Here is a 57671-nt window from a genome sequence, read left to right as displayed (position 1 = left end):
CGTGTGTTCGCGCAGCTTCTTGTCGAGCGCGCCGAGCGGCTCGTCGAGCAGCAGCAGCTTGGGCCGCTTGACCAGCGAACGCGCAAGCGCGACGCGCTGGCGCTGGCCGCCGGAGAGCTGATGGGGCTTGCGCTTGGCGAACTGTCCCAGCTTCACCATGCCGAGCATGTCGGCCACGCGCGAGGCGATCTCTGCCTTGGATACCTTGTCCTGCTTGAGTCCGAACGCCACGTTCTGTTCGACCGTCATGTGCGGGAACAGCGCGTAGGACTGGAACATCATGTTGACTGGGCGTTCATAGGGCGGGATGCCCGCCATGTCGACGCCGTCGATCAGGATCTTGCCGCTGCTCGGATCTTCGAACCCCGCCAGCATGCGCAGCAGCGTGGTTTTGCCGCAGCCCGAACCGCCGAGCAGACAGAACAGTTCCTTCTTGTAGATCTTGAGCGAGACGTCGTTGACGGCCACGAAGTCGCCGAACTTCTTGGTGACGCGCTCGATGCTGATGTAGGGGACGGCTTGCGGGTCGTTCCAGGGCTGGATCTTGGTTTCGGGGCGACTGCTCGGAGTGGCCATGATTCACCGCTGTTGTTGTTTGCGTCGCATGGCCATCGGACTACGAACCTAACGGGTTACGGCCAGAATGCTCTTCCGGCCGTCACCCATCGTCCGTAGTCCGCAGCCCCTTTCATCAGCTTCCCGTCGTGAACTTGGTCCACATGCGGGTCATGAGGCGGGTGAAGTCCTCGGTGTACGACAGCGAGGGGAACAGCTTCGCCTTCACTTCCGGCGGCGGATACACGCCCGGATCGTTCTTGATCTCATCGTTGATGAGCGGCAGCGCCGCGGCCACCGGGCTCGCGTAGTTCACGAAGTTCGAGTTGTTGGCGGCGACCTGCGGCTCCATCAGATAGTTGATGAAGGCGTGGGCGTTCTTCGGGTGCTTGGCATCGGCCGGAATCGCCAGCGTGTCGAACCACACGATGGTGCCTTCCTTCGGGATGACGTACTTGATCACCGTGCCCTGACCCGCTTCCTCGGCGCGATCGCGCGACTGCAGGACATCGCCGCTCCAGCCGAGCGCGACACACAGATCGCCATTGGCCAGATCCTCGATGTATTGCGAAGAATGGATCTTGCGGATGTACGGGCGGATCGCCATCAGCTTCTCTTCCGCCGCCTTCAGGTCTTCTTCCTTCTGGCTGTTCGGGTCGCGGCCCATCCAGGCCAGCGCCACCTTGAGAACTTCATCGGAGGCGTCGAGCACCGATACGCCGCAGTCCTTGAACTTGGCGATCTGCTTCGGATCGAAAATGAAATCCCAGCTGTCGAGCGGCGTGTCGCCGAGGATTTTCTTGACCTTGGCTTCGTTGTAGCCGATGCCGGTGGTGCCCCAGAAATAGTCGACCGAGTATTCGTTGCCCGGATCGTGCAACGCCACGCGCTGCATCACGTCGGGGTCCATGTTCGAGAGGTTCGGAAGCTGGCTCTTGTCGAGCTTCTGGAACACGCCCGCCTTGATCTGGCGTTCCAGGAACGACGCCGAAGGCACGACGACGTCGAAGCCCGAGTTGCCCGCCAGCAGCCGGGTTTCCAGCACGTCATTCGAATCGAAAACGTCGTAGGTGACCTTGATGCCGGTCTTCTCTTCGAAGTTCTTGATGGTGTCTTCGGCGATGTAGTCCGACCAGTTGAATACGTGCAGGACCTTTTCTTCTTCGGCGGGAGCAGCCGCCTGGCCGGCCTGCTGCGCCTCCTCTTTCTTGCCGCAGGCCGCCAGCGCTAGCGCGACAGCGGTTGCAGTCAAGGCAACGCGCAAATTCTTGTTCATCGGATAGCTACTCCCCGTGTGGTTTTACGGACCGGACCGACACCGGCTACTGCGCTGGAGCGTAACGCAGAACCCGTGCGAAGGGCTACGGGAGCGAGTGCAGCGTCATGTCGAGGGACTTGCGAGCCTTGTCGATCAGCTCGTCGACGTGGGCGCGCGTCATCACCAGCGGCGGCGCGACGATCATGGTGTCGCGGACCGCCCGCATGACCAGGCCGTTGCTGATGCACAGATCGCGGCACAGGGTGCCGACTTCGCCGGGATCGGCGAAGAGTTCGCGCTTGCTCTTGTCCTTCACCAGTTCCAGTGCACCAATAAGGCCCACGATACGGGCCTCGCCGACCAGCGGATGCTCGGCGAGTTCGGCCCAGCGCTGTTTCATGTAGGGCGCGATGTCGTTCCTGACCCGCTCGATGACATTTTCATTGCGCAGGATGTTGATGGTGGCGCACGCCACGGCGCAGGCCGCCGGGTGACCGGAGTAGGTAAAGCCGTGGGCGAACTCGCCGCCCTTTTCCGTGAGTACCGCAGCGACCCGATCCGCGATCATCACGCCGCCGATCGGCAGGTAGCCCGAGGACATGCCCTTGGCGATCGGCATCAGGTCCGGCTTGATGTCGAAGTACTGCGAACCGAACCACTGCCCGGTGCGGCCGAAGCCGCAGATGACTTCATCGGCGATGAGCAGGATGCCGTAACGGTCGACGATCTTCTGGATCTCGGGCCAGTACGTCGATGGCGGAATGATCACACCGCCCGCACCCTGGATGGGTTCGCCGATGAATGCAGCGACCCGCTCCGGTCCGATTTCCAGAATCTTCTCTTCGAGGGCACGCGCGGCGACGAGGCCGAATTCCTCGGGCGACAGATCGCCGCCTTCCACATACCAGTACGGCTGGCGGATGTGGACGATGCCCGGGATGGGCAAGCCGCCCTGCGCATGCATCGGCGCCATGCCGCCGAGACTGGCGCCGGCCATCGTACTGCCGTGATAGGCATTCTTGCGGCTGATGATGACGGTGCGCTGCGGCTGGTCCATCAGTTCCCAGTAACGGCGTACCGAGCGCACGACCGTGTCGTTCGCCTCGGATCCCGAGCCCGTAAAAAAAACGTGCTTGAACTGGGGCGGCGTGACTTCGGCCAGCAATCGCGACAGTTCGATGGCGGGCGGATGGGCCACCTGGAAGAAGCTGTTGTAGTACGGCAGCTCCAGCAACTGCTTGTAGGCCGCCTCGGCCAGTTCGCGGCGGCCGTAACCCAGATTCACGCACCACAGTCCCGACATGCCGTCGAGGATCTGTCGTCCGTCCGAATCGTAGAGATACACCCCTTCGGCGCGCGAGATGACCCGCGTCCCCTTGCGGCCCAGCGCCGCATGATCCGTGAAGGGATGAATGTAGTGAGAGGCATCCAGTGCCTGCCATTCAGCCGTGGAACGGGAAGGAATGAACGGACTGGATGAAGTCGTCATGTCAGCGGAAGCGGCGGAAATAAGTCATGAACACACCTTGCAGATACATCAGACGTTCAACAGCAGATGCTCGCGCTCCCAGGAGCTGATCACCTGCAGGAACGTTTCATATTCGTTTTCCTTCACGGCGGCGTAGGCCAGCACGAAACGTTCGCTGAGGATTTCCAGCAGCGGACGGCAATCGCGCAACAGCCGCAACGATTCCTCGATATTGCGCGGCAGGCCGAACGGCAGGTCGTAGGCGCTGCCCGTCACGGGTTCCGTGGGCTTCAGTCCTTCGACCATGCCGAGATAGCCGCAAGTCAGCGATGCCGCAATCGCGATGTAGGGATTCGCATCCGCACCGGCGATGCGATTCTCGACACGGCGATTGGCCGGATTCGACACCGGCACGCGCAGACCCGCCGTGCGATTGTCGTAGCCCCACTGCGTATTGATCGGCGCGGAGTGATGGCGCGTGATGCGGCGATAGGAATTCACGTTCGGCGCAAACAGCGACATCGCCGCCGGCAGGTATTTCTGCAGTCCGGCGATATGCGAGAAGAACAGCGACGACGGCTTGCCCTCGGCATCGCTGAAAATGTTCTTGCCGGTGCGGCGATCGACGATGCTCTGATGAATATGCATGGCGCTGCCGGGCTCGCGCGCCATCGGCTTCGCCATGAACGTCGCATACATCTTGTGACGCAGCGCCGCCTCGCGCGCGGTGCGCTTGAACAGGAAGACCTGGTCCGCCAGCGACAACGCATTGCCGTGCAGCAGGTTGATCTCCATCTGCGCGGCGCCGTCTTCGTGGATCAGCGTGTCGATGGCGATGTCCTGCGCTTCGCAGAACGCATAGATGTCGTCGAACAGCGGATCGAATTCGTTCACCGCCGCGATCGAATACGCCTGGCGCCCGATCTCGGGACGGCCCGAGCGGCCCATCGGCGGCTTGAGCGGATAGTCGGCGTCGATGTTCGGTTCGACCAGGAAGAACTCCAGTTCCGGCGCCACCACCGGCTCCCAGCCATGCTGTGCGTACAGCTCGAGTACGTGCTGCAACAGGTAGCGCGGCGCCATCGTCACGGGACGACCGTCGGAATAGAAACTGTCGTGAATCACCTGCGCGGTGGGCTCCGCAGTCCACGGCACCACGCGGATGGTGCTGGGATCGGCCTTCAGCACGATGTCGATTTCCGACGGGCTGATGGCGCGATCGTCGTCCGGATATTCGCCGGTGACGGTCTGCAGGAAGATGCTCTCCGGCAGACGCATGCCCTCGTCTTCGGCGAACTTCGCCGCGGGCATGATCTTGCCGCGCGGCACGCCCGCCATGTCGGGAATGATCGCCTCGACTTCGGAAATGCCGTGCTCTTTGAAGAATTGCTGGATGACGCTCATACATGATCCTTGCGTGCGTACTCACGCGCTGCCCGACCGAAGGCAGCGAACAGAGCACGCGAAAATGCGTTGTCCTGAAATTTCCACTCGGGATGCCACTGCACCGCATGGGCGAAGCCCGGCGCCGATGCGGCGCGGAAAGCTTCGATGACGCCATCGGGTGCACGCGCCTCGACTTCGAGACCGTTGCCGAGTGTCTGCACTCCCTGCGAGTGCAGCGAATTCACTGTCAGTCGATCCTGGCCCGCCAGCGCATGCAGCGCGGTGCCGCGGATCAGTTCTATTTCATGCGCCGGGCCGTACTGCTCATCGAGCGGCGCGGAGGTGTCCTCACGATGATTGCCGAATCCCGGCACCTCGTGAATCTTCTGCCAGAGCGTGCCGCCGAAGGCGACGTTCATCTCCTGGAAGCCGCGGCAGATCGCCAGCAACGGCATGCCTGCCTGGATCACGCGCGGAATCATGGGCAGCGTCGTCGCATCGCGGTGCGCGTCGTGCAGCGTTCCCTCGGCGCTGGCCGGCCCGCCGTAGCGGTGCGGTTCGACATTCGAGTGACTTCCCGTCAGCAGAATCCCGTCGAAGCGGTGTAGCAGTTCGTCGAGACCGATGCCGTCGCCGAGCGAAGGAATGAGGACGGGGATCGCATCGGCGCCCTGCGCGATGGCATTGATGTACTTCTCACCCACGCAGTGGAAGTAGTGAGCCCCAAGCAGACGGCGGTCCGCAGGGATTCCGATGAGCGGCTTGCCCGACATACACGTTTAATATCTTTAACGACCGGAAGAGGATCCGGCGTCCAATCGACGAGGCATTTAACCACAGTCCCGGCGCCTCCGCCCGCCCGAGGTTTACCGAGGGGGGCCATTTTCAGGCCTCACAAGGGCTTGCGAAGCCATTTCGACCGGGTCCACGCTTGCCGCCGCGTGGAGCCGGCCGGTATTCTCCCTGCCGCGAACCGAGACCGGTTCGCTATTAAATCTTAAACAGGGTTCGCCGCATGGCAGTTGAAACCTCGATCGCAGAGATCGCTGCCCTGCGCCGCGAGCATCCCGATATCCGCTTTGTCGATGTGCTGCTGGCCGACCTGTGCGGCGTGCCGCGCGGCAAGCGCGTAACCATCGAAGAGCTGCCGCAGGTCTACGACGGCGGCTTCCTGCTGCCGGGCTCGATGTTCGCGCTCGACGTGCAGGGGCTGACGATCGAAGAAACGCATCTGGGTTTCGATGACGGCGATGCGGATCGCGCCTGCATTCCCGTGCCGGGCACGCTGCTGCCGGTGCCGTGGACCAACGAAGGTGTCGCGCAGGTGCAAGTGTCGATGCGCGACAACGATGGCAGTCCGTTTTTTGGCGATCCGCGTCATGTGCTGAGCGCGGTCCTGCAGCGATTCCAGCGCCTCGGCCTGACGCCGGTGGTCGTCGTCGAACTGGAGTTCTATTTTGTGGATCGCGAGCGCACGGCGACGGGTCGCATTCAACCGCCGCGTCTGCCGCAGACCGGGCGGCGCGAGTACCGGACCCAGATCAACTCCATGTCCGATGTGAACGAGTACTCCGCGGTGCTCGCCGAGATCAGCGCCGCGTGCGCAGCACAGCGCATACCCGCGGGCACGGCGCTCGCCGAATACGGACCCGGGCAATTCGAAGTAAACCTGCACCACTGCGCCGATGCGCTGGCCGCCTGCGACGAGGCCATCCGTTTCAAGCGGCTGGTCCGCGGCGTGGCGGCGAAGCGCGGCATGGAAGCGACCTTCATGCCCAAGCCCTATGCGGAGTTCGCCGGCAGCGGCGCGCATCTGCATGTCAGCCTACTCGATGCCTCGGGCGCGAATGTCTTTGCGTCCGAGGACACCTGCGGCAATGAAACGCTGCGCCACGCGATCGGCGGACTCGCGCGAACGATGTCGGATGCGATGTTCGTGTTCGCCCCGACCATCAATTCCTATCGACGCTATCGGCCCGAAGCCTATGTGCCGCTGAATCCGACCTGGGCCTGCAACAATCGCGGCGTTGCCCTGCGCATTCCGATCAGTTCGGCCGAGAACCGTCGCGTCGAGCATCGCGTCGCCGGCGCCGATGCCAATCCATACCTGCTCACGGCCGCGATTCTCGCCGGCATCCATTACGGCATTACTCACAAGATCGATCCCGGCCCACCGCTCGCAGGCAATGCCTATCGCGGCAACGGCGCATCACTGCCAGTCACCTGGCCCGAAGCGGCGCTGGCATTCGAGCGCAGCGATTTCATCGGCGAATACTTCGGCAAGCCATTCCAGCATCTGTTTCTTTCCACGCGACGCGGTGAACTGAGAGCCTTCGAACTGAATGTCTCGACGCTCGAGTACGACTGGTACGTGGCGACGAGTTAAGGAGAAAGTGACGAGGGTCACGGAAGTCACGAAAGTGACGAGGGAACGGACATCCCTTACTTTCGTGACTTTCGTGACTTTCGTGACCTTCGTGACTCTCGTAACTTTCTTCACATGACCCACATCGATTCCTATTACGCCGCGTCGGCCAATCCGGCACCGACGTATCCGCCGCTTGCCGGCGCGATCGACGTCGACGTGTGCGTCATCGGCGGCGGCATCGCGGGATGCTCCACGGCGCTGCATCTCGCCGAACGCGGCTACCGGGTGGTGCTGATCGAATCACACCGCATTGCCTGGGGCGCCTCGGGCCGCAGCGGCGGTCAGGCGATCGGCGGTTATGCGTGCGGTCAGAAGAAACTGATCGATGCGCTCGGCTTCGATGATGCGCACAAGCTGTGGGACATCAGCGTCGAATCGTTGTCGCTGTTGCGGGATCGGGTCGCTCGGCATTCGATCGACTGCGACCTGCACTGGGGTCAGATGCACGTCGCGATCAAGCCGCGCCAGCGCGACGACCTGCTGGCCGAGCAGCACGAACTCGAAGAAAAGTTCGGCTACCGGCAGTTGCGCTTTATGGAAGGCCCCGAAGTTCAGGCGCTGCTGGCGACGCAGCGCTACTGCGCGGGGCTGTACGACAGCGGCAGCGGACATCTGCATCCGCTCAACTACACGCTCGGACTTGCTGCTGCGGCGCATGCCGCAGGCGTACAGATTTTCGAAGGAACCACCGCGACGCGAGTCCAGCACGGCGATCCGGCTACGGTGACGTGCAACACCGGCAGCATCAAGGCGCGCTTCGTTGCGCTGTGCTGCAATGCCTACATCGACGGCCTCGCTCCCGAACTCGATGCGCGGATCATGCCCGTGGGCACCTACATCGTGGCGACCGAGCCGCTCGGCGAAGCGCGCATGAACGATCTGATGCGTCAGAACGTCGCCGTGACCGACATCAACTTCGTACTCGACTACTTCCGTCGCTCCGCCGATCACCGACTGCTGTTCGGCGGACGCGTCAGCTATTCGGGACTCGATGCATTCAATACGAAGAACGCCACGCGTCAGCGCATGATCAAGGTCTTTCCGCAGTTGTCGGATGTGGCCATCGAATATGCGTGGGGCGGTTACGTCGACATCACGATGAGCCGTGCACCGGACTTCGGCCGCATCGGATCGAATGTCTACTACCTGCAGGGATTCTCGGGTCACGGCATCGCGCTGACCGGTATCGCCGGCAAACTCGTGGCCGAAGCCATTGCCGGTCAGGCTGAACGATTCGATCTGTTCACGAAAATCCAGCACCGGAAATTTCCGGGCGGCACGCTGCTGCGGATGCCGGCGTTGGTGCTGGCGATGCTGTGGTATCGAATGAGGGACTTCCTGTGAGAAGTGACGGAAGTCACGAGGGTCACGAAAGTGACGCGGGGCTCCTACCCTCGTCACGTTCGTGACCTTCGTCACCCTCGTCACTTCCCCCCATACACCGCCCCGCTCGTACACGTCTCGTGAACGACGACCTTGCTCAGCAGCGGCAATACTTTTTTGGTTTCCATCCACACCCAGCGCGCCAGATTCTCGCTGGTCGGATTCTCGAGTCCCGCGATCTCATTGAGATAGTGATGATCGAGCCGGTCATAGATCGGCTGGAAAGCAGCCTTCACGTCCGCGAAATCCATGACCCAGCCGGTGTGCGCATCGACCGGACCGCTGATGTGCAGTTCGATGCGAAACGAATGACCGTGCAGCCGCGCGCACTTGTGACCGGCGGGCACATTCGGCAACCGGTGCGCCGCCTCGATCGTGAATGCGCGGAAGATATCCATCGACGTTACCGGACCTCCAGACGACGACGCCGCGCTCTTGGGCGCGGCGTCAGTGAATCGCAATCGGTTGCAGCGACGATCAGGCGGCCTTGCGCCGGCGCGAACTCGATGCACAGCTGCAGGTGCCGCAGGTGCAACGGATCGTATTGCAATCATTGCAGACGCCGAAGTCGACCGAGCCGAAGTGACGGCGGCAATGCTCGCAATAGGGCTTGCGACGACCACCGCGCGCAGTGCGGTACGAATCCACGGCGGCCGCATTTTCTGCGCCCTGCGCGTCCGGGCACTGCACCAGATCCTTGCTGACGATCGAACGCATGAAGGTCGTGGCCGTCATCGAGCCGAGCTTGAACAGACGCATCTGTTCCTTGGCGAGACCCATCTGCGCGACCGGATCGTAAATGACGACACCCAGCTTGGGGTGAAACTGAACCTGGAACGGATCGGCGCTCATGGCGTGCACTCTATGCTGTGCCCGGCAATCGGCCGGACGGAAAAATTCAAAGGTCTCGCGCTGGGGTTGATTACGGGGACCCGTAATGCAGCCGCAATTGTGCTGCAACGCAAGAGTAATAATCAATCCGTGATGCCGCTTGGCGTATACGAAAGTACGCCTAGGAGCGGTGCCGTGTCCGTTCGTAGCTACCGAGATGCGGCCGTGGGCGCTCCCGTTCAAGCGGTTTTGCACTGATTTGCGGCGGAACGGTAATTTTTGCCGGATCCGTCAACGTCAGTACGTAGCACTGGTGAATTTTCGGACTGCGCCTGAAATCCCACGGCAAGGTGGCAGTCGTGACATCTTCGACAGCGAAGGCTTCCAGCGCGTTCCGCTCCAGCTTGAAGCGCGTGTAGTTATTTGAGAACACGATCACACCGCCGGGTACCAGCAGACCTGCCGAGAGCATGAGCAAGGCCACGTGGTCGCGCTGCACGTCGAAATCGTCTTCCATGCGCTTCGAACGCGAATGAGTCGGCGGATCGATGAACATAAGATCGAAACGTCGGGCTTTGCCCTGCTGCTCCCGCAGCCAGGCCATGCAGTCCTGCTGCACGAACCCGTGTTCCGACCCGGCGAGATCGTTCAAGGCCAGGTTGCGCTTCGCCCATTCCAGATAGGTGCGCGACATGTCGACCGTCGTCGATGAACTCGCGCCGCCACCGACGGCATGAACGGTTGCGGCACCGGTATACGCAAACAGATTGAGGAATTTCCGGCCACGCGCCATGTCGCCGAGGCGCTGTCGCGTCAGACGGTGGTCGAGGAACAAGCCGGTATCCAGGTAGTCGTGAAAGTTCACGAGGAAGCGATAGCTGCCTTCGCGAACTTCCTCGAACTCACGTTCGTTGCCGACTTTCTCGTACTGCGCGATGCCCTTCTGCTGGCGACGACGGCGCAGGTGAATGCGCTCCGCAGGCAAAGCCAGTACTTCCGGAATCACCGCGAGCACTTCACGTCGACGCGCCCGCACACTTTCTTCTGCGATGGTCTTCGGCGCTTCGTATTCCTGCACCAACGCCCATTGCTGCCCGGCGCCGTCGCCGTAGAGATCGATCGCGAATGCGTACTCGGGCATGTCCGCGTCGTAGACGCGATAGCAGTACACACCTTCGCGTTGCGCCCAGTCGTTGGCCGCCTTCAGGTTCTTGCGCAGCCGATTGGCGAACATCTGCGCGCCGGGCTGATTGCGGATCTCCTGCTGTTCCTCGGCGCTGCGCGCGGGACGCGATGTGCCGCGATATTCGGCCGGCTCGATGTCGAACCGCAGCAGGCGGCATTCGATGCGGCCATTCCACAGCGTGTGACTGCGCTTCGCATTGATGCCCAGCGCCTTCGCCAGCGGCGGATTGCCCGTGAACACCGCACCCTTCCAGCCCTCGAAGTGCTCGCGCAGTTTCTGCCCCAGCAGGTCGTACAGCGCCTGCAGGCGTTCCTGATCGCCGATGCGTTCGCCATACGGCGGGTTCGCGATCACGAGGCCCGTAGCTCCGCTTTCGCGCGTCAACTGCGCCAGTTCGCGACGCTCGACATGCACGAACCCGCGCAGCCGCGCCCGTTCGACATTCTCGATCGCTGCACGAACCGCAGCGGGATCCTGATCGTAGCCGCGCAGCACGAGTTTCCGCTCCAGCGTCGCGGCACGTCGTTCGCGCGCTTCTTCGAGCAGCCTGCGCCACAACTCGCGATCGTGTCCCACCCAGCCGATGACGCCGAAGTAGCTGCGCATCGAGCCCGGCGCAATGTCGAGCGCCATCAATGCTGCTTCGATCGGCAACGTGCCCGATCCGCACATCGGATCGACGAGTTCGCCGCCTGCCTTCGCAATGGCCGGCCAGCCGCAGCGAAGCAGGATCGCCGCCGCGAGGTTTTCCTTGAGCGGCGCCGCCACGCCGCGAGCGCGATACGCACGACGGTGCAGACTGTCGCCCGACAGATCGAGACTGAGCGTCGCGCGATCCCGATCCAGTCGCACGTCGATGCGGACGTCGGGCTGCTCCAGTTCGACCGACGGACGATCGCCCGTGCGTTCGCGCATGAAATCGACGATCGCGTCCTTGGTCTTGAGCGCGCCGAAGTGAGTATGCGTAATGCCGCTGGTGGCACCGCCGAGATCGACTGCCAGCGTTCCGGTCGGCTTGATGTGCTGCGTCCAGTCGATCGACCTCACGCCCGCGTACAGCGCTTCCGGCGTCGCGGCTTCGAATGAACCGAGCGGCAGCAGAATCCGGCTCGCCGTGCGCGACCAAAGACAGGCGCGATACGCCGTTTCCAGCGAGCCTTCGAACTGCACGCCGAGCTTGAATTCGCGGCACTGCGTCGCGCCGCAATCGCGCAACTCGGCCGCGGTCAGATCGGCAACACCCGGGGGACAGGAAGCGAAGAACTGCATTGTTGGCTTTTCAGAAGAAGAAGTTTCACACGGAGATCACGGAGGACACGGAGTTTGAAGAGAAGAAAGAATTTCCACGGGGGACACGGGGAACACGGGGCAGAAAAGAGATTGCTTGTTCCGAGTCCCCGTGGTCCCCGTGTCCCCCGTGGAAAATTTCTTCCGTCTTATCTCTTCGTATGTCCATCGAGTGTCAGGAGGGGACCATAGAGTTCGGGACGGCGATCGCGGAACACGCCCCAGGCATTGCGATAGTTGCGGATCGCTTCGAGGTCGAGCGTCGCGGTGAGAATGGCTTCGTTCGATCGATCGGCCTGTTGCAACAGCGCGCCCGTCTGGTCGGTAATGAATGACGAGCCGTAGTACGTCACCGTCCAGCGCTCGCCCTTCTCGGTGCCGATGCGGTTGGAGGCGACCAGCGGCATGATGTTCGACGCCGAGTGGCCCTGCATCGCGCGTTGCCAGTGATCGCGCGAGTCGATGCCCGGATCCTGCGGCTCGGCGCCGATCGCGGTGGGGTAGAAAAGAATCTCGGCGCCGAGCAGCGCCATGGCACGCGCGCTTTCCGGAAACCATTGATCCCAGCAGATCGCAACGCCGAGCGTGCCGAAGCGCGTCTTCCACACTTTGAATCCCGTGTCGCCGGGCGAGAAATAGAACTTCTCGTGATAGCCCGGGCTTTCGGGAATGTGCGCCTTGCGATAAGTGCCGAGCACGCTGCCGTCGGCGTCGACCATCGCAACGGTGTTGTAGAACGCATTGCCCTCGCGCTCGAACACACTGGCGGGCAGCACGACATTCAATTCGCGCGCCAGCGACTGGAATTTGCGCACCGCCGGATTTTCCTCGATGGGCAGCGCCAGCGAAAAGTAGTCGGGGTTGTGCTCCTTGCAGAAATACGGCGTCTCGAACAGTTCCTGGATGAGGATGATGTTTGCACCCTGCTTCGCCGCCGCGCGAATCACGCGCTCGGCCGTCGCGAGATTTTTCTCGCGATCGTCGGTACAGGCGAACTGGGTGGCGGCAACGGTGGTTTTCATAAGAGCAAGGTGACGAAAGTCACGAAGGTGACGCAAGTGACGCGGGTAATACAGCCGGAAGTCACTCGGTCACTTTCGTGACCCTCGTGACTTTCGTGACTCAGAACGTAGGCGGTGTGCTGGCGCTGATGATCTCACACGGTTCCGCACCGGTATTGCGGAATCTATGCGGCACGGCGCTGGAGAAGTAATACGCATCTCCCGGACCGAGCACGCGGCTCTGGCCGCCGACCGTCAGTTCGATGCGACCCGACAGCACGATGCCGCCCTCTTCGCCCTTGTGGCTCAGCATGTCATCGCCGGTGTCGGAACCTGCGCTGTAGCGCTCGTGCAGGATGGCCATGGCGCGATTCGGCCGCTTGGCGGCGACGAGTCGCAGCGCGATGGCGCCATCGCCGATGTCGGTCAATTCGTCACGACCGTAGAACACCTGCGGATCGGTCTGCAGATCCAGCGTGAAGAATTCCGCGAGCGACATCGGGATGCCATCGAGCACTTTCTTCAACGAACTGATGGAGGGACTCACACGGTTCTGCTCGATCAGCGAAATGGTGCCGTTGGTCACGCCGGCGCGCTTCGCCAGCTCGCGCTGCGACAGCCCGTACATGACTCTCACGTTCTTGAGATGCGTGCCTACATCGATGCTCATGAGCCGGTTCCTGTCGCGCGGGAAGTGTTTAGGATAATCGACACACTGGCCCAACCTCTAGCGGATTTCCGTCATTCCATTGAGCACCCTGTCGAATTTTCTTATCATCCCGGCCCCGTCACCGGAGCAGTGCCATGTCCGCCAAACCGTCGCGCAGCGATCTCGAAGCCCTGTGGATGCCGTTCACGGCCAACCGGCAGTTCAAGGCCAATCCCCGCCTGCTCGCGCGCGCCGAAGGCATGTACTACTGGACGCCCGACGGTCGAAAAATTCTCGATGGCGTCGCCGGCCTGTGGTGCGTGAACGCGGGCCATGGCCGACGCGAAATCAGCGAGGCCGTGAGCAGACAGATCGCCACGATGGAATACGCGCCGCCCTTCCAGATGGGTCATCCGTCGGCGTTCGAACTCGCGAACGAACTGGTGAAGCTGACGCCCGGCGATCTCGATCATGTGTTCTTCACCAACTCCGGTTCGGAGTCGGTCGATACGGCGCTGAAGATTGCCGTCGCCTATCACCGCGTGCGCGGCGAAGGCGCGCGCCAGCGCCTGATCGGTCGCGAGAAGGGTTATCACGGCGTCGGCTTCGGCGGCATTTCGGTGGGCGGCATGGTCAACAACCGCAAGTTCTTCGGCGCGATGCTGCCGGGCGTCGATCATCTGCGGCACACGCTCGATCTCGAACACAATGCGTTCTCGCGCGGCATTCCCGAATGGGGCGCGCATCTCGCGGAAGATCTCGAACGCCTGGTCGCGCTGCACGATGCCTCGACGATTGCCGCGGTGATCGTCGAACCGGTTGCAGGTTCGGCCGGCGTCGTGCTGCCGCCGAAGGGCTATCTGCAGCGCCTGCGCGAGATCTGCGACAAGCACGGCATCCTGCTGATCTTCGACGAAGTCATCACGGGCTTCGGCCGGCTCGGCGCACCGTTCGGCGCGCAGTACTTCGACGTGCTGCCGGACATCATCACGACGGCCAAGGGCCTGACGAACGGTGCGGTTCCGATGGGCGCGGTGTTCGTGCGCAAGCACATCTACGACACCTTCATGAACGGGCCGGAGAATGCGATCGAGCTGTTCCACGGCTACACGTATTCGGCGCATCCGGTGGCCTGTGCCGCGGGCCTGGCGACCCAGAAGATCTACCGGGACGAAGGCCTGCTGACGCGCGGCGCGGCGCTGGCGAAACAGTGGGAAGACGCGCTGCACTCGCTGCGCGAAGCGCCGCACGTGATCGACATCCGCAATGTCGGGCTGGTCGCCGGCATCGAACTGCAGCCGCGCGCGGGCGCGCCGGGCGCACGCGGCTACGAGATGCTGGTGAAGGCTTTCGAGCGCGGCCTGCTGATCCGCGCGACCGGCGACATCATCGCGCTGTCGCCACCGCTGATCATCGAGCCGCAGCAGATCGATGAAATCGTGACCGTGATGCGCGAACTGCTCGACAGCGTCGACTGACCGGCCAGATGACGAAACCCCGGACGTTGCCGTCCGGGGTTTCGTTTCGACGCATGCGCTGATCCTGAGATCAGCAGCGGCCGTCGATTACCACGGCAGCGTGGTGGAGATCGAAAAGATCAGTCGATCCGTGTCGGCACCGTCGATGTCGGTGTCGACGTACTTGAGCGACAGGTCGAACTTCTCGATCGTGTAGCTCACGCCCACCGAGTAGTCGAAGTAGTTCGACAGGCCGTACGAGGCCTCCACGCCATCGCCGTCGCTGTAGCCGACGTGCAGATCGAGCGTGAGGTTGGCCGGCAGCGGAATCGCCGCGGCGCCCTCCAGGTAGAAGGCACTCTCGTCGGTATTGGCGAAGTCGTTCGAATACCAGAGCTTGCCCGAGAACATGCCGTAGCTCAGGCCGCCGTAGATTTCAGGGAAGTTGAAGTCCGATTCCTCGGGATAGGCGTAGTACTGGATGCCGACGTCCCAACCCAGACCATCCTCGTCGCCGCCGGAGAAGCCGGTGTACAGATCGACTTCGTAGTTCGGATCGCCAGGTCCGAAATCGACGTTGCTCGCCCATGCGCCGACGTACCAGCCGCTGTCATCGGCCCAGTCGATGCTGGCCTGCAGCGCGGGGTCTTCGTCCGTCTGCGTGATGCCGCGCCAGTCGTAATCGCTCGTCAGTGTGATCGTTGAGGAAACCTCGGCAGCGGCGACGCCTGCCCCCAGTAGTCCGACCAGGCCCAGCACGACGCTGTGCGGAGCGAGAGTTCTCGGATAGCCCATTACTGATCCTCATGTAGTGAAAAAGAAACACACCGTCCATGCGACGGAGCGGCGCGAAGATTAACCTACCGGCTGATCGGGAGCGAATACCGATGCAAAAGCACAACACCTGGCGCAGCAACGAAAAAGCCCCGGGACGAACGTGCGTCCCGGGGCCTGCCTGCCTTTGCGGCCGAGCGCGCGGCTCAGCCAGCCATCACTTCGCCCAGGGGAAGCTGGTGCCGAACGACAGGATCACCCGATCGTCCGAAGTGACGTCGTCGGAGTCCTGCGTCACCCACTTGAGACCCAGCGTGAAATTGTCGGAGGCATACGAAACGCCGATGCTGTAGTCGGTGTAGCTGTCCGTGTAGGCCGCGTTGTCGAAGGCATCGCCGTCGCTCAGACCGGCGTGCAGATCCACGCTGACGGGGCCGGCAGGGATGCTGGCGTCGAGACCGAGGTAGTACGCGCTCTCGCCCGAATCAAAATAGTCGTCGGCGTACCAGAGCGAGCCGGTGACGACGCTGTAGCTCAGCTTGCCGTAGATCTCGAGCGTGTTGATATCCGAGGCACCGGGATACGTGTAGTAGTTGAGACCGACGTCCCAGCCGAAGCCGGAATCGCCGAATTCCCCGGCAAAGCCGGTGTAGAAATCGATCTCGGTGGAAGGATCGCTGGTGCCGCCTGCACCGACGTTGCTACCCCAGGTGCCGGCGTACCAGGCGCCACTGGAGTAGTCCAGCGACAGCTGCAGGGCAGGCGAGTAATCCGTCTGCGTCCAACCACGCCAGTCGTAGTCGCTGACGATCGTCGCCGTGCCGCTCACTTCGGCCTGGGCTACGCCCGCCATCGAGATCAGACCCAGTGCAGCCAGCAGTCTCACATTGCGCATAGAACTCCCCTATGTGGTGAAAACAGAACGCGCTTTGAACTTGAGCGGCCATGGCGCGAATCATTTGGTGTATGAACGCAACAGCCGCTGCCGAGGGTTATGAATGCAGCAACCGTGCCATGCGACGCGCATGTCACGTGACCGAAGCAATGGAGATCACGCAGAAAGGAGATCTGGCCGGCGCAAAGGCAGGGTCCGCTTGAATTGCTTCGTCAAACAGACCGAAGCAAAGCAAAGAGGCCATCGAACCGGTCGCGAAGGAAGAGCACGCTGTCGGTGCAGTCCTGTGCCTTTCCGGTGCGGGGACGTTGACCGCGCGCACCATGGCAGCGCGTCAGCGCGGAGGGAGCATCAAGGTTCGTAGATCACATACAGCTTGCGGGCCGCTTCGAGCACTTCCCACGTGCCTTCGAAGCCTGCCGGAACGACGAAGGTGTCGCCCGCGCCGAATTCGCGCCCGTCACCGGCCTGGTCGGTGATGCGGATGCGACCTGCCGTCACGTGGCAGAACTCGTTCTCGCTATAACTGACCCGCCACTTGCCGGGCGTGCTTTCCCAGACGCCGGCGAAGAACTTGCCGCCGGCATCGGAAAAGACATTGCTGGTCTTCTGCCTGGGAGTACCGGCGAGCAGCCGATCCGCCGATGGACTCGACACGGAGACTTCCGGCGCCGTCTTCGCGAAATCGACGATGCTGGCGACGGCAGGACTGGTTTCGGTCATGACGATGTCCGCTAGACACATGGAGAGAAGCTCGACTCTAGAAGGGCTGCTGGTTGCTGGCTACTGGCCCGAACGCTGCGGACCGGCGCTCATGCGCCGGTCCTGTCGCGGCAGCGAGCGTCAGCGATTCGTCTGCGCGACGGCCGCTTCCGTGGTCGCGCTCAGCGGACGAATGGCCAGACTGACGCGCCGTTCCCACGCATAGGCTTCGACATCGTTCTGCGCCGCCGTGGTCAGGTCTTCGCCGTGCGCGGTCAGCTGGATCTGCTCCGGAGCGGCACCGCCCCGAATCAGCGCCTCACGAACCGCGTCGGCGCGCCGCAGGGACAACTCCAGGTTCTGCTCCGGCGTTCCGCGCGGATCGGAAAAGCCGTTGAGATGGACCACGAGCTGCGAATGCGCCGCGACGAGCTTGCCCAGTTCTTCGAGCTTCATCGCGACGTCGACATCGAGATCCGCACTGGCCGTACGGAACATCACGTCCGCGTGCAGCCGCTGCGCCAGCTGATCGAGCATCTCGTCGCCGCCGGTACGCTCGCTGGCCTTCGCCAGCGCGATGCGCGTGTCGATCAGCTCCCGCTCGAGTCCCGCCGCGCGATCTTCGAGCTGCTGCGCATACAGGTCTGCACGCTTCGCGGTGCCGATGCTGTCACCCATGATGCCGCCGACAAAGAGCCCGACGGCCGCACCGATCGGCCCGCCGACGACGGCGCCGATCGCCGCACCCGTGCCCATGCCGACACCCTCTTCCTTCGTGAACTTGTTTTCGCCCGCGTTCGCCACGCCGGAAGTCAAGGCGATGGCCACCGCACCGATCAGCACTTTCTTGAACATGATCTGTCTCCCACACCACTCGTCGTTGCAGCAGGTGACGATTTACCCGTGGGAGCTATTCAAGGCCCGGATGCGGACACAACACCGCAGCCCGAATGGCGCGGCGCGGATGCTTGATGGCGAATTGTGGCGGGGAAACCGGGAATCGGATTTCACACGGAGAGCACGGAGGGCACGGAGATCACGGAGATCGGAGATAAGAGAAGAAGAAGTTTCCACGGGGAACACGGGGGACACGGGGACAAGAAAACGATTTTTATTCCGGACCCCGTGTTCCCCGTGTTCCCCGTGGAAATTTTCTTCTTCCGATCTCCGTGATCTCCGTGATCTCTGTGTGAAATCTCTTTGTCCGTAGCCCTACTGGGAATCCGGCTGCGGCTGAGCGTGCAGCAACGCGCGGTACCACTGGCCGCTCTTCTTCACGGTGCGCTTCTGCGTGGCGTAGTCGACGTGGATGATGCCGAACCGCTTCGCGTAGCCCTGGGCCCATTCGAAGTTGTCCAGCAGGCTCCAGACGAAGTAGCCCTTCATGTTCACGCCCTGGCGAATGACATCGGCGACGGCAGCAATGTGCGACTCGATGTAGGCACGCCGCGATTCGTCATCGATGTGTCCGTCGACGACGTGATCCTCGTAGGCCGCGCCGTTCTCCGTGATGAAGATCGGCGGCAGCGTGTAGTCGCGCTTCAAGCGCAGCAATAGCGCAGCGAGACTCTGCGGCGCGACTTCCCATCCCATGTGCGTGACAGCCGCCGTGCTGCTCGATACGGGCGAGGCAGGATTGGCGCTGCTCGACACGGTCGGGTGGTAGTAGTTGATGCCGAGGAAATCGATCGGCTGGCCGATCAGCGCCGCGTCACCTTCCTGCACGACGGGCGCATCGGCGCCAAGGTGTTCGAGAATGTCGCGCGGATACTCGCCCTTCAACACCGCGTCGCTGTACCAGCGCACGAGCTTGCCGTCCTCGAGCCGCGCATGGAACGCATCGAGCTCCGAATCCGTGGCCGGCGATACGGGCGACATGTTGAGCACGATGCCGACGTCGGCCTGCGTTCCCGCCTGACGGATCGCCTGCATCGCCAGGCCGTGACTGACCAGCACGTGATGCGCCACCTGGTAGGCGACGCGACGGTTGCGAATGCCGGGCGCGAAAATGCCCTGCTCATGCCCGAGGATCGCGGTCACCCACGGCTCGTTGTGCGTGGCGATGGACGCCATCCGGTCGCCGAGACGACGCGTGACGACGTGCGCGTACTCCGCGAATCGCAGCGCCGTATCGCGCGCGAGCCAGCCTGCCTGCCGCTGCTGCAGTTCGATCGGCAGGTCCCAGTGATACAGCGTCGCGTAGGGCTGGATGTTGCGTTCGAGCAGGCCATCGACCAGGCGTTCGTAGAACGCGAGCCCCGCCTCGTTCACGGCGCCCGAGCCGAGCGGCTGCACGCGCGGCCACGAGATCGAGAACCGGTAGGCATTGACGCCGAGATCCGCGATCAGATCGAGGTCGGCTTCCAGGCGGTGATAGTGATCGCAGGCAACGTCGCCGTTGCTGCCGTCGACGATGGCGCCGGGCTGCCGGCAGAACTCGTCCCAGATGGAGAGACCTTTGCCGTCCGCACGCGCAGCGCCCTCGATCTGAAATGCGCTGGTGGCAGCACCCCAGATGAAATCGGACGGGAACCGGCGACGCAATTCGAGAAGGGAGCGATGCTGGGTCATTGAATGGATGGCGTAGCGGGATCTGCACTGCGTAGCGCATCCGTGCGATTCGCGCCCGTTCCGGCCGGCGTCATGAGCTCGCTTTCGAGTTCTTCGAGCGTGCGGCCCTTGGTTTCCGGGATGACGAACAGCACGAACAGGAACGCTGCGGAGGCGAAGAGACCGAAAATCAGGAACGTGCCTGCCGACCCGAACGTCGACAGTTCCCATGGAAAGACCAGCGTGACGCTGGCGCTCACGAGCGCGTTGAAGAAACCGGCGACGGAAATCGCTGCCGCGCGCTGTTCGTTCGGGAAGATCTCCGACAGCAGCACCCACATGACCGGCCCCAGCGAAATGGCGAACGAAGCCACGAAACCGATGATGGCGATCAGCACCAGCTTCGCGTTCATGGTCAGCGCTGCGGAAACGAACGACTGGCGGTGCGACTCGATCTGCTGCACGCCGACTTCACCCGCCACCGCGGCGACATATTCACGCTCGGAGTCATACGAGGCGCCATCCAGCGCGCGGAGCCCGGAAATCAGGGACTCCGGAACGCCCGCCTGCTGCACCGCCGCGATGGTGTTCTCGTTGACCTGATACGTCGCGCCGTTGAACGCCGCGCTGATCGTCAGCAGCGACAGCGCCATGCCGGCCACACCGACGGCAAGCAGCGGCTTGCGGCCGAGTTTGTCGATGAGCCAGATGGCGACGAACGTCATGCCCACGTTCACCAGGCCCACGAGCACCGCCTGGCGGAAAGCATCGTCCATGCCGCCGCCCGCCTGCGCGAAGATCGTCGGCAGGTAGTAGAAGATGGCGTTGATGCCGGTGATCTGCTGGAAGAACGCCAGTCCCAGCGCGATGACCATGATGAACCGCAGGCGGCTGCTGAGCAGACCGCGAAAGCCTCGCGACACGGGCTTCGCCGCGAGACTCTGGCGGATCTGCTGCAGACTCGTCTGCGCCTGATCGGCGCCGGCCACGCGCGACAGCACCTGCAGCGCCTGTTCGTCGCGCCCCTTCAGCAGCAGCCAGCGCGGACTCTCCGGCACGAACAGCAGCAGCGCGAAATACGCAAGCGCCGGCAACGTCTGCACGCCCAGCATCCAGCGCCAGTTGTGATCGCCGACGCCGAGCAGGAAGTAGTTGGAGAAGAACGACGCGGAAATGCCGATCACGATCATCAGCTGATTGAGGGACACCAGCCTGCCGCGCTTTTCGGCCGGCGAGATCTCCGCGATGTACATGGGCGCAATGAGGATCGCGCCGCCGACCGCCAGCCCGCCGACGATGCGCGCGATCACGAAGCCGGTGAACGTGGTCGCCGTGGCGGCCAGCACCGAGGAGACGACGAACAGCAACGCGGTACCGAGCAGCACGCCACGGCGTCCGAACCGATCGCTGAGCGGACCGGCGACGGCATTGCCCGCCATCGCACCCCAGCCCAGGCTGCTGACGGCCCAGCCGAGCTTCAGATCGCCCGCCGTTCCCGTGAGGCCGAAATAGTCGCGAATGAACGGCACGACCCCGGAGATGACCGTGGCATCGAAGCCGAGCAGAAAGCCGCCGATGGCGACCGTCAACGCGACGAATGCGATATTGAGCCTGCCGTGAGCCATGCGCGGATGGTTATGTAGTTCAGTTGTTCTCTCAACGGCGCTTCGGCCGAACCCTGCTGCGACAGGCCGTGAATCCAGCGATGAAAGCGCTTACAATTCGCTACGGAGTATTGGCAGGTCAACGGGTGGTGTCAAGGTCCGATCCCCTCCTCCGCGCAGCGGGAGGAGGGTTGGGGTGAGGGCCTCTTACTGTGGGGCCGGCTTCAGCCGGCCTCTTGCAGAAGTCAGGCTGAAGCCTGACCTACAGAAACCCCTGTCCTTCGATTCGACTCCATCCCAGGCGCGATCACGTCGGAGTCTCCAGCGCATTCAACTCCCCTCGCGCCCGCGCTTCCCGGCCGTAGACCCATTCGAACACCGGGGACGCCATGAGGGTGGTGACGATGGCCATCAGCACGAGCATCGAAAAAAGCGCCGGCCCGATGACGCCGGCCTGCAATCCGATGTTGATGATGATGAGTTCCATCAATCCGCGCGAATTCATCAGCGTGCCGATGCCGAGCGCCGTGCGGTTGTCCTGGCCGCAGAGTCTTGCCGCGGCCCAGCACGCGCCGAATTTCGCGAAGATCGACGCCGCGAGCACCGCCATCGCGACGAGCAGGAGTTGCGGATCGCTCACGATGGTGAGCTGGGTGTTGAGGCCGGAATACGTGAAGAACATCGGCAGGAGCACGACGACGGTGAACGGTTCGAGCGTCTTTCTCAACTGGTCGCAGAGCGCGCCGCGCGGCATGACCGTCCCCAGCAGGAACCCGCCGAAAACCGCGTGAAGACCAATGGCGTCCGCAACGAACGCGCTCAAGGCGAAGAGCATGAGCACGATCGACATCAGTGTCGGGCTCAACGGCCGGCCGAGCGCCTGCTCGCGCTCCGCCATGCGACCGAGCGGCGCCAGCAACCTGGGCGCGATGAAGATCATGACGACGGCGAAGGCGAGTCCGCCCGCGATGGCCGTGACCGCCACATGGGATCCCGCACCGAAACTCGCCAGTACGATTGCCAGCACGCACCACGCCGCCGCATCGTCGATCGCGCCCGCCGACAACGAGAGCGTCCCGAGCGCGGTATGACTCAGTCCGCGTTCGTGGATGATCCGGGCGAGCATCGGAAAGGCGGTAATCGCGATCGCGGCGCCCATGAAGAGCGTCGCATGAAATCGCGATGCCGACTCCGTGAAGAGCCCGGGCACCTGCATCAGCCACGGCGTCATCAGAACCGCCACCGCGAACGGCACGGCCATGCCGGAGACCGACACGGCCGCGGCATTGCGCACGTTGCTCTTGAAGTGATCGGTACGGAACCCGAGTCCCACGAGAAACATGTACAGGCCGACGCCGAACTGCGCTCCTACGTACAGCACGCCCTTCATGTCCGGCGGAAACACCAACCTCTGAAGGTCGGGCGCCAGCAGGCCGAACAGGGACGGCCCGAGGATCACGCCCGCAATCATTTCGCACACGACCTGCGGCTGCTTCAGATAGCGGGTGCCCAGCCAGCCGACGAGCCTGCAGATGGCCAGGATGAAGAACAGCTGCAGGAAGAACGCCACCGAAAGTTGCGCGATCGACATGGGGATCCCTGGTGAGAGGCCACGAAGGTCCGCCTCTGCGGGGCGGATCAGGTCGTGGCGGAACTCTTATAGAGGACGCTTCGCGACGTGCTCAATTGCCGGCCGATTGATTCTCGCTATCGCAAACGGTTGCAGGCGCGCCAGTTCGGTCAACGATGCCGGGCGGCAAGAAATTCCTCATGGGTCGGCAGGTGGCCCACCATGCCATGAATGGCGGCCTTCGCCGTCTTGAGCGCATTCGCGATACGCGCGTAGTCCAGATTGTCGACCCGCGGACAGTAGTGGCTGGGCTGGATTCCCATGCCCTCGAAGATGGCCTGCCAGCTCGTGCTGCGAAAAAGTTCGTCCGTCCCGTCGCGCAGCGCGCCGTGACGCTTGAACAGTTCGATGCGTTCGCGCAGCGAGTCCGGCAGAACGATCCGGCTGCACCATTGCCAGAACGGCGAGTCGTCGCGCGCCGTCGCGCAGTAGTGCAGCAGCACGAAGTCGCGGACCTCGGCGAAGTCCCCGACCATCCGTCGGTTGTATTCGCGCACGAGCGCGGGATCGCAGTCCCGATCCGGGAAATACCGCAGGAAGAAGTCGATGCCGCGGGCGATGAGATGAATCGAGGTCGCCTCCAGCGGCTCGAGAAAGCCCGCCGCCAGACCCAGCGACAGACAGTTGTGCTTCCAGAACTCGCGTCGATGACCGGTGACGAATGGAATCACCCGCGGCTCGTCGACGACGGCGCCGTCGAGGCTGCGGATCAGCGTCGCCTTCGCGGTCGAATCGCTGCAGAACCGGCTCGAATAGACATAGCCATTGCCGACGCGCTGCTGCAGCGGGATGCGCCAGCTCCAGCCCGACGCCTGAGCGGTCGCGCGCGTGTAGGGCAGCAACGGCCCGCGCCCCTCGCTGCGCATCGTCACGGCACGATCGCAAGGAAGGTAGTTCGACCAGTCGACGTGCTCGACGCCGAGCGACTGGCCGATCAGCAGCGCCTTGAAGCCGGTGCAGTCGATGAAGAAATCGCCGCGGATCTCGCGGCCGTCTTCGAGCACGACCGATCCGATGAAGCCGTTCTCGCGCTGCCTGACCTCGGTGACTTTTCCTTCCGTGCGCACCAGGCCGCGGGACTGCGAATAGTCGCGCAGGTAGCGGGCGACGAGTGCGGCGTCGACGTGCAGCGCGTAGTTCGCACCGCCGATCGGCGTGTTCGGCACCTTCGCGGGCGGAAAGAACCGGCTGTTGTCGGCCATGACGCTGCACGGCGAAAAATCCATGAGCGAGGACGTATCGCCCTGCGCGCGCGCCCGCAGCCAGCACTGATAGAAATCATGTCCGCCGATCGGCTGCCCGATCACACCGAAGGGATGAAAGTACGACGTTGCTCGCTGATGCCAGCCGATGAACTGGATGCCGAGTTTGTAGGTCGCGTCGGTCGCGCGGATGAATGCCTGCTCGTCGATCCCGAGCCGCTGGATGAGACCGACGAACGGCGGCACCGTGGATTCGCCGACGCCGATCGTGCCGATCTCCTCGGACTCGATCAGTTCGATTTCGCACAGCTCGCGCTTCAGGTGATGGCGGAGCATCGCGCCCGCCAGCCACCCGGACGTACCGCCGCCGATGATCACGATTCGCGTCAGAGGCTTCATCACCAGTCCCGATTCTCGATGAGCACGCCGGACGATCCGGTCTCGCGCATCGTGTTGTAGTTCCAGTAGGCCGCGCTGCTCGCCTGGATCGCGCGGCGCAGCAGATCGATCGCCTTGTGCCGCGGAAAGCTGATGCGCCACGCGAGCACGAGCGTACGCCGCGGCGCGGGCTCCTGAAATGGCCGGCTCACGAGCATCTGCGGCGCATACAGCGGCAGACTGGCGGCGGTCTGCGGAAGAATCGTCACGCCCAGCCGTGAAGCCACCATGTGACGCAACGTCTCCAGGGTGCTGCCGCTGACGCCGCTGCGCACCCATTCGCCCTGCGGCCGCAGTTGCGGAAACGCGGCCAGCACCTGTTCACGGAACGGATCGCCCTCGCCGAGCAGCAGCACCTCGGCAGGATCGAGATCGTCCGGTGCGATGGCGGTCTTGGCTGCAAGCGGATGACTGGGAGACAGCAGCAGGACGAACGGCTCGTCGAACAAGGTCTGCGCAACGACATCGGGTTCGTTGAACGGCGCTGCGACCAGAATCGCGTCGAGTTCGCCGCCGCGCAGCCTGGCAGTGAGGACCGGCAGCCTGTCTTCCTCGACGTAGAGGGAAAGACGACTGGCCGACTGCTGCAGCAGCGGAATGAACTGCGGCAGCAGGTAGGGGCCGATCGTGCCGAGCGTGCCCAAGGCCAGCGGCCCTTCCAGCTGATCGCGGTCGACCGCTGCGACATCCTTGATCGCAGCCGTTTGCTCCAGCACGGTATTCGCCATGGCCACGACGCGCTGGCCGATCGGCGTCGTCATCACGCCCTGCTTGCCGCGCTCGAACAGCGACACGCCCAGTTCGTCTTCGAGTTTCCTGATGGCGACGCTGAGCGTCGGCTGGCTGACGTTGCACTGCTCGGCCGCCCGGCCGAAGTGCTGTTCGCGCGCGAGCGTGACGATGTATCTAAGCTCGGTCAGCGTCACGCTCGCGGATCCTCTGAGGCTTTCGCTATGCTCGGCACGATTCCCACCCGCATTACCGGACGACGTTCATGATGCGCCAAATCCTCATCCTGGCCGCCCTGGGACTGGCGGCTGCGGCAACCGCAGCGCCCGCGGAGGATAGGCCTTTCGCCTGGCCGCGCGGAGCGCAAGCCGCCGTCAGCCTGGCCTATGACGACGCAGCGCCGTCGCAGCTGGATCATGCAATCCCGACGCTCGACCGTTATGGGCTGAAAGGCAGCTTCTACCTGACTTTGAGCAACGACACGGTCGCGAAGCGCCTGCCGGAATGGCGGGCCGCCGCCGCCAACGGCCACGAACTCGCGAACCACACGTTGTTTCATCAATGCTCGCGCTCCGTTCCGGGACACGAGTGGGTCACCGCCGACGACGATCTGGACACGACCCGCGTCGGACAACTGGCGGCGCAGATCCGGCTTGCCAACACGATGCTGCACGCGATCGACGGGCGCACGGAACGCACCTTCACCGTGCCCTGCGGCGATCTCAAGGCGGGGGGAGAGTTCTATCTGCCCGCCGTGCGCGCCGAGTTCGTCGCGATCAAGTCCGGCTCTGGCGCGGTCGCGCCAGACATGCGGACGCTCGATCCGTACGCGGTTCCCGTCGCAACGCCGTCGAACGTCACCGGCGAACAACTCATCGCGATCGTCAGGGAAGCCGCCGCGAAGGGCACGATGGCCAACTTCACCTTTCACGGCGTGGGCGGCGATCACCTCGCGGTTTCCGCCGAGGCGCATGCCGAACTGGTTCGATATCTGGCGGAACACAGGGACACCTACTGGACCGATACGTTTCTCAACCTCATGACGTACGTGAAGCAGGAGCAGGCTCGTCTGCGGGCGGTGCGCTGAAGCATCTGGCGTCGAACTCCCCGCCTCGCGATGAGCCGTCGAGCGGCGATGAGCTTCGACCGCATCACTCGCGTCCCTGAGCTGCGCCGACCCGCGATGCGATGCGTGCGGCATAGAGGGATGGGCCCACGCAAATGAACAGCGTGCGTCCGTCCTCGCCGCCGAACGTGAGTCCGTGGGGCCGCTCGGGAACCTGCAGGATCTCGATCAGCCGGCCGTTCGGGTCGTAGACGAAGACATGGCCATCGGCGATGTAGACGTTGCCGTTGCGATCGACCGCCAGCGATTCACCGCCCTGCTCGACGAACAGGGTCGGCGCGAGCCATTCGCCGTCTGCGCCGACCCGGGCCGAGAACGTCTTGCCGTGCCATTCGAGCGTGAAGTACGCGCGCTCGCCGGTACGCGCACGCGTCATGCCATAGGCGCGCAGCACGTCGTGGTCTTTCGTGCCCCAGCTCAGCAGGCCCTTGATGAAGTCCTCGCCGGCGGGAACGAAGGTCGTGCCGTCCGGCGAGACGTAGTGAACCGGACGCTTCGGCGATTCGCCCTTCGACACCTGGATGTCGTGGGTCCAGTAGTTCTGCGGAAGGATCACGTCCAGCCCGGCGCGATCCGCGGCGGCCTGGGCCTGCAGCGCCTGGACCGGGCGATCCGGATGATCCGGCGCCAGCGCGTAGACGGCGCCGGCATGGGAGATCACCAGCAGATTGCCGGCGCTGTCGGTGGCGAGATTCACGGGCTCCAACGGCGCGTCCGAGATTTCCTCGGCCAGCGGATTCGGCCAGGTCCAGCGATGGATGCGCTGGCGCTGCGCATCGACCGCGTAGAAGCGCCCCCGCCCATCGACCGCGCCGCCGGCCAGGCGCACGAAGCCGTCAGCCACTTTCTCGACGCCGGTTCCCGGTTCGAGCACGACCGAGGCGCTCACCGGATCCTGGGCGCGACGATCGTTCAGCGTCGCCGTCGCGAACTCGCGCTGCCGGATGTCGAGGCCATTCGCCGCATCGACCACGGCGCTGCTGAAATCCGCCTTGCTGTTGGTCCACCAGTGAAAGCCGCGGAAACGGATGTCGCTGGACTCGCTGACCCTGACCGCCTGCGGCGCCGACTGGCTGGAGCTGATGACGCGATAGATGAAGAGATTCGCCAGAGTGATGTTGCGGCTGCGGGAAATTTCCACGGGCAGCGCGAAGCCGCTTTCGCCGCGCTCCTCTTCGAGCTGCAGCGCGTAGAGATCCCAGTTGGCGACGCGATCCAGCTTCACTTCCGTGCGCACGTGATGCTCGCTCGACATCTGATAAACGCGCCCCGGCGTCGTCGTGTCCGTGACGAGCAATCCCGCCTGCGCATACGGCGTCGGCGTCCAGATATCGAGGAACGTTCCGCCGCCGCCCTGCGTGACCCACAGGCTCGGGTACTGCGAATCCCAGCGTCGTCGCGGGTCGGGATCGGCCGTCTTGTTGCTGTTGTAGATCGGCTCGGGCTCGCCGCTCAGCTGCGCCGTGCCGTGCCCTCCCAGAAAGCGCACGTCGTTCATCAGCGATTTCTCGCCCGACATCCACTTCACGGCGACGGCGCGCGGATTGACGCCGTTCGTGTAAACGCCCAGGCCAATCATGATGTTCGCCCCGCCGGGCGGCGCTTCGATCATCGCGACCGGCCCGCCGATGCCCTGAAACGCCGGCGTGTCGTCCGCAAGAAAGATCCGCACCGCGCCCGCGTGCAGTCCGATCAGCGCCGTGTCCGGCCGCAGTTTCAGCGTCTGCGAAATCCGATAGGCGCCCATCGGGAAATACAGCGCGCGATGACTGTCGATCGCCTGCTGCAGCGCATTCGTGTCATCGGCGATTCCATCGCCCCTGGCGCCAAGCGTTCTGACATCGACCCAGGTGCCCTGCGCAGGCAACGCGGTGAGGTCGCTCTCCACCGGCGGCGGCAGCGTTGCAAGCACTTCGATCTGCGATCGCGTCTCGAGTGCGAGCTGCTCCCTCGCGACGCCGGAGCCTTCGATGTGCAGTCCATGCGAGAAATTCGCGACTCTGTACGTGCGGCCCGGCGCGCGAATCTTCCTGCCGCTGGAACGGAACGTCGCGAAGACAGGCGCCTCGCGCGCGACGAGATTCTCGATATTGATCTGGTTGCGACTGTTGTACTCGTTACCGATGAGCAGCGCCGGGCCCGTGACGTGCTCGAGTCGCCCATCCTTGATCCAGAGCTGTTCGCCCTTCTCCGCGCCCATCGAAACCGCTGTCGGCACGTTCCGGAACAGCGGGCGGATCAGCGTCAGTCCGGCGGCTTCCGATGCGATGGCCGCCGTGCGCTGCCCTTCGAATCGCGTATCGATCAGGGTGTATTGCCATCCGGGCGAGGGCGTCTTCGTCATGATCCCGTACTGCCCACCCACGAACGCGACGTCTTCGACGACATTGCCGCCGTCGTGCACGCCAGCGAGGCTCGTGCCGACGTCGATCCGCAGGTGGGCGAGGAAGCAGTGCTGCGCGAAGGTCGAGCGGACCGCGACGGCCGACGGATTGCCTTTGCCCAGAACGATGTCGACGTTGCTGAGCGCCGAGTAGAACGTGCCGGGATTCGCATCGCGCGCCGGCACGCTGAAGTCGATCGACTTCGCCTGTTGCGACGCGGCCTGAAAAACGAACCCCGCATTGCCGGGATGACCGGGGATGTTGCCTGCAAAGTGGAACAGGTAGGCGGGCTCGCGCTGAAATCCCGGCGCACGGTCCGCCAGCAGGAATACCGGGCGTTTCCCGCCGTAGCCGATGACCCGGACGCCGGGCCAGATGCGGATCGTACGGCTCAGCCGGTAGCGACCCTCGGGAACGAAGACGATGCCGCGGATCGTTGTGGCGACAACGGTATCGATGGCCTTCTGCAGCGCGATGGAATCATCGCCGATGCCATCGCCATGGGCGCCGAATGCCTCCCGGGTGAGATAGACCGCCTTCGGATCGTCGGGCCGCTCCGGGTAGTACGAATCGGCATGCGTGCGATCGAGCGCCACCAGACCGAAAAGCAGCGTAAAAACAGCACGAAGCCCGACCAGGCGAGCCGCAGAAAAACCCATGACTGTGATCCGGTTGCGAAACATGGTTGCGTCATCAACAGATTGTCTTGCCATCCGCGCCGGCCCCATGCTAACGTAAATTTGTAAGCGCTTACATACGCGACAGAACAATCATCACGAGCCTCAGGGGGCATCGAAGTGAACGATCGCGCACGCAGACCCACCCAGGTGGCGCAGGCCATCTCTTTGATTCTCGGAACAACCGTTGTCTTCTCTACGGCCCTGACGCAGGAAACCCAGGTGCTCGAAGAAGTCGTCGTCACCGGTATCCGCGGCAGCCTCATCTCCTCCATGGAGCTGAAGCGCAGCTCGCAGGGCGTGGTCGACGGCATCGTCGCCGAAGACATCGGCAAGTTCCCGGACACCAATCTCGCGGAATCGCTGCAGCGAATCACGGGCGTGGCCATCGATCGCACGGCGATCGGCGAAGGCTCGCGCATCACGGTCCGCGGCGTGGGCCCCGACTACAACCTGGTGCTGCTGAACGGCCGCCAGATGCCGGCGTCCTCCATCGAAGCCACGACGGTGTCGAATTCGCGCGCCTTCGACTTCGCGAACATCGCCTCCGAGGCAATCTCCGCGATCGAGGTGTACAAGACCAGCCGTTCCAACACCCCGACCGGCGGCATCGGTGCAACGGTCAATGTGAGGACGGCGCGCCCGCTCGATGCGCCTGGCCTGCACTCGAGCCTCGGCGTGAAGGGCGTGTTCGATACTTCTGCGGACAACCTGCCGAGCAATCTCCAGGGCGACACGTTCACGCCCGAGATTTCCGGCATCTACAGCAATACGTTCGGCGACGACAAGTTCGGTATCGCGATCAGCGGCAGCTACCAGGAGCGCGATCTCGGCTACAACCAGGCCACCACCGGCGGCTGGCGCGCGTTCGGCGGCGATGAAGTGAACTGGGGCACGATCCCGCTGCCTGGCTCTCCCGGTTCCGAACGCATCACGAACCGTCCGGATCCAACCGACACCTACTCCGTGCCGCAGAGTCTCGGCTACAGCTTCAACTCGGTCGAGCGCAAGCGCACGAACGGCCAGCTCGCCCTGCAATGGGCGCCGACCGACAACGTCACGGCGACGCTCGACTACACCTATTCCGAGAACAAGATCGCCACCGCACGCAACGAGCTGTCGGCGTGGTTCAACTTCGGCGCCTCCTCCAGCAGCTGGACCGACGGCCCCGTCGCAGCACCCGATGTCTACACGGAACTGCTTCCGGACGGCACCAGCGACGTCGGCATGGGCGGCGCGAAGTACGCGACCAAGAACGAGAACAACTCGGTGGGCTTCAACCTGAAGTGGGACGTTTCCGATCGCCTCGGCCTGCAGTTCGACTACCACGATTCCACGGCGGAATCGGGGCCCGACAGCCCCTACGGCTCGAACGTGGCCTTCGGCGTTTCCGACCTCAGCCGCGGCGATACGACCGGCATCTTCTCCAGCGATTTCCCGGTGCTCGGCATTGCGCTGCGCAACGGCCGCACCACGATCGACCCGTCGCGGATGGAAGTGACCGGATCGAGCTTCCGCAACAGCTACATGAAGTCGGAAGTACAGCAGGGACAGCTGAGCGGCGATTTCGAGTTCACGGACAGCTCGCGCCTCGACTTCGGCGTGGGCCTGACGGAAGTGAACAACCGCACCGCCTTCTCCAACGTGCAGTCCGACAACACCTGGACCGGCATCAGAGTGACGCCAGCAGGACAGACTGTGGACTGGATTCCTCCGGCGGGGACCGGACTGTCGCGCCTGGACTTCGACGACGACATCTGGAAAGCGGACACGATCCGCGGTTACTTCGACCAGATCTCCGGCAGCGGCAATCCCGCACTGTTCAATCAGTTCTTCACCTTCGACTTCGAACGCCTGCGCTCGCAGGTGGCCCAGCTGCGCGGTGCGCTGACCGACCCGCTGCTCGCCACCTGTCCGCTGAACGGCAACCAGTCGGTTCGTGTGCCCTGCTACGAAGCCTCGAATGTCTACGGCACGGACCGCCGCGTCGAAGAGAAATCGAAGAGCGCGTACATCCAGTTCAGCCAGGACTGGGAATGGGGACGCCCGATGCATGCGGCCATCGGCCTGCGTTACGAAGAGACGGACGTCACCTCCAGCGCGCTCGTGCCGATCCCGACCGGCATCGTCTGGGGCGGCAACAACGAGTTCAACGTCCAGTTCGGTGCGCCCGACTTCACGACGCTCGAAGGCAGCTATGACTACCTGCTGCCGAGCTTCGACTTCAGTGTCGACATCACGGACAACCTGAAGCTGCGCGCCAGCTACGGCGAATCGATCGGTCGTCCGCAGTGGGGCGACATCCAGGGCGGCCAGACGCTCGATGGACTGGCGCGCATCAACGGCGGTACCGGCCGGCAGGGCGACCCGAGCCTGAAACCGCTGGAATCGCAGAACATCGACCTGTCGATGGAATGGTATTACGGCGAAGCGAGCTACCTGTCGGTGGGTTACTTCCGCAAGAACATCGACAACTACATCGGTGTTGCCACGGTGCAGCTCACGCCGTTCGAACTGCCGCATCCGGCGAACGGCGCCTACTACAACGAGGCGAACACCAACGGCGCGTGCAACGGCGATCTGGGCTGCATCCGCAGCTACATCTTCACCAATCACGATGGCGATCCGGGCGTGAACGCGGCGGCGGGCACGATCATGGGCCTGCCGGGCGACCCTATCACCGTGTTCGACATCCAGGTGCCCACCAACCAGAAGTCGGCGAAGCTGGACGGCTGGGAACTGAATGTCCAGCACATGTTCGGCCAGAGCGGATTCGGCCTGGCGGCCAACTACACGAAGGTCGATTCGAACATCGGATACGACAACTACAGCCGTCAGGACCAGTTCGCCATGGTCGGCCTCAGCGATTCCGCGAATCTCGTGGCGTTCTATGAAAACTACGGCTTCGGGATCCGTGCTGCCTACAACTGGCGCGACAAGTTCCTGTCGGCCACGTTCGACAGCACCGGCACGCCGAACCCGAACTACACGGAGGAGTACGGGCAGCTCGACATCAGCGCGAGCTACGACATCACGAGCGCGCTCACGATCCAGGCCGAGGTGATCAACCTGACGGACGAGATCCAGCGGATCCATGGCCGTCATCCGAACCAGCTGCTGTTCGCAACCCAGACCGGGCCGCGCTACATGCTCGGCGCCCGCTACAAGTTCGGACAGTAGAACACTGTGTCTGCAAGGTGCTGCGCGGCGCTCCCTGCCGCGCAGCCGGAAAAGCCGCTGTCCCCCACAGCGGCTTTTTCGTTTCCGGCGGGGTGCCGGGGCCGCGCCGGCTGCTTATAGTATCGAGAGCATTCGCATGGGCTTTTCGCGTTGACGAATCCGATTCGACAGGTGGTGATCGTGGGTGGCGGCTCGGCCGGCTGGTTGACGGCTGGCGTCGTCGCGGCGGATCACTGCGCGAAGTCGGAATCCGGATTGCGGGTGACGCTGATCGAGTCGCCGGACGTCGGGCCGATCGGCGTCGGCGAAGGCACCTGGCCGACGATGCGCGACACGCTGCGACGCATCGGCGTCGCCGAGAGCGACTTCATCCGCGAATGCGATGCGTCGTTCAAGCAGGGCTCGCGATTCAATCAGTGGGCGACCGGCGCCGAAGGCGACTGCTACTACCACCCGTTCGTCCTGCCGCAGGGCTATACGGACACGAATCTGGTCGCCGGCTGGCTGGAGCGCCACGGCGACGTTCCCTTCGCGGATCTCGTGAGCTTCCAGCCACATCTCTGCGTTCACGGCAAGGCGCCGAAGCAGATGTCGACGCCGGAATACGCTGCGGTCGCGAACTACGCGTATCACCTCGATGCCGGGAAATTCGGCCTGTTCCTGCGCAAGCACTGCACGGAAAAGCTGGGCGTGAAGCTCGTGCTGGATCACGTCGTCGCGATCCAGACGCGCGACAACGGCGATATCGCCGCCGTTCAGACCCGCGAGCGCGGCCCGATCGAAGGCGATCTGTTCATCGACTGCACGGGCATGCAATCGCTGCTGCTCGGCAGGCACTACGAGATTCCGTTCCTGTCGCAGCAGCACGTGCTCTTCAACGACACAGCCCTCGCGGTGCAGGTGCCCTACCCTGACGAAGACAGCCCGATCGCCTCGCAGACGATCTCGACCGCCCAGACGAGCGGCTGGATCTGGGATATCGGCCTGCCCACGCGCCGCGGCATCGGCCACGTCTATTCGAGCGCCCACACGTCCGATGAGGCGGCAGAGCGCGAACTGCGCAACTACGTCGAGCGCACGGGCGGGCCGGCGGATGCGCCGACGCCGCGAAAGCTCTCGTTCCATCCCGGCTACCGCACGAAGTTCTGGCATCGCAACTGCGTCGCCATCGGGCTCTCCGGCGGATTCATCGAGCCGCTGGAAGCCTCGGCGCTGGCCATCGTGGAATTTTCCGCGGCGATGCTCAGCGACCAGCTGCCGGCGACGCGCAGCGCGATGGACATCGTGGCCCATCGTTTCAACGATGCCTTCCTTTATCGCTGGGAACGCGTCATCGATTTCCTGAAGCTGCACTACATCCTGACGCGTCGCAGCGACTCCGCTTACTGGCGGGACAACTGCCGCGCCGACTCGATTCCCGGCCGGCTGCAGGACCTCATCGAATTTTGGCGTTACCAGCCGCCGTCCCGGTACGATCTGCCGCGCATCGAAGAGATCTTTCCGTCCGCCAGCTATCAGTACGTGCTCTATGGCATGGGTTTCCGCCCGCAGTCGCCGCCGGCCCGCCGGCGCAGCGACGATCCGCAGCGCGCCGACGAATTCTTCCGTGAAACGTCCGCGCTCACGAACAAGATGCTCAAGGCGCTGCCGACCAATCGCGAACTGATCGGCCACATCAAACGCAACGGGCTGCCTCGCATCTAGCAGCCGGAGATCCGCATGCCGAAGAACGTGTTACTGAACAACATCGAGCACAAGGACCTGCGCATCGTCACGACGCGCAGCGCGCAGTACGGCGACGACGTCATGGCGGCGCAGACCTTCCCCGCCGAGTTCCGCAGCGTTCAGGCGCACTATCCGATCGTCTTCAGCAAGACACCCGAAGGCAGGTTCCAGCCGTGGGCCCTGTTCGGTTTCAAGCAGGGACAGAACCTGTTCCTCTCGAACGACGGCTGGGATGCCACCTATGTGCCGCTGATGGTGGAGCGCCAGCCGTTCCTGATCGGCGCGGGTCGCGACGGCGAACTGCTCGTGCACGTCGATCTCGAGCATCCTCGCGTCAGCCGCACTGAAGGTGAAGCCGTGTTCCGCGAGCACGGCGGCACGACGGACTATCTCGAACGCATCAACTCCACGCTCCTCACGCTGCACGAGGGAATCGCAACGACCGGTCCCTTCGTCGATGCGCTGCTGGAGCACAACCTGCTGGAGTCGTTCGTCTTCGACATCCAGCTCGCCGACGGCTCGCAGAATCGCCTCTCCGGCTTTTACACCGTGCACGAAGAACGACTGCAGAACCTCGACGGCGCGGCGCTGGAACGCCTCCACAAGGCCGGCTATCTGCAGGCGATCTTCCTGGTGATCGCTTCGCTATCGAACTTCCGCGCGCTCATCGAGCGGCAGCAGAAGCTGCTGACGACAGCTCATGCCTGAGCGGATGCAGGAAGTCGCCGGACTCGATCCGCGCTCGCTGCCGGAGGATGTCCTGAAGTCGACGCAGCCGCTGCTGCTGCGCGGGCTGGTGTCGGGCTGGCCGATGGTCAAGGCCGCGCTGGAATCGACCAGTGCTGCACGCGCCTACCTGCTGAAGTTCTATCGCGATGCCACCGTGGGCGCGTTCCTCGGCATGCCGGACATCGACGGCCGGTTTTTCTACAGCGACGACCTCGGCAACTTCAATTTCCGGGCGGTGAAGATCAAGCTCGACACCGTCCTGAACGAGATGGCGAGACACGAGGGCGCCGCGAATCCGCCCGCGATCTACGTCGGCTCGACCACCGTCGACACCTGCCTGCCGGGATTCCGCAGCGAAAACGACATCGAGCTGGGCGACCGCCGGGCGCTGGCCAGCGTGTGGATCGGCAACCACACACGCATCGCCGCACATCATGACCTACCCGACAACCTTGCCTGCGTCGCCGCGGGACAGCGACGCTTCACCCTGTTTCCACCCGAACAGATCGACAACCTCTACATCGGCCCCGTCGACTTCACCCCCGCGGGCCAGCCCGTCAGTCTGGTCGACTTCCACCAGCCCGATCTGCACCGGTTCCCGCGCTTCGCAACGGCGCTCGAGCACGCGCAGATCGCCGAACTCGGCCCGGGCGATGCGATCTTCATCCCCAGCCTGTGGTGGCATCACGTCGAATCGCTCGATGCGCTCAACGTCCTGGTGAACTACTGGTGGCGTCAATCGCCGGCGTGGATGGACACGCCGATGCATGCCCTGACGCTGGCGATGATGACGGTGCGCGACCTGCCGCCCGCACAACGCGCGGCGCTGAAGAAGATGTTCGACCACTACGTGTTCGACGTGAACGAGGCCACCGCCGCGCATGTCCCCGAAGGCGCACGGCGTTCGCTGGGGCCGATGACGGAAGACCTGATGCGGGAGCTTCGGGTACGCCTGCTGCAGAGATTGAATCGTTGAGGAGTTGGCAGTGAATCAGAAACGCATTCGCAGAATCGTGATCGCCGGCGGCGGCACCGCAGGCTGGATGGTCGCCGCGTGCATCTCGAAGATCCTGGGCAAGATCCTCGACATCAAGCTCATCGAATCGGACGAGATCGGCACCGTCGGCGTCGGCGAGGCGACGATTCCCACGCTCGTCGCGTTCCATCGCCTGCTCGACATCAACGAGCAGGAGTTCATGGCCGCCACGCAGGCGACGTTCAAGCTCGGCATCGCCTTCGACAGCTGGCGCGACCGCGGCCTGAACTACATCCATTCGTTCGGCATCACCGGCACCGATCACTGGACGGCGGGCTTCCAGCACTTCTGGCTCAAGGGCCGCCAGCGCAACCTCGCCAGCGACTACGGCGACTACTGCCTCGAACTCGTCGCCAGTCTGGCGAACCGCTTCGCGCACCTGCCGCGCGATGGCATGAACTACGCCTTCCATCTCGATGCCGGTCTCTATGCGAAGTTCCTGCGCCGCTTCAGCGAGGGCTACGGCGTCCGGCGCATCGAAGGCAAGATCGTCGAGGTGAAGACCAACGCGCAGAGCGGCTACATCGAATCGCTGCGGCTCGACTCCGGCGACGACATCGAAGGCGACCTGTTCATCGATTGCACCGGCTTCCGCGGCCTGCTCATCGGACAGGCGCTCAAGATCGGCTACGACGACTGGTCGCACTGGCTGTTCAACGACACGGCTCTCGCCCTGCAGACGGAATCGGTCGGCGAGCCCGTGCCGTACACGCGAACGACCGCGCACGAGTCCGGATGGCAGTGGCGCATTCCGCTGCAGCACCGGGTCGGCAACGGCATCGTCTACAGCAGCCGCTACACCGACGATGAGCAGGCGAAGCAGACGCTGCTCGGGAACATCCAGGGCAGGATCCTGACGGAGCCGCGCGTCATCCGCTTCAAGCCGTGTCAGCGGCAGCAGGTCTGGAGCAAGAACTGCATCGCGATGGGCCTGGCGAGCGGCTTCCTCGAGCCGATCGAATCGACGAGCATTCATCTGATCTCGCGCGCCGTGAGCCGCCTGATGCAGAGCTTCCCGAGCGACGGCATCCAGCAGTCGGACATCGACGAGTACAACGAGCGCAGCAACTGGGAAATCCAGCACATCCGCGACTTCATCATCCTGCACTACCACGTGACCCAGCGGCGGGACAGCCCTTACTGGCGCGCCGCCCGCGAGATGAGCATCCCGGCGAGCCTGCAGCATCGCATCGATCTGTTCCGGGAAACCGGTCGCGTCTTCCGCGTGCCCAACGAACTGTTCGCCGAGAACTCCTGGGTCCAGGTCATGCTGGGCCAGGGGTTGATGCCGGAACAGCATCACCAGGTCGCCGATCTCATGGGCGATGCCGAACTGTCGAATTTCCTCGGCACGATCAAGGCCCGGATCGCCAGGACGGTGTCGCAGCTGCCTTCGCATCAGGCGTACGTCGAGCAGTATTGCAAGGCGCCGGACACGCTGGCCGCGATGGCGAAATAACGGGAACAGCGGGCGGACGAGGATGGCCAACATCTACGAAGTCGCGAAACTCGCCGGCGTGTCGCTGGCGACGGTGTCGCGCGTCATCAATCCGGGCGCGAAGGTCAGCGACAAGACGCGGCAGAAAGTGCTCGCCGCGATGAAGCAGCTCGGCTACCGGCCGAATTCGATCGCGCAGTCCCTCGCCACGCGCAGCTCCAACACGGTCGGGGTGCTGGTGTCCGAGCTGCACGGCCCGTTCTTCGGCGCCATGGTGAGCGCGATCGAGGAAACGCTGCGCGCCGCCGGAAAATTCGTGCTCGTGGCAGCGAGCCACAGCAAGGAAGAGCTGGAGGCCGAGGCGATCAAGTTCCTCGTGAGTCGCAACTGCGATGCGCTCATCGCTCACATCGAAGCGCTGCCCGACAAGTTCATCGTCGAGCAGAACAAGAAATCGGCGCCGCTGGTCGTCCTGAACCGCAAGGTCCGCGGCCTCGCCGATCGCTGCTTCAGCCTGAACAACGAACTCGGCGGCTATCTGGCTGCGCAGTCGCTGCTGAAGCTCGGGCACCGCAACATCGCGTACATTTCAGGCCCGCTCGATTTCGTCGACGCGCAGCAGCGTCTGCTGGGACACAAGCGCGCACTGACGGAAGCCGGCGTGACCTTCGACGAGCGGCTGCTGCACGAGGGCGACTATCACGAGACCGGCGGCAGCGACGCCCTGAACGATCTGTTCAACCAGGGCGTGAAGTTCAGCGCGGTGATCTGCGCGAACGACGACATGGCCGCGGGCGCCATGGCCGCCGCGCATGATCGTGGACTGAGACTTCCGGAAGAACTCTCGATCGTCGGCTTCGACGATTCGCCGATCGCGCGCTACGTCTACCCCAAGCTCTCGACCGTCCACTACCCGATTGCCGACATGAGCCGCATGGCTGCCCGCTGGGTCCTGCGCAACGTCTATCAGCAGAACAGCCTGGAAGTGCAGCAGGCGTTTGAGCCTCGATACATCGCACGCGATTCCGTGAGCCGGCCCGCCTGAAGGCCCGCCGCGGCGCTGGGGAAGGCAAAACGGCTGGCATACAACGGGCAGTCATACCCAAAGACTGTTTGCACATGTGACCGCGACGCCTTCCTGAATCCATACTGCGCTCCATGAGCTGCACAGACTCCCGACTCCACCGGCTACGAACCATCGTCGCCATCGCCGCGCTGATCCTCGGCAAGGCACCGCTCGCCGCCGATCTCCTCAACGCCTCCTACGACGTCTCGCGCGAACTGTACGACGAGATCAACCCGGCGTTTGTCGCGGACTGGCAGGCGAAAACCGGGGAGACGCTGCGGATACGCCAGTCGCACGGCGGCTCGTCGAAACAGGCGCGCGCCGTCGCCGAAGGACTGCCGGCAGACGTCGTGACGTTCAATCAGGTCACCGACATCGATCTGCTCCGCCAGCGCGGCCTCGTCGGCGCCGACTGGCGCCAGCGTCTGCCGCACGATGCATCGCCGTACTACTCGCTGCCCGTGATCCTCGTGCGACAGGGCAATCCGAAAAAAATCCGCGACTGGTCCGATCTCGTGCGCCCCGGCGTGCAGGTGGTCTTTCCGAATCCGAAGACCTCCGGCAACGGCCGCTATACGTACCTCGCCGCCTACGCCTTTGCACTCGACCAGTACAAGGGCGACCGGCAGCAGGCCGCGGCATTCGTCGGCAAACTGCTCGCGAACGTCCCCGTCTTCGACACGGGCGGCCGCGGTGCGACGACGACGTTCATCGAACGCGGCATCGGCGATGCGCTGGTGACGTTCGAAGCCGAGATCACTGCGATCCGCACCGAGTACGGCAAAAGCAATCTCGAAGCCGTGATGCCGTCGCTGAGCCTGCGGGCGGATTTCCCCGTGGCGATCGTCGACAGGGTCGTCGACAGAAAGGGCACGCGCAAAGCCGCCACCGCCTACCTGCAGTTCCTGTACTCGCCGCAAGGCCAGGAAATCATCGCGAAGCACTACAACCGCGTCGACGACGCAGCGATCAGCCGGAAGTACGCGCTGCAGTTTCCGCCCGTGAAGCTCGTGACGATCGAGCAGGCATTCGGCGGCTGGGATGCGGTCACGAAGGAACACTTCGCCGACGGCGGCATCCTCGACAAGGCGCTGCTCAAGGCGCCGGCGCGCTGAGGGCTCGCGACTCGAACACTCGCCGCCGGTATTGACTTCATCGATTACAAGTGTAAATTTATATTCGTCTACACGTGTAATCGCTACCCCGGCAATCAGACCGATGAAAGACATCCCGACCATTACTGAAGCGGAATCCGTTGTCATGGAAGTGCTGTGGCAGTCCAGTCCGGTCGCTACGGAAGAGGTCGTGACTGCGTTGAAGGGCCGGCAGGACTGGCAAGAACCCACGATCAAGACTCTGCTGAACAGACTTCTCAAGAAACGCGCGATCAGCGCGCAGAGGGACGGTCGGCGCTATTTGTATTCCCCGATACTTCAGCGCGAACAGTGGCTGTCCAGCGAGAGCAAGGGCCTGCTGGACCGGCTGTTCGGAGGTCGCGTGGCGCCGTTCGTAGCGCACTTCAGCAAGCAGCGAAAGTTGACCAGGAAGGATCTCGCGGATCTCAAACGCCTGATCGAGGAACTCGACAATGAGCGTTAGCCTGATGCAGGTGCTTGCCGAGCTGACGATCGCATCGAGCGTGGCGATTTTCGTCGTGGCGCTCCTGCGCAGGCCCATGAGGCGAATTGCAGGCGCGCAAGTTGCCTACGGGTTGTGGCTGCTGGTTCCGGCGAGCACGCTCGTCCTTGCACTACCCGCACCCTCAGGATCGTCGGAAACCGCCATCCAGACCTTGCCCGATTCGATACTCAGCACATTTGCCGCCCCGGCGCTTTCCGGACAAATGACAGGCGCCGCTGACTACACCGCCATGGGACTGTTTCTTTGGGCTGCAGGCAGTGCCTCGATGCTGGCGTTGATGCTGTATCGACAGCGAGCGTTCAGTCGCTCTCTGGGCCACCTGGCTTCTGCCCACGACGGTACGTTCCGCAGCGCGTCGGTCAGCGGCCCTGTGCTCATTGGCATCTGGCGCCCCCGCATCGTTCTGCCGACTCATTTCGAAGCCCTCTATGACCGGCAAGCGTGCGCCTTGATTCTCGCGCACGAACACGTGCACAGGCGCCGGGGCGACATCCTCGTCAATACCATCGCGGAAACAGCGCTGTGTCTCTTCTGGTTCAATCCAGTCATGTACTGGGCGATAGCACGATTGAGACTCGATCAGGAGCTGGCCTGCGATGCGACGGTGCTTGCGGAATCAGGCTCAGGACGACGTTGCTACGCCGATGCCCTGCTCAAGACGCAACTCGCCGCCGAGTCCACGTGGCGCCTGCCCATCGGCTGTCATTGGCAATCCAGCCATCCCTTGAAGGAGAGAATCGCCATGCTCAAACGTCCCGCACCTGGTTTCGCCCGCAAATTGTCTGGCGCGGTATTGACGACCGCGCTGATCATCTCCGGCAGCTATGCCGCGTGGGCAGCTCAACCGGAGCCTGCACGCGCGGTCCCGTTGAAAGGTGAAGGGCAGCGCATTGCATTCTCCGCGGATCACATGTCGACATCGGCCAGCGGCGAAATCGACTATTCAGGCAACGTCGTCGTCAAGCCAACCGACGCTGACGACCTTGAAATGACCTGGAGCGCCGACAGCGCGAATCGCAGCGACGACGAATCGACGGTGCTGGAGGGGAATGTCCGATTCTCGTTCGCAGCCCATGTACTGACGACGGATCGAGCCACGCTCTTCAGGGACGGAACCATAAAAATGGATTCAGCCCGTCTTTCGCAGACTTCTCCGCAAAAAAACTAGCCGCTCGGCTCTCCTTGGCAAGCAACAGCTTGGGCACCGGATAAAAATAGTAGCTCGGCTATTTTCTTGTTGCTTGCACGCCTCCCGCCCGTACAAAATAGCCAGTCGGCTATTTTTTGGAGGTCAGCCATGCCCATTCCATGCGTACCCATTCGCGACACAAAGCAGCTGGGCGCTTTGGTGCGCGCCGTGCGCAAGGCTCAAGCTCTTCGCCAGGACGAAGTGGGCCGCTTTTCCCACAGCTTCATCGGCGACCTCGAGGACGGCAAGCCTACCGCCCAACTCGGCAAGGTGATCGAAGCATTGCGCGAACTTGGAGTGACGCTCCGGCTGGAGTTGCCCGCAGGACTGGATACGGCCGCAGTCAATCGACATCTGCGGGAATCATCGATCACCGTGGACTCCGCGCCTGACACCGATTCACACCGATGAGCGCGCCCATGCGCGAACTGGTGGCCACGATCAACGGACAGTCCGTGGGGCGACTGCGCGAGCAAAACAACCTGTGGGTGTTCGAGTACGACCCCGCGTGGATCGACACCGGCTTCGATCTCTCCCCGCACATGCCACGCGCGATGGGCTCTATCGTCGACGGCGCGACGTCACGTCCGGTGCAGTGGTTCTTCGACAACCTGTTACCCGAGGAGCAGGCGCGCGATCTGCTGGCTGCTGACGCACAGATTCCGGCGGCAGATGCATTCGGCCTCCTTGCTTGCTACGGCAGCGAGTCTGCAGGCGCGATCACCTTGCGCGCTCCCGGCGAAGCGGTGGGGCGATCCGGGTATGTGCCTCTCGCTGATGCCGAGTTGAGCGACCGGATCAGGAAACTTCCGAAGCAAAGTCTTGCAGCGGATGCACCCAAGCGGATGAGTCTCGCCGGCGCCCAGCACAAGATGGCCGTCAGCATGGTGAACGGTTCGCTCTTCTTCCCGGAAGGCGAGACTCCGTCGACGCACCTGCTGAAACCCGATCACGTGGATCGAGAGAACTGGCCGAACTCGGTCGCGAACGAATTCTTCACCATGCGACTGGCAGATCGTATCGGTCTGCGCGTGCCAGCGGTGCAGATACGCTACGTACCGGAACCGGTGTACCTGATCGAGCGGTTCGATCGCCAGCAGGCGGGAGAAGAAACCCGGCGACTGCACATCATCGATGCCTGTCAGCTGCTGGGGCTCGATCGCACGTTCAAATATCAGCAGGCAACGGTACAGACTTTCGCGAGCATCATCCGCTACTGCACGAACCGCGCGCGGGCGCGTCAGGACATCGCAAGCTGGGTGCTTTTCAATCTGCTCACCGGCAATGCGGATGCCCACCTGAAGAATCTGTCGTTCCACGTAGATGCCGAGGGCGTTCAGCTCGCGCCTTTCTACGATCTGGTGTCTACCGAGTCGTATCACACCGCGCCGGGCGGCAACCTCCAGTGGCCGCATACTCCCTTGAGCACGAAGATCGGTGATGCGGCGACCTTCGCGCAGGTGGATTCGGCTAACTACACAAAGTTCGCTGAAGCGCTCGGGCTGACGCGCACCGCCATCAAACGCCTGCTCGCGCACTCCACCGGAAGGATTGAGGCAGCCGCGGACGATCTCATCCAGGAGTTCGAGGGGACGGATGTCGCAGCTGCCACGCGTGCCGGGCAGCTCAGAATCATTCGCACGGCGCGCACGATCGTGATCAAGGAGATGGCGGCCAGGCTCTCGCCCTGAAAGAAGGTGGAGGGAGATCGAAAGAAATTTTCGGGAAGTCTCCGGACGGTGCCGGCGGACCGAATGGTGGCTAGGGTGGGACTCGAACCCACGACCTCGGCATTATGAGTGCCACGCTCTAACCAGCTGAGCTACCTAGCCTTTCTCTACTCGGGCGGACCTCGGGAAAGTCCAGCCGGCGATGGAAGGGCGGGCATTGTCTGGACCGCTGGGAGTGCTGTCAAGGAATCGGGCATTCCCTGAACGGGCCGCACCGGATCAGCAGTGGAAGAACACCATCTCGCCCGGACCGGACAGGCGGATATCGAATCGGAGCGGACCGCCCGGCATCTCGGCGGCAACCGCAATCAGCGTAGCTCGCCGCACCGCCGGAACGAGAGCGAGAACCGGATCGCTGGCGTTGCCCGGTTCGCCGTCGAAATAGATGCGTGTATAGAGCCGCTTCAGCAGCCCACGCTGCGAACACGCCGACGCACAGGTGCGGCGCCTGATCCGCACCGGAGGCTGACAGGTCTCATGACATCGAACCGGAACTCACCGCTGGCTGGATCGGTGCGAAAGCGGCCGAACGCGCGACGATCCGGCTGCCAGATTTCCAGCATGGCATCGGTGACAGGTTGACCTGCGGCGTCGAGGACCGAACCCGCGATCGTCAGTCGCTGTCCTTCTCCCGTGCAGAGACGATTCCAGCGCTCGTGAATGAGGCCGATCTCAAAGTACGGGCCGACGGTCTGCGACGGCGTGACGCTCAACCGTCGATGCGTACTGCGGATACAGGTGAGGCGGATCGTCCCTCACCGATTCGAGCGGATAGGGATGCGACAAGGCGACCTCAGTCCACGTTGGCGAGTTTGTCGAGCAATGCCAGCAGCTGCTCCCTGCCGGCCTTGCCGATGCGCGCGGTCATGCGCTCTTCGTGTTCGGCCTGACGTACGAGTACACGCTTCAGCAACGCCTCTCCGGCCCTGGTGAGATGCAGTGCATAGGAGCGCCGGTCGTTCTCGGTCGGCAGGCGCTGCACGATGCCGCGGCGTTCCAGCGCATCGACGAGCGCGACGAAGTTCGGCGTCTGGATGCCGAGCGCGGCGCTCGCATCCGCCTGCTTGAGTCCGGGATTCTGGCTGATCACGATCAGCAGACCGAACTGCGCCGGACGCAGGTCCAGATCCGCAAAGGTGTGGAAGAAGTCGTCGAAGACGACGAGCTGGGCGCGTCGCAAGGCATAGCCGATGAAGTGCGACAGCGGACCGAGTGCCGCGGCGCGCTGTCGCGTTTTCGGCGTTGCGACAGAGGCCGCCTTCGCACGAGGCCGGGCACTCGAACCGCGGGACCGGTCTTTCATGAGTCGCTCAGTCTGCCGGCAAAACGTTGCATGACTTCTTCCGGAATGGCGCGCGCCTTGATGCCGCCCGGACGGTCCGGATCCTTGCCGGCCCAGACGCGGCTTTCGTGGCCCTGCACCGCCAGTCTGCCGTCGCGCTGGATTCGATGCTCGATGGTCAGGCTGGAGCGCTTCCACTGCGCGACATGGCTCTCGACGGTGACCCGGTCGCCGAACCGCGAAGGCATGAAGAACTTCGCGCCGACATCGACCAGGGGCATGCCGATGATGTCGTAGGTTTTCACGAGTTCTGTTTTCGGCAGACCCGCCGCCTCGAACAGGTAGGCGGTATTGGCATCGAAGAAGGCGAGATAGCGCGGATAGAAGACGATGCCGGCCGGATCGCAATCGCCCCATTCGATCCGCAGCTCGCGGCGGAACACCAGGCCGCTGGCCGGCGATGGAAAGGTGGAATCGGCATTTTCCATGGGGTTTCGCCAAGGCCGGGACGAAAATCGTTATACGACATAGCGGGTTGACCTGCAATTGCCGGCGAGCCTTGCGGCCAACGTCGATGCTGCGTGCGCGACACTCATTTAGTATCCGGCGAAATCGCCGCGCGACGGCCCATCACACCTTCCGGGGGACCCTTGGATTCCCAGTTCCACAGCAGTGAAGTCGCCGCGCTGTTCGCACCCGCGCAGCAACTCGCCTACATGCTCGAGTTCGAGGGCGCGCTGGCGAAAGTCCAGGGAGAACTGGGACTGATCCCCGAAACCGCAGCCCGGACGATCGCCGGCCTCTGCGCCGACCGCAAACTCATTGCGCGCATCGATCTTTCTGCGGCCGCCATCGCCGGCAATCCGGCTATTCCTTTCGTGCAGCAGTTGCGCACGCTGGTGAAGGCCGTCGATCCCGAAGCGGCTGAGTGGGTGCATCACGGCAGCACCAGCCAGGATGTCATCGACACCGCCACCATGCTGGCGATGCGCGACACCCTCAGGCTCGTCCGCCGCGATCTGCACCCATTGTGCGAAACCGTCGCGACGCTGGCGCAGACGCATGCGCAGACGCCGATGATCGCCAGAACGCTGCTGCAGCAGGCAATGCCAACGACGCTCGGTTACAAGTTCGCGGCGGCACTGGCGGGGCTGGACCAGATCGCTGCGCGGCTGGCGCAGCTGATGCGCAGCGGTTTGTTCCTGCAACTTAGCGGGCCGGTCGGCACGTTGACCAGCGCCGGCGTGCTTGCGCCGGAACTGGTAGCCGGCGTCGCAGTCCGGTTGCGATTGCGGCCGGCGCCGATCTGCTGGCACACCAACCGGGTCTGCATCGCCGAGTTCGGCACGGCGCTGGCCACGTTGACCGGGCAGCTCGGAAAAATGGCGCGCGATCTGATCCTGCAGATGCAATCCGAGATCGGCGAGTTGTCCGAATCGTCAGCGCCCGGCAAGGGCGGTTCGACGGCCATGCCGCACAAGCACAATCCCGTGGATTCGGTCGCTGCCGTCGCCGCCGCCACGACGACTCCGCACCTCGCCTCGACACTGCTGACGACGATGCTGCAGGAACACGAACGGGCCGCGGGCGCATGGCATGCCGAGTGGATCGTCCTGCCGCAACTATGCAGCCTCACACACGGCGCGCTGCTCTCGCTGACCAATGCGTTTCGCGGATTGCGGATCGACAGCCAGCGCATGCAGGCCAATCTCTCCTCGGCATTGCGGGAGATTGCGGAAAAGGAACTGCCGGCCGCGACCCGCGACCTCGCCGCTGCCGAGGCGCGCACTCATGCCTATCTGACACAACGCAAGACCGGAGCAGACAGCGATGGATGATCAGGAACGCTACGATGCGGGAACGCGCAATCGTCGCGCCGTACTCGGCGACGCGTGGGTCGATCGAGCCAACTCGCAGCTCAACGACTTCAATCGCGACTTCCAGGACTTCCTCACCCGTTATGCGTGGGGAGACGTGTGGAACCGCCCCGGTCTCGATCGCCGGATGCGCTCCTGCATCACGCTGTCGATCTGTATCGCGCTGGGCCGCTGGGATGAATTCCGCGGCCACGTCCGCGGTGCATTCAACAATGGACTGACGCAGGATGAATTGAAGGAACTCATCCTGCATGCGGCGATTTATGCCGGTGTACCTGCCGCCAACACGGCGATGCACCAGGCCGAAGACGTCATTCGCGAACTCGAGCAGAACCGTCCGGGAACCCCATGAAGACAGTCGTGACCGAAGATGCGCAACTGCGCTACGAACATGCACCGCGCCCCGGCGCGCCCGCGCTGCTGCTGATCAACTCGCTGGGCACGAGTCTGGAAATGTGGGACGACCAGGCAGACGTGCTGCAGGAGCAGTTCGAACTGGTGCGCTACGACGCGCGCGGACACGGCGGATCGACGCCAGGCACCCGCGAGGAACTCACGCTGGAACAGCTGGCGCGCGATGCACTCGCCGTGCTCGATGCCTGCGGTATCGCACGGGCTCACCTGTGCGGCGTATCGCTCGGCGGCATGACGGCCATGACCATCGCACGGCACTGGCCGGATAGGGTGCTGAAGGCCGCGCTCTGCAATACCTCGGCGCACATGCCGCCGCGCGAGGGCTGGCAGTCGCGCATCCAGACAGTGCGCACGGAAGGCATGGCGGCATTGACCGAGGGCACGCTGGGCCGCTGGTTCACACCCGGGTTCCGCGAAGCCGAGCCCGATCGCGTGGAGCGCGTGCGCCAGATGCTGCTGGCGACCAGCCCGGCGGGCTACGCTGCGTGCTGCGCGGCGATCCGCGACATGGACCTGCGCGAAGACATCAAGGGAATCACGACGACGACGCTCGTGATCGGCGGCACGAAGGACCCTGCCACGCCGCCGGACCATGCCGAACTGATCGCGAACTCGATTCCCGGCGCGCGACTGAAAATGCTGGAAGCGGCGCACCTGTCGAATATCGAGAAGGCGCAGGAATTCACCTCGACGCTGGTGGAATTTCTGGGCGCGAGCGAGCGCGCCGCCTGATCTTGCCGCGGGCCTGATCCCCTCCTCCGCGCAGCGGGGGAGGGTTGGGGTGGGGGCCTCTTAACTGTGGGGCCGGCTTCAGCCGGCCTCTTCATCAGAGTCAGGCTGAAGCCTGACCTACAAAAAACCCCATCCTGTCCTTCCCCCGCTGCGCGGAGGAAGGGACGCACGATCCGGCTTCATTCCGGAACCACACTCACCCGCACCGACAACCGGTGCTGACCGCCCCCGACGATGACGCCGCGCAGCGGCGAGACGTCGGCGAAGTCGCGGCCCCAGGCGACGGTGATGTGATCCGTGTCGGCGCGCACGCCGTTGGTGGGATCGAATTCGATCCAGCCGGAAACAGGACAGTAGACCGACACCCATGCATGCGAAGCATCGGCGCCGACGAGTGCCGTCGCGCCGGACACAGGCACGGTGCGCAGATAGCCGCTGACATAGCGTGCCGCGAGTCCGCGCGAACGCAGGCACGCGATCATCAGGTGCGCGTAGTCCTGACAGACGCCGCGACGCGTATCGAGCACATCCAGCAGCGAGGTCGACACCGTGGTTTCACCCGGTGCATACGTCATCTCGTCGTGCAGCTTGTGCATCAGGCGCTCGGCGCATTCGAGCACGGTGCGACCGGCGGGAAAGCATTCCTGCGCATAGTCGTTGAACACCTGCTTGATGCGCACGTGCGGCGATTCGGCGCGAAAGCGCATGGCTTCGAGCCGCTCGGCGCCGGGCGGACGGCCCGAATAGGCAAGACCGCCGCGCACGCGTTCCCAGGCTTCGCTCTTGAGTTCTCGATCCGCGCAACTATGCACCTGCACCGCCATCTCGGCGGTGACGTCGAGCCTGTCGTGCACGCGATCGAACTCCAGCCGCGTCACCGGATTGCCGAAGGCATCGACGTCGACACGACTGTGCGCCGGCGGCGGGTCGATGACGATGCTGTGCTGCGTACACGTCTGTCGCGCGGTGTCGCGTGGCGCGAGATGCAGCAGTTGGTGCGAATGCACGACGTCGCCGCTGTAGGCGTACGACGTCTGGTGCCGGATGCGATAGGCCGCCGAGGTGCTCATGCCGCCACCACCTGCAGATCGCCCTCGGTGTGCGAGAAATGGCGCATCGACAACCGGTCCGACAGATCCGTCGCGGCGCCGGCCAATGCCAGCAGGCGCTGTGCGAACGCCTGTCGCGCCGCGATGGCCGTATAGCCCGCGCCTTCGAGCACGCCGAGATCGGCGTCGTCGATGTCGGCGACGGCCGGATCGAAGCATTCATCCGGCGCGATGCCGCCCGACAGCCGCAGGTGGTTGAGGATCGCGCGGATCTCGGCGCACTGGAAACCGAGACTGCGGGGATTCTGGCCGTCGCGGATCAGCAGGTGCAGCACCGACGCGAGTCGCGCGCGTTCCAGGTTGCGTGTGCGGTACGCCACTGTGCTGCCGGTGATGTCCAGCCACCATTCGAGTTCGCCGCGCGACGGCGCCGCGGCAACCGCCAAGCGCAGGCCGAACAGCGCCGACAGGAACTGCACGCGCTCGAGCCGCCGGCCGAGGATCAGCATCCGCCAGCCGTCGTCCTGCGTCATGTCGTCCAGCGCGAAGCCGGCCAGGCCCGACAGTGCCAGCACCAGTCGATCCAGCGCTTCGCGCGCATCGCTGCGGCTCGAAGCGGATTCGTGATACTGGCGCTGCAGTACGCCGATGGCGCGCCAGTGTTCGGCGGACAGACGGCTACGCGCCTGGGTCGCCGACCACTCGAGCCGGCGCAGATCGGCAGCGAGGCCGGCGGCATTCGTCATGTCGAACAGGCTCGTCGCGAGATCGGACTTTTCCGCCAGCACGCCGAAATGCGCGCAACTGTTGATGGCATGTTTCCAGGACTCCGAGCGCGTATCGAGCGCCAGCGTCGCGCGCGCCAGTCGCGCCTTGTCCTCGCAGCGGCCGGCGTAGCGACCCATCCAGAACAGGTTCTCGACCAGTCTCGACGGCAGGTCTTCGTTGCGGCCGCGACGACGCTGCGCAGGCACGGGGGCGTCGCCGTCGTCGCTACTGTCAGCAGCGATCACCCAGATGTCCTTGCTGCCGCCGCCGCGCTGATTCGACACGATGTCGGCCGAAGCATCCTGCGCGATGCGCGCGAGGCCGCCCGGCATCACTTCGTAACCGTTCGGCGTGGCCACCGCGTAGACGCGAATCGCGAGTGCGCGTGCAGTCACGCCGTTCGGTCCCCACGCCGGCGATTGCGACAGCGCCACACGCTCCTGCGCGACGTAGGCATAGGGCCGCGAACGCAGGCGTGCAATCAGCGCCGCCTTCGCCTTGCGATCCAGCGTCCGTCCGAACACGGGCTCGAAACGCTGGTTGGGAAACGTCGGCTTGATGACGAGTTGATCGAGATTTGCGATGACGTGTTCGAGCGCGGGCCGCTCGCCGCACCACCACGTCGCGACCGACGGCAGCGCGAGCGCTTCGCTGCTGAACCATTCGGCGATCGGCGGCAGAAAGCCGAGCCAGCTCGCCGATTCGAGCACGCCGCTGCCGAGTGCATTCGCCAGCACGACGCGACGTGCGCGCACGACCTGCAGCAGTCCCGGCACGCCGAGCGCCGAATCCGAACGCAGTTCGGCGGGGTCGCAGAAATCATCGTCGAGACGGCGCAGCACGGCATGCACGCGCCGCAGTCCCGCGAAGGTCTTGAGATAGAGCGTGTCGCCACGCACGGTGAGGTCCGCGCCCTCGACCAGCGCGAGACCGAGCTGGCGCGCCAGATATGCGTGCTCGAAATAGGTTTCGTTGAAGGGCCCCGGCGTCAGGACGACGGCGAGCGGCGACTCGTCGTCCTCCACCTGGCTCAGCAACTGTTCGCGCAGGGTCGCGAAGAATCCACCCGGCGAGCGCACGCGCAGATCATCGAGCACCTGCGGAAAGACGCGCGAGACGATACGGCGATTCTCCAGCGCGTAACCGGGACCCGACGGTGTCTGGGTGCGATCACCCAGCACCCACCATTGACCGTTCGGCGCACGCGCGAGATCGGCCGCGTAGACGTGCAGCCAGCGACCGCCGACCGGACTCAGGCCGCGGCACGGCCAGAGAAAGTTCGGATGACCGAAGACGATCTCCGGCGGCACGATGCCTTCGGCCAGCAGGCGCTGCGGGCCGTAGAGATCCGCAAGCAGCGAATCGAGCAGGCTGGCGCGCTGCGCGACGCCCGCGGCAAGCGACTGCCATTCCTCCGCGGGCAGGATCAGCGGCAGCGTATCGAGCTGCCACGGCCGGTCGCGTCCCTGCGGGTCGGCGTAGACGTTGTAGGTGACGCCGTTCTCGACGATCAGGCGCCGCGCGAGTTCGACGCCGCGACGGATCGCATCCGCGTTCGAGGCATCGAGCCGCTCGATCAGCGGCCGCCAGTGCGCCCGCACCTCGCCATCGGCCGCGAGCAGTTCGTCGTAGCGCGAACGGTCGGCGGTGTAGGGAGTGATGACGGTGGGCTGGGGCATGGGGCTCGATTTCTTCCTGTGGGGCCGGCTTCAGCCGGCTCTTCCCGGAGTCAGGCTAAAGCCTGACCTACAGGAAGAACAGCCCTGCCCGGAATTTCATCTGCGCAGGTCGAACGTGAACGAGAACTCGTTCGTTCCCTCGGGCTGCGGCATTCCGACCCGGCCGGGTGAAAAGCCGGTCCGGAAGAAGCGCGCCAGCCGGCGGCTCTCGGCCTCGAACGCATTCACCGGAAACACCGAATAATTGCGACCGCCCGGATGCGCGACGTGGTACTGGCAGCCACCGATCGAGCGCTGCATCCAGGTGTCGACCAGGTCGAACGTCAGCGGCGCATGCGGCGGGATCCGCGGCTGCAGCGATGACGGCGGCTGCCAGGCACGATAGCGCACGCCGGCCACGAACTCGCCGACCTTGCCGGTCGGACGCAGCGGAATCGCGCGGCCGTTGCAGGCCAGCGTGTAGCGATCCGGCGCGAGACCGGTGACATGCACCTGCAGGCGCTCGACCGAGGAATCGACATAGCGCACGGCGCCGCCGACTGCGCCCTCCTCGCCCATCGTGTGCCAGGGCTCCAGCGCATGGCGCAGTTCGAGTTCGACGCCGCCGTGGGCGTAGTCGCCGATCTTGGGGAAGCGGAATTCGAAATGCGGCGCGAACCAGTCGGCCTGCACTGGATAGCCGCTGGACGAGAGTTCCTGCATCACATCGCGCAGATCCTCCTTGACGAAGTACGGCAGCATGAAACGGTCGTGCAGCTCCGTGCCCCAGCGTGCGAGGCGCGACGGCTGATAGGGCTCGCGCCAGAACTTCGCCAGCAGCGAGCGCAGCAACAACTGCTGCGTGAGGCTCATGCGCGCATGCGGCGGCATTTCGAAGGCGCGCATTTCCAGCAGGCCGAGTCGGCCGGTCGAGCTGTCGGGCGAATAGAGCTTGTCGATACAGAATTCGGCGCGATGCGTATTGCCGGTGACGTCGATCAGCAGGTTGCGCAGCAGCCGGTCCACCAGCCACGGCGGCACGTCGCCGCCCGGCGGCGGGAACTGGCGGAAGGCGATCTCCAGTTCGTACAGCGAATCGTTGCGGGCCTCGTCGACGCGCGGTGCCTGCGAACCCGGGCCGATGAACAGGCCGGAAAACAGGTACGAGAGCGACGGATGGTTGTGCCAGTACGCGATCAGGCTGCGCAACAGATCGGGACGCCGCAGGAACGGTGAGTCCTCCGGCGTCGCGCCGCCGAGCACGAAGTGATTGCCGCCGCCCGTGCCGCTGTGCCGGCCGTCGAGCATGAACTTCTCGGTGCTGAGCCGGGTTTCGCGCGCGGTGTCGTAGAGATGCGTGGTGCGCTCGACCAGTTCGCTCCAGTTCGACGCCGGATGAATGTTCACTTCGATGACGCCCGGATCGGGCGTGACGCGGAAACTGTTCAGGCGCGGATCGCGCGGCGGCTCGTAGCCTTCGAGGATCACCGGCAGCGACTGCGCCTGGGCGACGGACTCCACTGCGCTCACGAGTTCGAGGTAGTCCTCGAGCTGAGTCAATGGCGGCATGAAGATGTAGAGCACGCCGTCGCGCGGCTCGGCGCACATTGCAGTGCGGGTGATCCACGATGCCGATTCACCTTGCTGTGGCGCTGCCCCCTCCCTGTCCCTCCCCCGCCCTTCGGGCAAGGGAGGGGACGCTCCATCTGAGATTGATGGAAATCTGGCATCGCGGCCGAATACGGCGTCCCTTCCCCCGCTCTGCGGGGGAAGGACAGGATGGGGGCCCGCCGCGAACTGCCGCCGAATATCCGCATGCGTCGCCAGCGGCGGACGCGGCTGACTCGGATCGACTTCATACAGCCACGGATAGTCGACGCCCCTCACCCACGGCTGCGAATCGCGCGGCAGGCGATAGCCGATCGGCGAATCGCCCGGCACCAGGTAGCAGCGCTCGGCCCGCAGGAACCACGGGCCGGATTGCCAGCCGGTGTCGGTGCGCGCGATCGGCAGCACGTGCCCGATCACCTGGTCGAGTCCGCGGCTGAACACGTTCGCCAGTCGCGCGCGTTCGAGCGGATCGGCCAGGTTCGAATCGAAGGGATCGACATTGGCCGGCAACTGACGCTCGCGCCACAGGTAGTAGAAGGCGTCTTCATAGGCCGCGAACACGTAGCGCGGCGCTACGCCGAGTCGCTGTGCGACCGCGCTCAGGAAGCGCCGGGCCTTGAGTTCGTCAGCCTGGTAGTCGACGGCCTCGTTCGCGTACAGCGCCGGATCGGCCCACATCGGCTCGCCGTCACGCCGCCAGAAACAGTTGAGCGACCAGCGCGGCAACTGCTCGCCGGGATACCACTTGCCCTGTCCGAAGTGCGCAAGACCCTGCGGCGCGTACTTCTCGCGCAGTTTGTGAAACAGCTCCGCCGCCAGGCGTCGTTTGTTGGGACCGAGCGCATCGGTGTTCCATTCCGCGCTGTCGGGATCGTCGATGGCAACGAAGGTCGGCTCGCCGCCCATGGTCAGGCGCACGTCCTGCGCCAACAGTTCGGCATCGACCTGCGCGCCGAGCCTGTCGATCTGCGCCCATTGCTCTTCGGTATAGGGTCTGGTGACGCGCGGCGCTTCCCAGATGCGCTCGACCTTCATCGAGTGCGCGAACTCGACTTCGCACTCATCGACCGCACCGCTGACCGGCGCCGCCGCGGACGGCTCGGGCGTACACGCGAGCGGAATGTGTCCTTCGCCCGCGAGCAGGCCGGACGTGGGATCGAGACCGATCCAGCCTGCGCCCGGCAGATAGACCTCGCACCACGCATGCAGATCGGTGAAATCCACCGACGTGCCGGACGGTCCATCGAGCGACTTCACGTCGGCCACGAGCTGGATCAGGTAGCCCGAGACGAAGCGCGTCGCGAGGCCCAGGTGCCGCAGCAGTTGCGCCAGCAACCAGGCCGAATCGCGGCACGAGCCCGAGGTCTTCTGCAACGTTTCCTCGGGCGTCTGCACGCCGGGTTCGAGCCGGATCAGGTACTTCACGTCCTGCGACAGGCGCCGGTTGAGATCGACCAGGAAGTCGATCGTGCGCACGCGTTCGCGCGGAATCGATTCGAGATACTTCGCGAACAGCGGCGTCAGCGGCGCCGCGATGAGATACGGCGCCAGTTCGCGCCGCTCTTCCGGCTGATACGCAAACGGAAAATTCTCGGCGTATTCCTCCAGAAAGAAATCGAAGGGATTGAACACCGCCATCTCGGCGACCAGGTTCACCTCGATGCGCAGTTCGGTGGTCTTTTCCGGAAAGACCAGCCGGGCGAGATAATTCGACTGCGGATCCTGCTGCCAGTTGATGAAATGCTCTTCGGGCGTGACGCGCAGCGAATACGACAGGATGCGCGTGCGCGAATGCGGCGCCGGCCGCAGCCGGATCACCTGCGGGCCGAGACCGACGCGCCGGTCGTAGCGATACTGCGTGACGTGATTGAGCGCGACGTGGATGGACAAGCAGCGTGACCTCGTTGAGGAATGCATGCTGTCTCTGCAAGACTCACTCCAATGGCATTGCCCGGAGATCTGCCTCTTCCTGTGGGGCCGGCTTCAGCCGGCCTGAGAACTGTCAGGCTGAAGCCTGACCTACAGAAGAAGGCCGGCTGTGACCGAAGGGAATCCCGCGGGAAAGCCGGCCCCACAGGCAGAGCGCCCCGCACCGATCAGGTGCGTAAACCGCTATGATCGCACCACACTGAAAACAACGAGGGGACCGACGGGAGAATGTGGATCGCAATCCTGATCCTGCTGATCGCGGTACTCGCGGTCGTCCTGTTCATGATCCTGCGCAAGGATCAACGCCCCGCGTCCCGCGAGGCCGAGTCCACTGCCCCGGCTCCGCTGCCGCTCGGCCGGGCCGATGAAATCCCCTTCACGACCACCGAGATCGAGCAGGCAGTCGACGAGTGCTACCGCATCGCCTTCAGCCTGACCCGCTTCGAACCGCAGGTGCCCGACGACCACGTGCCGGTGCTGGACGCGATCAGCAAGTCGCTCGACGAATCGGTGTACGAACGCGACTACTTTCCGCGCCGCCCGATGCTGCTGCCGCGCCTGTTGCAGGCCATCAACGACGACGAGAGCACGCGCGAGGAACTGGTCCGCGTGCTGCTGGAAGATCCCGCACTGGCCGGCGCGGTGCTGCAGCGCGCGAACAGCGCCTACTATCGAACGTCGCCCGAACCGATCGAGAGCCTCGATCGCGCCGTGATGCTGCTCGGAACCAATGGACTGCGTTCGCTGATGGCCTCGGCCATCCTGCAGCCGGTGTTCCGCATTCCGCGCGGCTCGTTCGAGAAGTTCGCAGACTTCACCTGGGAACAGGCCGAGCGCACGGCGATGGCGGCGGAAGTGCATGCGAGAACGGGCGGCGACATCAAACCCATCGTCGCGCAGTTGCTCGGCCTCATGAGCCTGCTCGCCAACATCGTCCTGTTCCGGCTGGCGCTCGACAAGTATCGCGACTTCCCTCATCTCACGCCGCGCGCGGACGTGATCATCGAAGCCATCCGCACGCAGCGCGCCTGCACCGCCAGCCTCATTGCACAGTCATGGAAGCTCTCGGATCTGTCGATCGCCGCGTTCACCGAACAGCAGCAGAAGCTGCCGCCCGAACAGATGAGCTCCATCGGCCGCAGCGTCTACTTCGGCGATCTCTGCGGCTCGCTCGCGATGCTCACCGCGCGTGGCTATTACACGAAGAAGCAGGCCCAGGTGATCATCAGCGGTCAGGGTGCCGATCGCGAAACGACGCTCGCGATGTGGCTCGCCTCTGCTTCCGTGGCACAGAGCTGAAAACAGGAATTTCACACGGAGATCACGGAGCCGGAGATCAAGAGAGAAGAATTTCCACGGGGGGAAGAATGGGAACACGGGGGACACGGGGGCAAGAAAGGATTTTTCTGTTCCGAACCCCGTGTTCCCCGTGTCCCCATTCTTCCCCCGTGGAAATTCTTCTTCTCTACCTCCGTGCCCTCCGTGCCCTCCGTGATCTCCGTGTGAAACCTCTTCCTCCGGAACCGCCCACTGCGCCCGTCCGTTACCGAAGCAGATTCATTCTGCAGGTAACGTGTCATGCGCGAACTCAGGCAACGGCTGGAGAAACAGCAGGGCAAGATGGGCTGGATTCTGCTGTGGCTGATCGGTGTGCCCATTCCCGTACTGCTGGTACTTTTCCTGCTGCGCGGCTGCACCTGATCGGGCAGTATCGGTTCATTCGCGACTGCCGGAGAGACGTTCCATGCTGATCATTTTCCGTTCAACGGCGACTGGATCGATCACCATGTTCGGCGACACCGCCAAGCAGTTGCTGTCCCTGATGGGGACCACGGGCCGCATTCCGGCGGCGCTGACCGGCGAAGATGTCGGTGTGGCGTTGACGAAGCTGGAAGCCGGGCTCGCCGAACTGAAGCGTCGGGCAGACGCTGAGCACCACACCGCTGCTCCCCCAGCCATGAATGAAGACCTGGACGCCGAGGAAGAAGAACGCCACGAGCCGCCCATCGAGCTGGCGGTGCGTGCCGCTCCGCTCATCGACCTGCTGCGTCGTGCCTCGGCCGCCAAGGCCGAAGTCACGTGGGAGGCGAAAGGCTGACGGCCTTTCTTTTTTTGTGGGGCCTCTTTTTGTGGGGCCGGCTTCAGCCGGCCTTTTTCAAGATGTCAGGCTGAAGCCTGACCTACAGGAAGACCAGAGGCGCCCCGCATCCACCGGCCCGGATCGGGCATAATTGCCGCCCTTCTTTCAGCCACCAGGCTCCCCCATGGGTCGCATTTTCGAAGTACGAAAGCACGCAATGTTTGCGCGCTGGAATCGCATGGCGAAGCAGTTCGCCCGCGTCGGCAAGGAAATCGCCATCGCCGTGAAAGCCGGCGGGCCCGACCCGGCCTCGAACCCGGCGCTGCGCCGGGCGATCCAGAACGCCCGCGCCGTGAACATGCCGAAGGACAACGTGAACTCGGCGATCAAGCGCGCCTCGGGCAAGGACGCAGCGAACTACAACGAGATCATCTATGAGGGCTATGGCCCGCACGGCGTGGCGATCATCGTCGAAGCAGCCACGGACAACCCGACCCGCACCGTCGCCAACGTACGCAACGTGTTCGACAACAATGGCGGCAATCTCGCCGCCTCAGGCAGCGTCAGCTTCCAGTTCAGGAAAATGGGCGTGTTCCGCCTCAGCCCGGAAGGCATCGTGCAGGACGACCTGGAACTCGATCTGATCGATCACGGCCTGGAAGAAATGGGCGAAAGCACCGGCGACAAGGGCGAACCGCAGCTCGTGGTCCGCTGCAATTTCCCCGACTTCGGCCAGATGCAGAAGGCGCTCGAAGATCGCAAGATCGTGCCGATCTCGGCGTCGCACGAATACATCTGCATCACGCCGACTGAACTGCCAGAAGCGCAGGCGACGGAAGTGATGACGCTGATCGACAAGCTGGAGCAGGACGACGACGTGCAGAACGTCTATCACACGCTGGTGTGACGGACCTGTGGGGCCGGCTTCAGCCGGCCT

At 63.9% G+C, this 57671-nt stretch carries 49 protein-coding genes and 1 tRNA gene (1 of these 50 running past the window's edge); 22 read left to right on the top strand and 28 right to left on the bottom strand.

All coding sequences use genetic code 11. The features are described 5' to 3' along the window. The 5 genes from V7D81_RS07405 to V7D81_RS07385 form a co-directional block, all read right to left on the bottom strand. A protein-coding gene (locus tag V7D81_RS07405) for an ABC transporter ATP-binding protein (protein WP_324315507.1) crosses the window boundary here: on the bottom strand, nt 1-576 show its 5' portion. Its footprint begins 570 nt before the window's first position; only the first 576 of its 1146 coding nucleotides appear in the window; its start codon is at nt 574-576; the stop codon falls past the left edge of the window. A gap of 115 nt (nt 577-691) precedes the next feature. Continuing rightward, nucleotides 692-1831 carry a polyamine ABC transporter substrate-binding protein gene (locus tag V7D81_RS07400; protein WP_324315506.1) on the bottom strand — a complete coding sequence of 380 codons (1140 nt, stop codon included), beginning with the start codon at nt 1829-1831 and terminating at the stop codon, nt 692-694. 85 nt (nt 1832-1916) lie between these two features. After that, nucleotides 1917-3302 (bottom strand): aspartate aminotransferase family protein, encoded by a 1386-nt coding sequence (locus V7D81_RS07395; RefSeq protein WP_324315505.1) that lies wholly within the window; start codon nt 3300-3302, stop codon nt 1917-1919. Nucleotides 3303-3350: 48 nt separating this feature from the next. After that, complete coding sequence (locus V7D81_RS07390; RefSeq protein ID WP_324315504.1) at nt 3351-4685, bottom strand: glutamine synthetase family protein; 1335 nt, start codon at nt 4683-4685, stop codon at nt 3351-3353. Then, nucleotides 4682-5440, bottom strand: coding sequence for a gamma-glutamyl-gamma-aminobutyrate hydrolase family protein (locus tag V7D81_RS07385; RefSeq protein ID WP_324315503.1), 759 nt, complete (start codon nt 5438-5440; stop codon nt 4682-4684). Before V7D81_RS07385 ends, V7D81_RS07390 begins: the two co-directional genes overlap by 4 nt. A gap of 242 nt (nt 5441-5682) precedes the next feature. Here V7D81_RS07385 and V7D81_RS07380 point away from each other — a divergent pair, with 242 nt between their 5' ends. Next, nucleotides 5683-7053, top strand: a complete 1371-nt coding sequence (locus V7D81_RS07380) for a glutamine synthetase family protein (RefSeq protein WP_324315502.1) — start codon at nt 5683-5685, stop codon at nt 7051-7053. A gap of 114 nt (nt 7054-7167) precedes the next feature. Then, nucleotides 7168-8439 carry an NAD(P)/FAD-dependent oxidoreductase gene (locus V7D81_RS07375; protein ID WP_324315501.1) on the top strand — a complete coding sequence of 424 codons (1272 nt, stop codon included), beginning with the start codon at nt 7168-7170 and terminating at the stop codon, nt 8437-8439. A gap of 80 nt (nt 8440-8519) precedes the next feature. Here V7D81_RS07375 and queD read toward each other — a convergent pair whose 3' ends face one another. The 5 genes from queD to V7D81_RS07350 form a co-directional block, all read right to left on the bottom strand. Then, nucleotides 8520-8876: a 6-carboxytetrahydropterin synthase QueD gene (gene queD, locus V7D81_RS07370; RefSeq protein ID WP_324315500.1), complete on the bottom strand. Its 357-nt coding sequence runs from the start codon at nt 8874-8876 to the stop codon at nt 8520-8522. A 79-nt stretch (nt 8877-8955) separates the two neighbouring features. Further along, on the bottom strand, nt 8956-9330 hold the full coding sequence (locus V7D81_RS07365; RefSeq protein ID WP_324315499.1) for a hypothetical protein: 375 nt from the start codon (nt 9328-9330) through the stop codon (nt 8956-8958). A gap of 160 nt (nt 9331-9490) precedes the next feature. Continuing rightward, nucleotides 9491-11764 carry a bifunctional 23S rRNA (guanine(2069)-N(7))-methyltransferase RlmK/23S rRNA (guanine(2445)-N(2))-methyltransferase RlmL gene (rlmKL, locus tag V7D81_RS07360; RefSeq protein ID WP_324315498.1) on the bottom strand — a complete coding sequence of 758 codons (2274 nt, stop codon included), beginning with the start codon at nt 11762-11764 and terminating at the stop codon, nt 9491-9493. Between the two features lie 167 nt (nt 11765-11931). Continuing rightward, nucleotides 11932-12804 carry an N-carbamoylputrescine amidase gene (gene aguB, locus V7D81_RS07355; RefSeq protein ID WP_324315497.1) on the bottom strand — a complete coding sequence of 291 codons (873 nt, stop codon included), beginning with the start codon at nt 12802-12804 and terminating at the stop codon, nt 11932-11934. A gap of 100 nt (nt 12805-12904) precedes the next feature. Beyond that, nucleotides 12905-13453, bottom strand: a complete 549-nt coding sequence (locus V7D81_RS07350) for a cupin domain-containing protein (RefSeq protein ID WP_349257627.1) — start codon at nt 13451-13453, stop codon at nt 12905-12907. 134 nt (nt 13454-13587) lie between these two features. Here V7D81_RS07350 and V7D81_RS07345 point away from each other — a divergent pair, with 134 nt between their 5' ends. Continuing rightward, complete coding sequence (locus V7D81_RS07345) at nt 13588-14910, top strand: aspartate aminotransferase family protein (protein ID WP_324315496.1); 1323 nt, start codon at nt 13588-13590, stop codon at nt 14908-14910. An 87-nt stretch (nt 14911-14997) separates the two neighbouring features. Here V7D81_RS07345 and V7D81_RS07340 read toward each other — a convergent pair whose 3' ends face one another. From V7D81_RS07340 to V7D81_RS07300, 9 genes are all read right to left on the bottom strand, one after another. Next, the gene (locus V7D81_RS07340) at nt 14998-15684 is read right to left on the bottom strand and encodes a TorF family putative porin (protein ID WP_324315495.1); all 687 of its coding nucleotides are present in this window, start codon (nt 15682-15684) and stop codon (nt 14998-15000) included. A gap of 196 nt (nt 15685-15880) precedes the next feature. Then, a complete protein-coding gene (locus tag V7D81_RS07335; RefSeq protein ID WP_324315494.1) occupies nt 15881-16558 on the bottom strand; it encodes a TorF family putative porin in 678 nt (225 codons plus the stop codon). Between the two features lie 351 nt (nt 16559-16909). Further along, entirely contained in the window at nt 16910-17281 is a 372-nt protein-coding gene (locus V7D81_RS07330) for a cupin domain-containing protein (RefSeq protein ID WP_324315493.1), read from the bottom strand. Nucleotides 17282-17401: 120 nt separating this feature from the next. Next, nucleotides 17402-18115 (bottom strand): OmpA family protein, encoded by a 714-nt coding sequence (locus V7D81_RS07325; protein ID WP_324315492.1) that lies wholly within the window; start codon nt 18113-18115, stop codon nt 17402-17404. 357 nt (nt 18116-18472) lie between these two features. Beyond that, nucleotides 18473-19831: a GH1 family beta-glucosidase gene (locus V7D81_RS07320; RefSeq protein WP_324315491.1), complete on the bottom strand. Its 1359-nt coding sequence runs from the start codon at nt 19829-19831 to the stop codon at nt 18473-18475. After that, complete coding sequence (locus tag V7D81_RS07315; RefSeq protein WP_324315490.1) at nt 19828-21435, bottom strand: sugar porter family MFS transporter; 1608 nt, start codon at nt 21433-21435, stop codon at nt 19828-19830. Before V7D81_RS07315 ends, V7D81_RS07320 begins: the two co-directional genes overlap by 4 nt. 286 nt (nt 21436-21721) lie before the next feature. Next, entirely contained in the window at nt 21722-23005 is a 1284-nt protein-coding gene (locus V7D81_RS07310) for a cation:proton antiporter (protein WP_324315489.1), read from the bottom strand. 149 nt (nt 23006-23154) lie between these two features. Continuing rightward, nucleotides 23155-24645 (bottom strand): tryptophan halogenase family protein, encoded by a 1491-nt coding sequence (locus V7D81_RS07305; RefSeq protein ID WP_324315488.1) that lies wholly within the window; start codon nt 24643-24645, stop codon nt 23155-23157. Then, the gene (locus V7D81_RS07300; protein WP_324315487.1) at nt 24645-25610 is read right to left on the bottom strand and encodes a hydrogen peroxide-inducible genes activator; all 966 of its coding nucleotides are present in this window, start codon (nt 25608-25610) and stop codon (nt 24645-24647) included. Before V7D81_RS07300 ends, V7D81_RS07305 begins: the two co-directional genes overlap by 1 nt. A gap of 68 nt (nt 25611-25678) precedes the next feature. Between V7D81_RS07300 and V7D81_RS07295 the strand changes: the two genes are divergently transcribed. Then, nucleotides 25679-26500, top strand: a complete 822-nt coding sequence (locus tag V7D81_RS07295; RefSeq protein WP_324315486.1) for a polysaccharide deacetylase family protein — start codon at nt 25679-25681, stop codon at nt 26498-26500. 64 nt (nt 26501-26564) lie between these two features. Here the strand turns inward: V7D81_RS07295 and V7D81_RS07290 are convergent, their stop codons facing one another. Continuing rightward, on the bottom strand, nt 26565-29582 hold the full coding sequence (locus V7D81_RS07290) for a glycosyl hydrolase family 28-related protein (protein WP_324315485.1): 3018 nt from the start codon (nt 29580-29582) through the stop codon (nt 26565-26567). Nucleotides 29583-29768: 186 nt separating this feature from the next. Here V7D81_RS07290 and V7D81_RS07285 point away from each other — a divergent pair, with 186 nt between their 5' ends. The 11 genes from V7D81_RS07285 (at nt 29769) to V7D81_RS07235 (ending at nt 43295) form a co-directional block, all read left to right on the top strand. Continuing rightward, nucleotides 29769-32780 (top strand): TonB-dependent receptor, encoded by a 3012-nt coding sequence (locus tag V7D81_RS07285; RefSeq protein ID WP_349257628.1) that lies wholly within the window; start codon nt 29769-29771, stop codon nt 32778-32780. Between the two features lie 150 nt (nt 32781-32930). After that, a complete protein-coding gene (locus tag V7D81_RS07280) occupies nt 32931-34484 on the top strand; it encodes a tryptophan halogenase family protein (RefSeq protein ID WP_324315483.1) in 1554 nt (517 codons plus the stop codon). Between the two features lie 15 nt (nt 34485-34499). Beyond that, nucleotides 34500-35213 carry a SapC family protein gene (locus V7D81_RS07275; RefSeq protein WP_324315482.1) on the top strand — a complete coding sequence of 238 codons (714 nt, stop codon included), beginning with the start codon at nt 34500-34502 and terminating at the stop codon, nt 35211-35213. Further along, nucleotides 35206-36210 carry a cupin-like domain-containing protein gene (locus V7D81_RS07270; RefSeq protein ID WP_324315481.1) on the top strand — a complete coding sequence of 335 codons (1005 nt, stop codon included), beginning with the start codon at nt 35206-35208 and terminating at the stop codon, nt 36208-36210. The genes V7D81_RS07275 and V7D81_RS07270 overlap by 8 nt, the downstream gene beginning before the upstream one ends. A gap of 10 nt (nt 36211-36220) precedes the next feature. After that, nucleotides 36221-37729: a tryptophan halogenase family protein gene (locus V7D81_RS07265; RefSeq protein ID WP_324315480.1), complete on the top strand. Its 1509-nt coding sequence runs from the start codon at nt 36221-36223 to the stop codon at nt 37727-37729. 22 nt (nt 37730-37751) lie between these two features. Then, the gene (locus tag V7D81_RS07260) at nt 37752-38753 is read left to right on the top strand and encodes a LacI family DNA-binding transcriptional regulator (protein ID WP_324315479.1); all 1002 of its coding nucleotides are present in this window, start codon (nt 37752-37754) and stop codon (nt 38751-38753) included. 113 nt (nt 38754-38866) lie between these two features. Then, nucleotides 38867-39889, top strand: a complete 1023-nt coding sequence (locus tag V7D81_RS07255; RefSeq protein ID WP_324315478.1) for a sulfate ABC transporter substrate-binding protein — start codon at nt 38867-38869, stop codon at nt 39887-39889. A gap of 103 nt (nt 39890-39992) precedes the next feature. Beyond that, complete coding sequence (locus V7D81_RS07250) at nt 39993-40373, top strand: BlaI/MecI/CopY family transcriptional regulator (RefSeq protein ID WP_324315477.1); 381 nt, start codon at nt 39993-39995, stop codon at nt 40371-40373. Then, the gene (locus tag V7D81_RS07245) at nt 40363-41583 is read left to right on the top strand and encodes a M56 family metallopeptidase (protein WP_324315476.1); all 1221 of its coding nucleotides are present in this window, start codon (nt 40363-40365) and stop codon (nt 41581-41583) included. Before V7D81_RS07250 ends, V7D81_RS07245 begins: the two co-directional genes overlap by 11 nt. Nucleotides 41584-41712: 129 nt before the next feature. Continuing rightward, the gene (locus V7D81_RS07240) at nt 41713-42015 is read left to right on the top strand and encodes a hypothetical protein (RefSeq protein WP_324315475.1); all 303 of its coding nucleotides are present in this window, start codon (nt 41713-41715) and stop codon (nt 42013-42015) included. Then, a complete protein-coding gene (locus tag V7D81_RS07235) occupies nt 42012-43295 on the top strand; it encodes a HipA domain-containing protein (protein ID WP_324315474.1) in 1284 nt (427 codons plus the stop codon). Before V7D81_RS07240 ends, V7D81_RS07235 begins: the two co-directional genes overlap by 4 nt. A gap of 64 nt (nt 43296-43359) precedes the next feature. On the opposite strand, the gene V7D81_RS07230 is transcribed toward V7D81_RS07235, so the two are convergent. From V7D81_RS07230 to V7D81_RS07215, 5 genes are all read right to left on the bottom strand, one after another. Further along, nucleotides 43360-43436 (bottom strand) — tRNA-Met (locus V7D81_RS07230). Nucleotides 43437-43553: 117 nt separating this feature from the next. Beyond that, complete coding sequence (locus V7D81_RS07225) at nt 43554-43793, bottom strand: hypothetical protein (protein WP_324315473.1); 240 nt, start codon at nt 43791-43793, stop codon at nt 43554-43556. Beyond that, complete coding sequence (locus V7D81_RS23205) at nt 43739-44047, bottom strand: dioxygenase family protein (protein ID WP_349257626.1); 309 nt, start codon at nt 44045-44047, stop codon at nt 43739-43741. The genes V7D81_RS07225 and V7D81_RS23205 overlap by 55 nt, the downstream gene beginning before the upstream one ends. Nucleotides 44048-44127: 80 nt before the next feature. Next, complete coding sequence (locus V7D81_RS07220) at nt 44128-44637, bottom strand: MarR family winged helix-turn-helix transcriptional regulator (protein WP_324315472.1); 510 nt, start codon at nt 44635-44637, stop codon at nt 44128-44130. Then, on the bottom strand, nt 44634-45104 hold the full coding sequence (locus V7D81_RS07215) for an acyl-CoA thioesterase (RefSeq protein WP_324315471.1): 471 nt from the start codon (nt 45102-45104) through the stop codon (nt 44634-44636). Before V7D81_RS07215 ends, V7D81_RS07220 begins: the two co-directional genes overlap by 4 nt. 162 nt (nt 45105-45266) lie before the next feature. On the opposite strand from V7D81_RS07215, the gene V7D81_RS07210 reads away from it, so the two are divergent. The 3 genes from V7D81_RS07210 to pcaD are packed head-to-tail and all read left to right on the top strand — an operon-like array spanning nt 45267 to nt 47639. Further along, nucleotides 45267-46454 carry a lyase family protein gene (locus tag V7D81_RS07210; protein ID WP_324315470.1) on the top strand — a complete coding sequence of 396 codons (1188 nt, stop codon included), beginning with the start codon at nt 45267-45269 and terminating at the stop codon, nt 46452-46454. Then, nucleotides 46447-46845: a 4-carboxymuconolactone decarboxylase gene (pcaC, locus tag V7D81_RS07205; RefSeq protein ID WP_324315469.1), complete on the top strand. Its 399-nt coding sequence runs from the start codon at nt 46447-46449 to the stop codon at nt 46843-46845. Before V7D81_RS07210 ends, pcaC begins: the two co-directional genes overlap by 8 nt. After that, nucleotides 46842-47639, top strand: coding sequence for a 3-oxoadipate enol-lactonase (gene pcaD / locus V7D81_RS07200; RefSeq protein ID WP_324315468.1), 798 nt, complete (start codon nt 46842-46844; stop codon nt 47637-47639). Before pcaC ends, pcaD begins: the two co-directional genes overlap by 4 nt. Before the next feature lie 179 nt (nt 47640-47818). Here the strand turns inward: pcaD and V7D81_RS07195 are convergent, their stop codons facing one another. From V7D81_RS07195 to V7D81_RS07185, 3 genes are all read right to left on the bottom strand, one after another. Continuing rightward, entirely contained in the window at nt 47819-48709 is an 891-nt protein-coding gene (locus tag V7D81_RS07195) for a transglutaminase family protein (RefSeq protein ID WP_324315467.1), read from the bottom strand. Beyond that, nucleotides 48706-51135 (bottom strand): circularly permuted type 2 ATP-grasp protein, encoded by a 2430-nt coding sequence (locus tag V7D81_RS07190; protein WP_324315466.1) that lies wholly within the window; start codon nt 51133-51135, stop codon nt 48706-48708. The genes V7D81_RS07195 and V7D81_RS07190 overlap by 4 nt, the downstream gene beginning before the upstream one ends. A 96-nt stretch (nt 51136-51231) precedes the next feature. Next, nucleotides 51232-54615 carry a transglutaminase family protein gene (locus V7D81_RS07185; RefSeq protein ID WP_324315465.1) on the bottom strand — a complete coding sequence of 1128 codons (3384 nt, stop codon included), beginning with the start codon at nt 54613-54615 and terminating at the stop codon, nt 51232-51234. Between the two features lie 267 nt (nt 54616-54882). Here V7D81_RS07185 and V7D81_RS07180 point away from each other — a divergent pair, with 267 nt between their 5' ends. The 4 genes from V7D81_RS07180 (at nt 54883) to V7D81_RS07165 (ending at nt 57641) form a co-directional block, all read left to right on the top strand. Further along, nucleotides 54883-55953: an HDOD domain-containing protein gene (locus tag V7D81_RS07180; protein WP_324315464.1), complete on the top strand. Its 1071-nt coding sequence runs from the start codon at nt 54883-54885 to the stop codon at nt 55951-55953. A 279-nt stretch (nt 55954-56232) separates the two neighbouring features. Further along, nucleotides 56233-56355, top strand: a complete 123-nt coding sequence (locus tag V7D81_RS07175) for a hypothetical protein (RefSeq protein WP_324315463.1) — start codon at nt 56233-56235, stop codon at nt 56353-56355. Between the two features lie 43 nt (nt 56356-56398). Further along, nucleotides 56399-56752: a DUF1840 domain-containing protein gene (locus tag V7D81_RS07170; protein WP_324315462.1), complete on the top strand. Its 354-nt coding sequence runs from the start codon at nt 56399-56401 to the stop codon at nt 56750-56752. 166 nt (nt 56753-56918) lie between these two features. Then, a complete protein-coding gene (locus tag V7D81_RS07165; RefSeq protein WP_324315461.1) occupies nt 56919-57641 on the top strand; it encodes a YebC/PmpR family DNA-binding transcriptional regulator in 723 nt (240 codons plus the stop codon). The last annotated feature ends 30 nt before the right edge of the window (nt 57642-57671 follow it).

The organism is Povalibacter sp. (assembly GCF_036735925.1).
Lineage (GTDB): Bacteria > Pseudomonadota > Gammaproteobacteria > Steroidobacterales > Steroidobacteraceae > Steroidobacter.
Note: the sequence above shows the minus strand (reverse complement) of the source record. Positions and strands in the feature narration are given on the sequence as shown.

Coding starts and splice junctions, on each gene's coding strand:
- V7D81_RS07400 (WP_324315506.1), bottom strand. CDS start 1,831: ATGAACAAGAATTTGCGCGTTGCCTTGACTGCAACCGCTGTCGCGCTA.
- V7D81_RS07275 (WP_324315482.1), top strand. CDS start 34,500: ATGCCGAAGAACGTGTTACTGAACAACATCGAGCACAAGGACCTGCGC.
- V7D81_RS07270 (WP_324315481.1), top strand. CDS start 35,206: ATGCCTGAGCGGATGCAGGAAGTCGCCGGACTCGATCCGCGCTCGCTG.
- V7D81_RS07255 (WP_324315478.1), top strand. CDS start 38,867: ATGAGCTGCACAGACTCCCGACTCCACCGGCTACGAACCATCGTCGCC.
- aguB (WP_324315497.1), bottom strand. CDS start 12,804: ATGAAAACCACCGTTGCCGCCACCCAGTTCGCCTGTACCGACGATCGC.
- V7D81_RS07365 (WP_324315499.1), bottom strand. CDS start 9,330: ATGAGCGCCGATCCGTTCCAGGTTCAGTTTCACCCCAAGCTGGGTGTC.
- V7D81_RS07195 (WP_324315467.1), bottom strand. CDS start 48,709: ATGAGCACCTCGGCGGCCTATCGCATCCGGCACCAGACGTCGTACGCC.
- V7D81_RS07165 (WP_324315461.1), top strand. CDS start 56,919: ATGGGTCGCATTTTCGAAGTACGAAAGCACGCAATGTTTGCGCGCTGG.
- V7D81_RS07345 (WP_324315496.1), top strand. CDS start 13,588: ATGTCCGCCAAACCGTCGCGCAGCGATCTCGAAGCCCTGTGGATGCCG.
- V7D81_RS07175 (WP_324315463.1), top strand. CDS start 56,233: ATGCGCGAACTCAGGCAACGGCTGGAGAAACAGCAGGGCAAGATGGGC.
- V7D81_RS07380 (WP_324315502.1), top strand. CDS start 5,683: ATGGCAGTTGAAACCTCGATCGCAGAGATCGCTGCCCTGCGCCGCGAG.
- V7D81_RS07290 (WP_324315485.1), bottom strand. CDS start 29,582: ATGGGTTTTTCTGCGGCTCGCCTGGTCGGGCTTCGTGCTGTTTTTACG.
- pcaC (WP_324315469.1), top strand. CDS start 46,447: ATGGATGATCAGGAACGCTACGATGCGGGAACGCGCAATCGTCGCGCC.
- V7D81_RS07390 (WP_324315504.1), bottom strand. CDS start 4,685: ATGAGCGTCATCCAGCAATTCTTCAAAGAGCACGGCATTTCCGAAGTC.
- V7D81_RS07170 (WP_324315462.1), top strand. CDS start 56,399: ATGCTGATCATTTTCCGTTCAACGGCGACTGGATCGATCACCATGTTC.
- V7D81_RS07240 (WP_324315475.1), top strand. CDS start 41,713: ATGCCCATTCCATGCGTACCCATTCGCGACACAAAGCAGCTGGGCGCT.
- V7D81_RS07340 (WP_324315495.1), bottom strand. CDS start 15,684: ATGGGCTATCCGAGAACTCTCGCTCCGCACAGCGTCGTGCTGGGCCTG.
- V7D81_RS07385 (WP_324315503.1), bottom strand. CDS start 5,440: ATGTCGGGCAAGCCGCTCATCGGAATCCCTGCGGACCGCCGTCTGCTT.
- V7D81_RS07350 (WP_349257627.1), bottom strand. CDS start 13,453: ATGAGCATCGATGTAGGCACGCATCTCAAGAACGTGAGAGTCATGTAC.
- rlmKL (WP_324315498.1), bottom strand. CDS start 11,764: ATGCAGTTCTTCGCTTCCTGTCCCCCGGGTGTTGCCGATCTGACCGCG.
- V7D81_RS07295 (WP_324315486.1), top strand. CDS start 25,679: ATGATGCGCCAAATCCTCATCCTGGCCGCCCTGGGACTGGCGGCTGCG.
- pcaD (WP_324315468.1), top strand. CDS start 46,842: ATGAAGACAGTCGTGACCGAAGATGCGCAACTGCGCTACGAACATGCA.
- V7D81_RS07320 (WP_324315491.1), bottom strand. CDS start 19,831: ATGACCCAGCATCGCTCCCTTCTCGAATTGCGTCGCCGGTTCCCGTCC.
- V7D81_RS07335 (WP_324315494.1), bottom strand. CDS start 16,558: ATGCGCAATGTGAGACTGCTGGCTGCACTGGGTCTGATCTCGATGGCG.
- V7D81_RS07250 (WP_324315477.1), top strand. CDS start 39,993: ATGAAAGACATCCCGACCATTACTGAAGCGGAATCCGTTGTCATGGAA.
- V7D81_RS07220 (WP_324315472.1), bottom strand. CDS start 44,637: ATGAAAGACCGGTCCCGCGGTTCGAGTGCCCGGCCTCGTGCGAAGGCG.
- queD (WP_324315500.1), bottom strand. CDS start 8,876: ATGGATATCTTCCGCGCATTCACGATCGAGGCGGCGCACCGGTTGCCG.
- V7D81_RS07325 (WP_324315492.1), bottom strand. CDS start 18,115: ATGTTCAAGAAAGTGCTGATCGGTGCGGTGGCCATCGCCTTGACTTCC.
- V7D81_RS07375 (WP_324315501.1), top strand. CDS start 7,168: ATGACCCACATCGATTCCTATTACGCCGCGTCGGCCAATCCGGCACCG.
- V7D81_RS07215 (WP_324315471.1), bottom strand. CDS start 45,104: ATGGAAAATGCCGATTCCACCTTTCCATCGCCGGCCAGCGGCCTGGTG.
- V7D81_RS07315 (WP_324315490.1), bottom strand. CDS start 21,435: ATGGCTCACGGCAGGCTCAATATCGCATTCGTCGCGTTGACGGTCGCC.
- V7D81_RS07190 (WP_324315466.1), bottom strand. CDS start 51,135: ATGCCCCAGCCCACCGTCATCACTCCCTACACCGCCGACCGTTCGCGC.
- V7D81_RS07395 (WP_324315505.1), bottom strand. CDS start 3,302: ATGACGACTTCATCCAGTCCGTTCATTCCTTCCCGTTCCACGGCTGAA.
- V7D81_RS07235 (WP_324315474.1), top strand. CDS start 42,012: ATGAGCGCGCCCATGCGCGAACTGGTGGCCACGATCAACGGACAGTCC.
- V7D81_RS07310 (WP_324315489.1), bottom strand. CDS start 23,005: ATGTCGATCGCGCAACTTTCGGTGGCGTTCTTCCTGCAGCTGTTCTTC.
- V7D81_RS07260 (WP_324315479.1), top strand. CDS start 37,752: ATGGCCAACATCTACGAAGTCGCGAAACTCGCCGGCGTGTCGCTGGCG.
- V7D81_RS07180 (WP_324315464.1), top strand. CDS start 54,883: ATGTGGATCGCAATCCTGATCCTGCTGATCGCGGTACTCGCGGTCGTC.
- V7D81_RS07330 (WP_324315493.1), bottom strand. CDS start 17,281: ATGACCGAAACCAGTCCTGCCGTCGCCAGCATCGTCGATTTCGCGAAG.
- V7D81_RS07245 (WP_324315476.1), top strand. CDS start 40,363: ATGAGCGTTAGCCTGATGCAGGTGCTTGCCGAGCTGACGATCGCATCG.
- V7D81_RS07305 (WP_324315488.1), bottom strand. CDS start 24,645: ATGAAGCCTCTGACGCGAATCGTGATCATCGGCGGCGGTACGTCCGGG.